This window comes from Prauserella isguenensis (assembly GCF_014191605.1).
GTDB classification, from domain to species: domain Bacteria; phylum Actinomycetota; class Actinomycetes; order Mycobacteriales; family Pseudonocardiaceae; genus Prauserella; species Prauserella isguenensis.
Window position 1 is genome coordinate 1 of record NZ_JACHWU010000011.1, and the last position, 45467, is coordinate 45467.

A 45467-nucleotide genomic window follows, 5' to 3' on the forward strand; every position below is an offset into this window, starting at 1 on the left:
AATGACAGAGATGACAGTAAGCACTTAGAATCCATCCGTCAAGACCTCTGTCATGACAAAGGGGAATTTATGTACTGTCAGACCGAACAGAACCGCGATCGAACGAGACGAGGTCGGCGCATGACCGCAGCGAACAGGCCGCGATGGCGGCACGTGTACGACGACCTCCGCACTCAGATCGAACGCGGAGACCTAGCTCCGGGACAGCGCATACCGGCGGAGCTTGAGCTCGCGGAGCGGTACGGGTTCTCCCGGCCAACGATTCGCACCGCGCTCGGGCATCTCCAGCAGGACGCGCTGATCACTGCGGGAGCAGGGTCGCTGGGACGCACCGTCCGGTCGCGCTTCTCGATCTTCTTCAACGCCTCGGACTTCGAGCGCGGGGCCTACACCGACGACCCCGCGCAGGCCGTCGATCAGTGGAAGGCCGACGTCGAACAGCAGGGGTGGACGCCACGGCAGGTCGTGACGGTGACGTGGATGGCCGCCCCATCCGACATCGCCGAAATGCTCGACGTTTCGGAGGGGACGATGCTGGCTCGCCGCCGCCGGCTACGGATGGTCAGTCGTCCACCGCAGGACTCGGAGATGCCGGTCATGCTCGCCGACACGTGGGCACCCGAGGACGTCGCGGTGCGCACCGTCACTGGCGAGGATGGGCAGGAGTTCGCGCCGTTCCTCGTTGAGCGCGATGTCGTTGTCACCGGCGGCATCTTCCGTGCCATCGGCTGCGAGCAGCGCGAGTTTGAAGACCGGATCGTGCCGCGTATGCCAACTCCTGACGAGGTTGAACTGCTGGATCTCCAGCCGGGTTCGCCAGTCGGTCAGCACGCACGCATCGGTATCGACCACTCCGGCCGACGTGTCCGCGTTCTGGTGTCGACCTGGGTGGGCGAGCGCCAGGTGCTGCGGTATCGACTCCCCGCCAGCCCCAGCTGACCAAGCTTGCCCGTCGACCGCCGCCCATTGCAGAAAGGACCTCTGATGTTGATCCGCATCGAGCCAGCTGTCCCCGACGAGTCCGACGCCGTGTTCTCAGTACTGGACGAAGCCGCTGCTTGGCTCCAGGACCAGGGCATTAAGCAGTGGCCGGCCCAATTCTCCGGCGTGGACGATTGGCGCGCCGAGCGCATCAACGCACACATCGAGGCAGGCCACGTGTGGGTCGTGCGCAGTCGTGACGAGATCGCGGCGGTCGTAACCCTGGCCGGCCCAGACCCCGACTACGCCCACGGCTGGCCCACCGACGCCGACGACGCGCTCTACATCTATCGAATGGCGGTGCGACGCGCGCATGCTGGCCGCGGCCTCGGAACGCACATCCTGAACTGGGCAAGCGCTCGGGCAGCAGCCCTCGGCTACTCGTGGCTGCGATTGGACTGCCATCGCGACAACGAGTCGCTTCAGCACTACTACGAGCGCGCGGGCTTCGAGCGGGTCGGCACCGTGGTCACCAGCATCGACCCTGGCGGGTCCCGGCCAAGCGGTCAGACGTACACCCGTGGATCCGGTGCGTTGTACCAACGAGCGGCGGGCACGGTACAGATCGGCAGCGATGACCCGTACGACCCGACCGGAGAGGCCGCGGTGTGGCAGGCCGCGTCCGAGCTGGTCAACAGCGTCAAATCCGACGATGTCGAATCGGTCGTGGACCCGTGGAATACGGCGCTCGAGCAGGCCAGCCGGGTACTGGATAACGAGGCACGCGGCGTGAGACAGCGCAACGGTGTCTGGTATCGCGTCATCTCGGGCAGCACCAGCTGACACCGGCGCTGCCTCTGGAGGCCCCGGCAGGCATCGCACCTGTCGGGGGGCCTCTCTCGTGCGCCGTCCACTTCCACTCTGGAGATATCAATCAGCAATGCTGATCAGAGTGGACGTTTTCGCAGGTCACGTAGACCCGCACGGACGTAGCGATGTTGTCCGCGAGGCGCGTGGACACCGGGTGGCGTCGCGGATACCGTCAGTGCCGATCAGCCAGGGGGACGTCATGAGACGCAGCGACTTCGCGGCCATCGCCGACGAGCTACGCGCGGACGGCTGGACCACCAGCGACATCGTCAGACAGTGGACTGTCGAGCACGGTCTGAACCCGCGCACCGCGGCGCGGCTGTCGCACGGGCTGACGCAGCAGCAGGTGGCCGACGAGGTCAACGAGCTGCGTGGCGCGCCGGACGATCGAGTCTGCACCCGCAAGGACGTGTCGAATTGGGAGACCAGCCGGCAGCCGTCGCTCGGCACGCTCAACGTGTTGGCGCGCGTGTACCGGTGCAGCGCCGGCGACCTGCTCGGCGGTGAGGACTACTCGCACCTCGACGGCACCCCGCGCCGGCCGGGAGCGGCGTCGCTGTCCGTGGCGATCTGCATCGTGATGGACGCCGGGCACGTCCTCCTCGTTCGGAACCGGGACGGCTCGTGGCAGTTCCCGACGGGCGTGGTGAAGCCCGGCCAGGACGCCGGTGAGCGTGCCGTCGAGGAATGTGCTGCGGAGACGGGCATCCGCTCGGCGGTCACCGCCTACCTCGGTGGCCGCATCCACCCTGTGACCTCGGCCTGGTGCGAGTACTACTCGGCCGAGTATCTGGCCGGAGACCTTGTCAATGGCCAGGCAGCCGAGAACAGCGACGTTCTCTGGGCGCCGATCAACCGAATCGGCAAGTTCATTGACAGCGACCGGATCTTCGGTCCCGTCCTTCACGCATTGGAGAGGCACATGAGCCAGGACGACGTCACTCCCCAGGTCGCGACCGCTGTCGTGGTCTCCGATCAGGGAGTGTTACTGGCCGCGCGGCACGACGGGAAGCCGCCGTGGACGTTCCCCGGTGGTGGGATCGAGGACGGTGAGAGCGTGGCCGATGCGGCTGTGCGCGAAGTCAAGGAGGAGACCGGCCTCGCCGTCACCGCGGTGCGCGAGTTGGGCCGGCGGGTGCACCCAAAGACCGGCACCGCAATGGCCTACGTGCTGTGCGAGCCCTCCGACGGGCTCGAGGTGCACGTCGGCGAGCCCGAGGACCTGGCGGAGGTGCGCTGGTGCGACAAGATGGCGCTCGACGAGCGCATCAAGCCCGAGCATGTGTACGAGCCGGTGGCCGAGCACCTGGCCACGGCACTCACCTGATCGGCGACACGCCCCGCCCCACTACGCCGAAGTACGTATTTCGATGGTAGGTTGATCATCAACCCGGATGATCAGGAGGTCGCGATGGCAGTCGTACCCACGACGACAACCGCGATTCAGGACGAGCCCGGCCTGGTCCGCAAACACATCAAACGCGGTGACGAGCTGGCGCTTGAGTTCCGTGGGCGCGCTTACGCCCGCATCGTCCCGGCCGACCAGTACGCCGAGATCGTCGAGCGTGCAGAGCGGGCCGCCGAGCTCGAGGCTCGCCTGGCCGAGCTCGAGGCGCAGCACGAGGCGGTGCCGGCATGACGTAGTCGCAGGCCTCGCGGTGGTGCTCGCACGTCGTCTGGCGATTCGTGGCCGGGCCGGCGCAGAGACAGAGAGCAACGCCGCAGACGACCCCAGACAGCAGAAAACCCCCCGCCTGAACTTTGAACGGTCCAGCGAGGGGTCTTCTAAGCCAGTAGCTGCGCCCGCAGCTCCTAAAAACGATGGTACATGACGAGGCACGGCAGTCCATGCCAACTCATGACCACGATCACGTGGCACGGGCGCGGCTCCGATCACTGGAGCCCAGTTGAACAACACGTCCACCCCGCAACACGAGACCCCAATCGAAGTGGTTGTCGGCCCCTCTACGTCGGCGACCTCCCCGTTCTGGGACGAGCATCAACACTCCGACGACAGGTCATGGCATCGAAGCCTCAGTTCGGCCCCGACGTGCGGGGTGCCGTTCTGGGTCACTGCTTGTGTTCGGCTGATGCCGCCGAGGCAACGGGATGGTTCACCGATCTCGCCGGCCATGGCCAACGCAGTCGTGCCTGCAGCTCAGGCATTGCTTGAGCGAGGGACGATTGACCGGAATCGGTTGTCGCAGGTCTGCGGCGTCGAGGTTCAGAACATCGACTGGGCGCTCGACTATCTCGAGCGGATCGGGTTCCTCACCCGCAGCGATGAAGCATGGGTCGTACGTACCTCTGAGCCGACCGGCTATCGCGGTCCGCTCGGCCCGAACGACCTGTACAGCGCACTTGAGGCCAGAGAGCACGGGATTCATGTTCCCCTGTTTTGCGAGGCCTGTGCGGACGTCGAGCGGCGGACGGAACAGTGGCGGCGGGAACAGTGGCGACGAATCACTCGGACGAGGCCGCCGGAGCAGGACACGTACATCTACATCATCGGAGAAGAGACCAGCCCTCACGTGAAGATTGGAATGACCACCGATCTGCACCAGCGGCTGAAATCTCTCCAGTCGACGAGCCCTGCATCCCTTCATGTCCGGTGGTCTGCACTGGGCAGCCGCGACATTGAACAACAACTCCACGCTGAGTTCGCGCGGCACCGAACCCATGGTGAGTGGTTCAAGTTCAGCGCCAAGGTGGATCCGGTGAGCGTGGTCCGTGCCGAAGCTCTTCGCCTCGGTGCTGTGGAGGTGGCCAAGTGACCCGCCCCGACTCCACGACACACGTCGACGACATCGAGGTTGCGCTGGAGAACACGCCGCGGGGTGTCCAGATCGACACCTGGATTCCGGCTTGTCTCCTGCTCGATCCGCCTCGCCAGTCGAACGGTAAGCCGCATCCCAGTCCGGAGAAGGTCTGGCCTGTCGTTTACCAGCTCCTCGCGAGCACGGCGAACGCGCACGGCGATGCACGTGTCACGGTCACGCGCTCGGCGATCGCGCATTGGGCTGGCTACAGCCGCTACGACAAGGCGGCGTGGATTGTCCAATGGCTGCAGCGCATCGGGTTCCTCACGGTGTACCGGCACTACACCCACGGCAAGGGTGGCGGCGGGCGCACACGAGACAGCTTCACCGTTCGGCTTGATCCGCCGGAGAACTACCGCGGGCCGACCCACACCGGCGAGCTCGCCGCCGCGTACGCCGATCCTGAGGCGTGGGGATCCATCTGGACTGAAGACCCCGAATCTGCAGGTCAGGGGCAACACCCCCTGCAGGGGGTAAAGCCCGAAAAGGTTCTACCCCCCACAGAGGGCAAAGCCCTCAAAACCGCAGGTCAGGGGCAAAACCCCCTGTGGGGGGTAAAGCCCGAAAAGGTTCTACCCCCCACAGAGGGCAAAGCCCTCAAAACCGCAGGTCAGGGGCAAAACCCCCTGCAGGGGGTTTTCCCGCGCGCGCGTCGATCTGAGTCTGATCTCCTCTCCGAGGAGAGGAGAGGAGATCAGACTGAGCCCGTGCCGGGCGGTGCGGCGGAGCCGCCCGCCACGGGCAAAGACGAGCACGACGTAGCCGCGGCGGAGATCGTCGAGGCGGCGCCGTGGGACCGGGTGGCTACCCGGCTGGGGTCGGCGGTCTCTGCGTCGCAGCTGGATGTCGACCAGATGACCGGCCGGATCGCGGAGCGACTGCGGGATGGGTCGGTGACGGTGGTGCAAGCCCGACAGGTGATCGCCGCTGCCTTGGAGGAGGCCAGGCACAAGCCGGTCGCCTACGTGGCTGGTGCCTTCGGTGCTGGTCAGCTGTCGAGCTGGCGTGCCCGGGTGAGCCGGGTGGTGTTGGCTCAGCCGTCGACGTCGGGCGAGCAAATCTCGGCAGACGTGGTTGATTCGGACTCCGATTCGCTGGCCAGCGCAGATGCGGCTGAGTCATTGCCCGAGTGCGAGGAGTGCGGAACTCCTCAGGGAGGCTCGGTGAAGGGACGTTTCCGCCGGGATGAGAACGGTCGGATGGTGCGCGATGCCGAGGGCCACCACGTGCCGTGTGCGTGCGTCGGTGGCCCGGCAGTGTGGCACGCCGCCTAGATCACCTCGAGAAGCCGCTCAGTTTCCCGCAGCAAGCCGTTCGGAGTTGCACGCGTGTGATTCCCCGGAGTGTGGGACTGGTAGCGACACAGGGCAACTCAGGCCGGAATTTGATCTTGAGGCCACGAGAGCCGCGCACGGTGTGGCCGGTTGGCCCCCAGCGAGGGCCCGGCCGGGGCGGCATCCCCGGCCGGGCGGTGAACACGAAAGGTGCAGATCATGTCCACGACCACGAGTATCTCGCAGGACGACGAGGCCCGGGAACTGCTGGCCGATCTACCCGCTGAGCAGTCGGTGCTGGGCGGGATGCTGCTGTCGGCCGACGCGATCACGCAGGTGAGCGCCACGCTGACGCGGGAGGAGTTCTTCTCGGTCCGTCACCAGGTGGTGTTCGCGGCGATCCTGGCCCTGTACCAGGACGACCGGCCGGCGGATGCCATCACAGTGGCCGCCGAGCTCGAGCGCCGCGAGGAGCTGCACAAGGTCGGCGGCGCGCCGTACCTGCACACGCTGCTCGAAACCGTGCCTTCCGCGGCCAATGTTGGCTACTACGCCGAGATCGTGCACGAGAAGGCGACGTTGCGCCGGATCGCCACCCTCGGGATCCAGGCCAACCAGCTGGCCATCAGCAGCGCCCGCGTCGACGACCAGGGCGGGGCGGACGTGACCCAGCTGCTCTCGTCGGTCCAGCAGCGCCTTGACGAGGTCAACGACGCCGCCACCGGCACCACGCGCAAGGCGACCTTCGCGCGGCTGACACGGGACCGTCTGCAGCACTTGGACGACCTGCAGGCCGGCCGCCTACAGGGCGGGCTGCCGACCGGGTTCGCTGACCTTGACGAGGTGCTCTCCGGCGGATTCCGTCCCGGCCAGCTGGTCACCGTGGCCGCCCGCCCGGGCGTGGGCAAGTCGACCCTGGCCATGGACTGGGCTCGGCATGTGGCGTTCCACCACGGCGATCCTGTCGAGCGCAAGCCGGTGATGTTCTTTTCGCTGGAGATGTCCGAGGGCGAGCTGTGGGACCGGGTCATCTGCGCCGAAGCCCGCGTCCGCCACTCCGACTACACCAGCCAGGGCCGACTCGACGACGCCGGCCGCGATCGGATCTACCGCAAAGCCGCTGAGACCTCCCAGCCAGTGGCGCAGGGCTCGAGCGCCTGCGTCGGCGACCTGTTGATGATCGACGACAACGCCCGGGTCACCCCGGGCCAGATCCGCGCCCTGGCCCGGCAACAGCAGCGCCGCACCGGCCTGTCCATGATCGTCGTGGACTACCTGCAGCTGATGCACGCCGACTCCCCCGCCGACAACCGCGAACGCGAGGTCGCCTCCATCACCCGCGAGCTCAAGCTCGCCGCGAAATCGCTCGAGGTGCCAGTGGTGATGCTCTCCCAGCTCAACCGCAAGAGCGAGGACCGCGCCGACAAGCGGCCGGCAGCCTCGGATCTGCGTGAGTCCGGCGCGATCGAGCAGGACAGCGACATCATCATGCTCATCCACCGCCCCGACGCCATCGAGCGCGACGACCCGCGCGCCGGAGAGGCCGACCTGATCCTCGCCAAGAATCGCGGCGGCCCGTGCTCGACCATCTCGATCGCCCAGCAGCTGCACTACTGCCGCTTCGCCGACCTCGCCCAGGGCTGACCCGCTGGCCACACCACCGCCGGGCGTATAACGACCTACACGGTGCTGCTATGGGGTGCGGCCTGGTCGAGAGTTCCTGTCGGTTCATACCGCGGGAACTCCCGGAGTCACGGGTAGCTACCTGTGTCACGGCCGGTAGTCATCTGGCGTGGTTACCTCACGTCGCCTCACAGAATCTGAGGTGACCGCGGCCCGGTCCCTACGCGTGCGCGTGCCCGCGCGCACGCGTAGGGACGCCGGTTACCCGGCTGTGCGCGCCGCCTCGTGAGGCGATGATGAGGCAAATGAGGCGAGTACCGAGAGTAAGGCGTGGGGGACGCCGGACCCTTCTGCCACACCCGCCGCCTCCGGCGCCAGGATCGAGAACCGTGCGACGACGTCCTGGTCGGTGCGCAGCTCGTGATGACTGCTCCCCCGGGCCTGTCCAGCCACGTCGGTCAGTGCGCGCAGGCGGCGATGTGAGGCCCCGAGCGCGACACCTCATGAGTGAGATGCCCGTTCCGAACCGGATCGCGTGCTCGCGCGCGAACCGTCAGATGCACGCCTTCGTCTGCGGGCTCGCGCCGGCGACGCCGACCCCGTGCACGAGCGAGACTCCCGCGCACAGGGGCGCGCACAGCACGAACACGTGCCCGCGTGTCGAGGGCGTGCACAACCCGTGCAGACCCCGGGCCGAGGCCGCGCACTGGACCCCGCACGGTCGCCTGCACACCCCGCGCATAACCCGTGCAACTCGCAGGTCAGGCACCGTGCGCGGGGGCGCGCTACGTGCGCACGGCGCTCATTGAGGCCCCGTGCGTGAAGTGCTGACAACCCGCGCAGTCGAAACGGCAGGCGATGTGGTGACAGCTGGCGTCGACAGGGTTAGTCGGTCAGCAATACGACCACGGCTTGAAGTTCGGCTGCGTCGAGATGTGTCTTCAAGTCGTTGGCGATCTGCTCGGGCGATTTCAAGGGCACAGTCCGAGGGCGCTTGGGCGGCCGCTCCGATGCGGGGGTGTTTACCGGGTAAACACCCCCAACCTCGGCACGCCCGCTTTCGGAGGTGATCTCCGCCGGACCCGCCGGACTGGTGCCCTCCTGCTGAATCCGCTCCCACTCCGCGGTCTGCTCCCCCGGCGGCAGCTTGGCCACGCGCCGTGCGTCCGCCAGTCCCAGTTGACCCGACTCGAGCGCCGCCTTGAGTGAATCCTCCAGCTCGAGCAGCGCGAGCCGCTGCGAGACGAACCCGTTCGTTTTCGAGATGCGTTTGGCGACTGCGCGTTGGGACCCATGGCGGTCCACGAGCAGCCGGATCGCCTCGGCTTCGCGCAGCGGCGGGAGCGCCTCACGGTGGATGTTCTCCACCAGTACCGACTCGTCGAGCGCTTCCTCTCGTCCGAGGTGGTCGACGACATGCACCGGCACCTTCTCGAGGCCGGCCTTCTGCGCAGCAGCCAGGCGCCGGTTGCCGTTGACCACGACCCAGTCGTGTGCGCCCACGTCGTGCTCGTGGTCCGGGTAGTGCGTCAGGAACACCTCGTAGCGCACCACCCCCAGGGGCTGGAGTACGCCGACCTCGCTGAGCGACTCGGCCAACTCCCCTACGTCGTCGTAGTCGGTGCGGGGGTTGCGCGGGTTGTGCGCGATCGAAGTGACCGGGACCGTCGACGGCGTCGTCGTCTGAGGCTGGGCGGACCCTGAAATTCCGCGGCGGCCACCCATCAGGACACCTGCCCGCCGTAGCCGAGCTCCAAGGCGAGCATCAGGAAGTCGTTGCGCGCCTCGGTCGCTGTCCGGTTGCTTGAGTACTGCGTGGCGACCTTGCCCTCGGCGGCTGCCACGGTGTGCAGCTTGAACCGGCGCAGGATGGTGTTGGTGTAGGCCAGACCCTGCTGGTCCAGCCACTGGGTCAGCGCGTCGATGTCGAGGTGGCCATCGCGCCGGTCCCACAGATTGCGCACCACCCGATACGGAAGCCCCTTGGGCTGGATCAGATCCAGCACCGTCCGTTCGGTCGGCCCGTAGGACAACGGCTCCGGGATCACCGGGACGATGGCGTCAGTGGCCACTTCCAGCGCACGCGAGAGCACCGCTGGCCGCGCGAGCGACCCGGGCGCGTCGATGAAGATGTGGTCGTACTCCTCGAGCTTGTCGAGTTTGGCAACCTCGTCGGGCTGGTCGTCGACTTGGTCGTAGTCGAACGGGAGCTGTTGCCCGTCGACCCGCTCGGCCCACCACACGGCCGAACCCTGTGGGTCGATGGAGGCGACCAGAACTGGTGGTTTCGCGGGGTCGCCGCCCAGGGTTTGTGAAACGACGGCGGCCAGGTTGACCGCGAGCGTGGTCTTACCCACCCCGCCCTTCTGAGAGATGACGAGATGGACCTGCGGTTGAGTCATGAAAGACCTCCGTGTGCTTCCCCGAATCGGGTACTTCGGATCGCCGCTCAGCCTGCCATGCGGCACCCCGCAGCTCGAGCATTGGTCCACGCCGCGCGTCGGTGTGTTTACGCGGTAAACACCGACGCGCGCGGCGCGTCGAGTGTTTACCGCGTAAACGCAGCCGACCCCTCGTCTCCCCCGTCAGGTGTACAGGGTTTTGTCAGGGGGCCCGGTTACGGTCCAGACGTTCCAGCGGAGACCCGCCAGATCAGGGAGGGGTGGGCAGCGTGGCTGAGCAGGCGGCACCCGGGCGCCGGCATCGCGCATACCGGTTCACCCTCGACCCCACGCCAGCTCAGGCCGCGGTACTTACCGCGCACGCCGACGCCGCCCGCTGGGCCTTCAACTTCGCCCTGGCCCAGAAGAGGGCGGCGAACCAGGCCTGGCGACTCCAGATCGCCGAGCTTGTGACGCTCGGCTTCGACGAGAAGACCGCCCGCAGGACGGCGGTGAAGATCCCGACCGCAGCCGAAGTGGCACGCCGGTGGACCGCGTGGCGCGAGGACCCGGCCGCCGACTCATGGCGCGGCGGGATCTGCCCCTGGTGGCGCGGAATCAACCGGTTCGCGTTCTCCTCCGGATTCCGCGACGCCGACCAGGCGTGGTCGAACTGGATGTCCAGCCTCGCCGGAACCCGCGCCGGCCGCGGGGTCGGCGAGCCACGGTTCAAACGCAAGGGCCGGGCGACGCCGTCGTTCCGGCTGCACCACGACGTTAAGAAGCCGACCATTCGCCCGGACGGGTACCGCCGTCTGCGGATGCCGAACATCGGCGCTGTTCGCCTGCACGGCTCGTGCAAGAGGATGGTGCGCGCGCTCGACCGGGGCGGGCGAGTGCAGTCGGTGACGTGCAGCCGCCGCGGCCATCGGTGGTACGTCTCGGTGCTCGTCGACGAGCCCGACCTCACGCCCGGCCGCGAGACCCAGGCCGGCCCCTCGCACCGCCAGAAAGCGGCCGGGCGGATCGGAGTGGACCTGGGCACGAAGGCGCTGGCGGCTCTGTCCGAACCCGTCGGCGGGCTGTCCGACGAACACGGCCTCGTCGCCAACCCGCGGCACCTCAAGAAGGCACGGCGCCGGCTGGTGCGCACCCAGCGGCAAATGTCGCGCCGCGTCGGCCCCGACAAGCGCACCGGACAGGAGCCGTCGAACCGGTGGAAACGCGCCCGCGCCCGCCTGTCGAAGATCCAGCGGGAGGTCACCGAACAACGCGCCTCGCACCTGCACTGGATCACCAAGACCCTGGCCACGTCCTACGCCGAGGTCGCGATCGAGGATCTGAACGTGGCCGGCATGACCCGCTCGGCCAAGGGCGACGCCGCGGCGCCGGGGCGGAACGTGCGCGCGAAGACCGGACTGAACCGGTCAGTACTGGACGCGGCGCCGGGCGAGTTCCGCCGCCAACTCGACTACAAGACTCCCTGGTACGGCTCACAGGTCGCGGTGTGCGACCGGTGGGCACCGACCAGCAAGACATGCTCGGCATGTGGGGCAGTGAAAGCCAAACTGGCCCTGTCCGAGCGGGTCTACACCTGCGACCACTGCGGGTTCACGTGTGATCGGGACATCAACGCGGCGCGCAACATCGCCGCGATGGCCGTCCCCGTCGACCCTGGAGGAGGGCGACGAGAAACCGCGCGTGGAGCGGACGTAAGTCCACCGCCGGCCTCGTGTCGGGGTGGCAGTCCGCAGCGAAGCGCGCAGCCCCAGCAGCACGCTGGGGCACCGTAGGAGAGCGATCTCCTACTCACCCCCGACCTAACTCCATAGCGGGGATACCGCCGGTATGAGCACAGGTCAGCAAGCGTGCTCCCCGCGCAAGCGGGGGTGATCCCAGGCGAGACGTACGGTTACCGGCCGGTCACGCGTGCTCCCCGCGCAAGCGGGGTGATCCGTGCCACGCGTTGTAGGCGCTGGCGCTGGCGCTGGCGCTGATGCCGATGCCGTGCTCCCCGCGCGAGCGGGGGTGATCCCACACACCGGAGGCGCCGCCTCCCGATACCGATGTGCTCCCCGCGCGAGCGGGGGTGATCGGCAGCCCACAGCAGGGGCTCCCCGCGCGAGCGGGCGGGGTGGTTCTGCGCCAGTGCGCGCCGGGTGTTTACCGAGTAAACACCCGCTGTCGGTGAGGGTGCCGTAGTCGGGTTCTCCGTGCGCCACGATTGGTGGACTTCGGATCGAGTTGCTGTGTCGGGGCAGTGTTGCAGGCAGGGTCGGCTGCATGACTAGCGAGAGGCCGAGGATCCGTCCGTTGGGTGCCTACGAGCCGGGGGAGCGGCAGGTGGATGCGTCGTGGACGGTGCATCGCTCGCGGACGGCGTATGACGGGTCGCCGTGGCTGCGGGTGGACATGGTCGATGTGAGTGCGCCGAACGAGGATCGGTTCGAGCACGCGGCGATCTGGGTGCCGGATGCGGCGGTGGCGTTGATCGTCGACGAGCAGCGCCGGGCGGTGTTGATGCTGCGGCGGCAGCGGTGGGTGATCGGCCGGGATGGCTATGAGCTGCTCGGCGGGTTGGTCGATGACGGCGAGGACCCTGGGGACACTGCGCGGAGGGAGGCGCTCGAGGAGAGTGGTCACGTGCCGCGTGGGGCGGGGCGGCATTTGCTGACGGTGCATCCGATGCCGGGTCTGGTCGACAGTGCCATGCACGTCTACCTCTGGGATGAGGGTGCCGAGCAGGTGGGGGATCCGTCGGATCCGCATGAGGCGGGCACGGTGGAGTGGGTGCCGCTGGATCGGGTCGATGAGCTCGCCGACGGTGGTCAACTGTTGGGGGCGACCACGGCGGTGGCGCTGTATCGGTACTTGGCGTTGCGTTAGGGCTCGAGGGCGGCGGCGCGGCGCATGTGGGCGCAGTAGGCCGGCTGGTGCGGCAGGTTCGGGGCGACGGCGGCCCAGAACGCGGCCGCGCCGGCGGTGTCGACGCGGGTGGTGGACCAGGCGTATCCGGTGCCGCGGCGCAGGGCAGCGGTGACGAGGGCGCGTCCGTGGCCGCGGCGCCGGTGGGGCGGGTCGGTGCGGACGTGCTCGATCACTCCGCGGTGGCAGGTGTGGCAGACGGCGAGGTCGAGGTCCGCGACGATGCCGTGCGGTGCGGTGTGGAGCTCGATGCGGCCGAGGCCTGCCTCGAGGTCGGGCGGGAGCGTGACCAGCTGCGCGTCGCGCCGGGGCACGTTGGGGGTGTGCGGTACTGGGGGCACGTATCGAGTGTGCGCCTGGCGGGGCGGTGTCGCGGCTGGTGCGGGGGTCGTGCCGGTCACGTGTTCTCGCGCTCGCCGCGTCGTGTGCTGCGGCGCCGCACCAGGTGGAGCGGCACGTAGTGGGTGACGGTGGTCTGGTGCTGGCCGTCGCCGGTCCATAGCGGGTAGGTCACGAGCACGAGCATGCCGGCATCGGCCCGCGGGATCGTCTCTCTTGCCAGTCCCGGAACCTCGGTGTCGATACGCAGGCCCTGCTCGGCATCGCCCGGGGTGTCGTCGGTGGGGCCGATCGGTAGCAGCTGGCGGAGCTGTATCCATACCGGCCAGGGTGGGTCGAATGTGCGTACCGACCGCGGAGGTGCGGCGGTGTCGTGTTCCGCAGCCACCCCGTAAGTCGAACATGCGTTCGCTACTTGGGGCAACGTGACGTGTGGTGCGCCTCAGCTGGGTACATGAAGCGACGGCTCGTGGCGGCGATCTCTGTCGTGCCGTGCGCGATGTGGGGTGGTGCGGTGTCGAGCTGCTCAGCGGTCTGCGGGCTGTCGGCGGCAGGATGTGGGGCAAGAGCCGGGCGTGGCGGGCCGCCGATGCGGCGGGGTGGTTGTTATCCGCGGAGTACGGTCAGGCGCAGGACACAGGCGTAGGGTTCGGCGTCGCCGTCGAGGTCGGTGGGGGAGTAGTCGTAGTCCACGCCGACCAGGCCATGCGCCGGGTGCTGGGCGAGCCATCGGCTCGCTTCGGCGAACAGCGCTTCGTCGCTGGTGGCGCGCAGGGTGACCATCTCGACCTGCGATTCCACGGCCACGACGTCGACCGAGTCCTCACGGCGGGTCGGGGTGGACTCGCCACCGGTGGTCGCGGGATGGGGCCGGGGTCCGGGGATGACCTCCCGCAGTCGGGCCAGATGGGTCTCGCCCATGCCGCGCATTTCCCGCAGGGCCGCGTCGGGTACCAGGGCGACCTGCTCGACGTAGCGGAAGTGGCGGCGCCACAGCAGGTTCCACACTTTCAGCGGCAACAGATCTTCTTTTGCGGCCAACGGTTCGGGCTCGTCGGGAAGCGTCGGTGCGCCCCAGCCCTCGAACCCCTCGGCCAGCAGGTTGTGCACCTGGTCGACGAGCGCACCCACACCCACCGGCAAGACCAGTGCGGGCCGGAGGCAGTACAGATCAACGCGCGCCTGCGGGTCTCGGCTCCCGCGGCGCTGACCCTCGCCGGGCGGAGTGAAGGCCAACAGCGACACGGTGCGGGTGCGGCCACGCGCCAGGCGCGCCAGCGCACCGCGCAGCGCCTCTCCAACGGTCGAACCGACGGGCTCGGGGTCGAGAACAGGGAGTTCGCCGTTGAGGCGGTACTCGTAGTCACTCACCCGGCCAGCGTGCCAGCCCACCCCGGACCGCCGGCCGGACTACACGCGGACGACCTCGCCCGGGTTGCGGTCGGGGCGCAGGCCACGCCAGGACGGGTGGCGCAGGCGCCCGTCGGCGGTCCACTGGCGATGCTCGACCTCGCCGACCAGCACGGGCTCGACCCATCGCGCGTGGCGGGTGTATTCACGCGGCACCGCGCCGGCGAACGGGGACACGGCGGTTTCGATGCGTTCGAGCTGCTCCTGTAGCTGTGCCAGGGCGGTGTCGGTGAATCCGGTGCCGACGTGCCCGCTGTAGCGCAGCGCGCCCTGCGCGTCATGCACGCCGAGCAGCAGCGAGCCGAGCGCCCCGGAACGCCGGCCTTGCCCGGGCACCCAGCCGCCGATGACCACCTCTTGGGCCTGCCGCAGCGGCGTTTTGATCCAGTCCCGCGATCGCCTGCCGGGCAGATAGCGGGACTGCAGGCGCTTGGCGACCACACCCTCCAGGCCGTGCTCGCCGGCGATGGCCAGCAGCTCGCCTCCGGCCATGTCGGTGTAGTGCGGCGGGGTGCGCAGCCACGGCTCCCGCGCCAGCCCTAACGCGGCGAGTCGCTCGCGCCGCTCGAGGTAGGTCAGTCCGGTCAGGTCCGCGTCGCGGTCGGCGAGCAGATCGAAGACGTAGAAGGCCACCGGCGTGCTGGCCAGCAGCTCGGTGGTGGGCCGCTGGACATGCATACGCGACTGCAGCCGGCCGAAATCCGGCCGCCCCTCGGTATCGAGGGTGACCAGCTCGCCATCCACCATCACCGGCCGATCCACCAGCTCGCCCAGCTGCCGCAGCTCGGGGTAGGTCTCGAGCACCGGTCGCAGATTCCGCGACCACGCCTGCACACCACCCGCCTCGGCCGCGACGATCGCGCGCACGCCGTCCCACTTCCACTCGAACGCCCACCCCGGCCCCGCGGGCGGATCCCCGGACGTGGCGAGCATCGGCGGGAGCGGTTCACCGGAGGCGGCCATGACCCGATCCTGACCGAGAACGCCGGCCGTCGCCGTGCGCTGGAACCTCTGTTCCTCGTGGTTCACACGCGGCTGGGGGAGTCACAGGCCGGCGTTGTGGTCGCCGAGGGCGCGGCGCATGTCGGTGCACCGGTGCGCGTCGCCGTCGGCGACCACGTGGGGTAGGGCCGCGGCCACGAAGGCGCGGGCGACGAGGTCAGGCGTGAATCCGAGGGAGGGGGCCGACCAGCGGTAGCCGGGACCGCGGGCCACGCCGGCGGCGATCAGCAGCCTGCCGTAGCCGAGCCGGCGATGCTCCTCTGCGACGGTGACGTGCTCGAGCACGCCGACCCGGCATGGTCCGCACAGTCGCAGGGCCAGCTGTCCGACTCGAGTGCCCTCGACCCACAGGGCGATCTGTCCGAGCCCGCCGCGCGTCTCGGGTGGGATCGCCACCAGGTGCAGGCCCTGCGAGGCCGGCGGCACGTCCGGGTCGGTGGCGAGTGTCTGCTGGGTCGGATCCACCCGGCACCAGGTGTGGCCGGGCAGGTGCAGGTCCCGGCACACCCGACAGGTCTGTGAGGGCCGGTCGTAGTAGTGCAGCCACCCCATGCGCGTTCCGCCGTAGTCGAAGGCATGCCCCCGCGGGCAGCGCGCGGGTGCCGACTGCCCCGGCCACAGCGGCACCACCCGCTCCGGGCGCCCGAACTCGCCCTGCGCCCCCGAACGCAACCGATCATCGACCATGTGTTCGATGCTAGTGCGGTGGTTGTGGTGGCCGCGGCCTGGCGATGCCGCAGGGCGCCGCGACGGCGTAGGCCCGTGGCCGTCACGGCCGCAGCGTCACGAGGTGTCGCCGTCCTGCACGGCGGCCTGCAACGCCAGCAGCAGCGAGCGGGCATCCACCACGACGTCCTTCGATGTCTCCACACGGTTTCCGAACCCGTCGAGCTCGGCCACGGAGATGTGCGCCTGCCCGCCGATGACGGCCAGGCTCAGCTCCCGACCCGGCGGCTCGGTGTAGGTGTCCTCATCCCGACCCAGCGCTGCGATGGAGATTTCCCGAATTGGCACGGTCGGCAGCATAACCAGCGCGGCCGTACCGCCGACCCCACGGCGCGCACCATGGCCAGCCGACCGCACCCGCAAGGCCGTCACGCGTCAGCAACGTCATGGCCTCCTAAAACTAGTGCTCACGTCGACGCGCGTGGCTTGGTCACCGTGACCGGGGGAATGTCGAGTGCTGCCCAGGTCGTGGTGGAGCTGGCGTTCTGCTCGACGCCCCAGTTCGCGGCAAGCTGTTCGAGAATGATGCGGCCGACCTGTAGCCCCTGGCTGGCCTCGGCGAGGCTCACTGTGGGCGGTTTGGCGCCGAGGGTGGTGACCTCAATCTGCAAGCAGTAGCCACCATTGGTGCGGCGCACATGCAGCAGGGCAGGTCCTCCGCTGCTGCGCAGGGTGTCGGTGATGAGTTCGTCTGCGACCAGTAGCGCATCGATCACGAACTCCTCGGGCAGGTCCGCCAATGTGTAGCGCAGTAGATCGCGAGCGGACGACAGTTCGTCGGTAGTCCCGTTCACGGTGATGTGGAGGGTATCCGCACCGCTGTCCGTGAATAGATCGTCATGTCCGAAACGTGGGTCCTGATCGTCGCTCATGGTGACCGTGCCTCCCTGAACGAGTCTCGCTGTCGATCTTTCCCCCGACATGTCGCGTCACATACCCCCGGGATATGCCACACAAACGGGGAGGGGGCGAGATCAACTACGATCCTTCGACCAGCCAGCCCCTGGAATGGGCCGCTATTGGTCGATGCTGGGGGAGAACCCTTCCAGCGGGATGCGCTCGCCGTTGGACGTGATGAGGTCCTGATAGCCGCGCGCGGCGGCTGTCCTCGCGCAGCGGCGGCATCCACTGTCCTGGAAGGACAGGCGTGTGCCGACCCCGATCTTTCCTGAGCGAAGCCCGCGACACAGCACCTCGTTGGCATCCGGGTCGAACAGGTGGACCGACAACCCGCCCGTCGCGGCCACGCACATCAGCTCGGGACGGCCGGGACCTCCCGGGGCCGCTTCGGGTGTCATCACCGCAGCATGCCGGACACCGCACGATAAACGGTCCAGGCCTCGCCGAGGCCTGCCTTGGCGCTCGCCGAATAGCTGTGACGATCCCGGAAGGAACCAGCGGCGGGGCCCACGCCAGCCCCTGGGCGTGGGCCCCGCCGCGGTGCAAGGTGGGTGTGCTGGTCAGCAGGCCTGTTCGAGTTGCTGGCGGGTGATGACGGTGCCGGAGGCCCAGTCGTAGGTGAACAGCTCGACCAGGCCGTCGGGGGTGGCGTGCCCGTCGCCGACGGTGGGGGCCGGCGCGGTGATGTCTTTCAGGAGTCGGTGGGCGAGGGTGGCGAGGGTGCGCGGCCCGGTGCCCCCATACCCCCAGGACAGGCCGCCGTAGGAGTGCAGCGGGGCGGGATAGAGCGTGCCGTCCTGGGTGCGGACCCAGATCTCCTGTTCCAGGATGATCTCGGCAAGCGGGCTGGTGGCGGGCAGGCGCCGTGAGGACAGGGCGCGGACCTCTTCGCCGGGCTCGTCGGGCAGCAGCACGGGGATATCGGTGATGGGGTCGTACATGGCCACGCCCCGTTGGGAGGGGCTGCGTTCGAGGCCGGCGTAGATGGCGGTGCGCTCGGGTGCGGGTTCGAGACGGTCGAGCCATTCGGCGCGGGCGGGGCTGTGGGGGATGAGCAGGGTTTGTGACCACGGCAGTGACCTGCCTCCGTCCCAGGCCATGAGGGTGCGCACGCACTGCTCGGCCAGCCGGTCGCTGCGGTCGAGAACCTCACGCCACCCGGCGTGGAGCACGGTTTCCTCGAGCGGGTCCGGCCGCTCGTCGGTCACGGGCTCGGCGGGCAGGGCGGCCAGGACGATCTCGTCGGGGGTGATCGAGCCGCGGTCGAGGCGTTCCTGCAGGATCTGCAGGTCGGTGCTGTCGGCGGCCTCGGTGTTGCGGTCGATCAGCTGGGCGGTGTGGATCAGCGCCCGGTGCGCGACGTGCTCGGGCGGGTACTGCAGCGCCATGCGCGTGAGCGGGAAGACATCCAGGTCCTGCATGCCCACATCGCGCGCTGGCGCATCCCCGGGCTGCCAGTCGGTGATCAGGTCGGGGGAGCGCAACCGGCCAGGCCAGTACGGTGCCGGCTGGCCCAGCACTCGGGCCAGGTCCGACCAGCTCACCTCGACCCGCTCGGCGTCGGGATCCTGCCCGCTCCAGCACCACAACGCGGGTCCGCGAATGCCCCAGTCCCAGCCGACCAGCACGTAGACATCGGCCATGGGCTCCATACGGGCCAGCTCACCGCCCTGGACCATGGCCGGGTCGTCGTGCCAGAACACCACCAAACGCCCGGACTCGGTGGCCCAGTGCTGCGCCACGACGTCCCGCCGGCCGTAGCGCGGCGTGATGCGCTGGGCCCCGTCGAACTCGGCCGGCTCGCCGGCGTTCGGCCACCAATCCAGCGTCAGCTGCCGCGGTTTGCGGTAGTCGGTGGCTGCCAGCCAGTCCCGCAGCGCAGGGATCGACCGCCACACCCCCGACTCGTCCTCCGGGGGATCGACCGGCCGCGGAAACCCGTTGCGTTTGGTGAGCTTGCCCAGCTCACGCTCGGACATCCCCCACAGCTTCTGCAGCTCGGCGTCGCTGGCCACGTGCACGTAGTGCGTGCCGCCCATTCGTCCTCCCAGTAGCGAGACAAAAACTCACTCCACGTATACGGCACAACACCGACAGCGTCGGCCGATCGTAGCCGGCAAGGGGACGGTTGCTCGTCGTTAATGCTCGTGCCGCCATAGGCGTACTGCCGTCAGCACTGTGGCCGTGGCGGTGTGGAACTCAGCTCACGAACGCCTCGCGTAGCCCTGATCCCGTGGCCATTGCGCGAGCGTAGGAACTCCTGTCAGGGAGGGAGGCCCGAACGGGCAACGTGCCCTGAATGTCGGTGACGGGTGCGACGATGCCCGCGCAGAGATCTGAACATCCGCTGGGGGGTGGTATGGATGGCGACGACCGCGCTGTTGGTGGAAGACGGCCAGACCCATGCACTGGATGCTTCGCGAGACCAGGATGATCTGGGCGGGGGCACGTCCTGGGAGCAGATCTACAAGGTGCGCGATCCGCGACCGAACCTGCAGTGCAGGGTCTGCGAAAACCCCATGCACGCCAAGCACAGCCCCCAGGGACGTCGCGGGTTCACGCACGACAAGAGGTCGCCGCATTGTCCCGCGAGCGAGACCTCTGAGTCCGAGGTGCACAAGGCGTTGAAGCATCTGTGTGCGCAGTGGATCCGCGAGCATGGCTACGAGGCGGAGCTTGAAGCGGTGGGCGACGGGTGGCGCGCCGATGTGCTGGCCACCGGCGCAGACGGTGCGCGCATCGCCTTCGAGATCCAGGTCAGTGCCCAGACCGAGGACGAGGCCCGCGCCCGCACCGAGCGCTACGCCCGCGACGGCATCGCGTGCGCGTGGATCGCCGTCGGAGAAAAGAACCGGCCCTGGTACCGGCCCAACGGAGCGTTGGTGGTGCCCGCACCCGACAGCGACGACACCATCGATGAGCACACCTGGACCGTGGTCGATGGCTGCGCCACCTGGACCATCCGCGCGGAAGGCGCCTTCCGCACCTACGGGCACTGGGAACCGGTGGCCAAACCGGACGCCTCGTTGAAAACGATGGTGCAGTGGATCACCGACGGTCGTATCGTGCCCTCCCGCCCTGAACCGCACGCCACCCCGCAGGATTGGTGGTGGGTATACGCCACCGAGCGCGCGGCCGCGGAGGACGCCGGAGCGTTCGAGAACCCGACCGACTGGATCCACCGCACCCACAACTGGCGCCTTCGCCAGCGCGCTCTGAGGGCACCGGCTACCGCAGCCGCCAAGAACCGGTGGCCGGGCCTGTCTGACTCCAAGATCGACCGTGCCCAGCCGGGCGAGGACCGGACCATCCTGGCCATAGACCCCGTGGTGTACGGCGAACTGGTGGTTATCCGGTTCGACAATGGCAAGACACAGCAGGCTGGAAAGGAGAACAGCCCCCCATCGCATCTCTTCGCTCTGCTGCTGCCCGATGTGATCGCCGAGGACGAGCGGGAGATCAAGGTCCTGGCCGACAACTGGTCTGCAGCGGAGAAGATCTCCCGCCGCTACCCCGAGGTGCGCGTGGCCGTCCCCGAGGGCTCGGTGCCGTGGACGTTATACCGATACCGCGACGGAGCTTGGATACCGGCAGGACGGTTCGGCGAGCTCTCCAAACGCGCCCCGCAACCCGCGAAACCGAAGAACACCGCCGCCTCGGTCGATAGCGGGGCAGCGCTGTCGACGTCGTCGGCGTCGATCTCGACATCCGGTTCGCCAACGGCGGCAGGGGAGCGTTCCACGTCGTCCACGCCAGCCCCGGCGTCCGTGCCGCAGCCCACGCCACCGTCACCGCCCACGCCACCGGTATCGAACCGGCCGGCAGCCGAGCCGAAGCCACCGGCCCGCCTCAGCCCGCCGCCGAAACGCCTACCCAGCGCCCCGGGCAGCACGACGCCGCTGTCGTGGACGTGGTGGCGCCGGGCCGCGTTGATCGCTGCCGTCCTGTGCATGGCCTTGGCAGGCCTACTCACCACCGTCACCGACACGGGATTCACGGACCTACTGCTGTGGATCGGCGGAATCGAGGCCGGCCTGCTCGCAGCGACGGCCACGGTGTGGGCCGTGCTACGCAGGTGACCACCGAGCTCAGCCGAGACTCCTCGTGCCCGAGACATCAGCCAGCCTCGGGTATGAGCGACGTCGAGCTCGTCCGCTCGCGAGTGCTGGCGAAGTGGCTGCTTTATGCGGTGGTGTCGTTGCCCGCGTGATCGAGCCTGTTGCGCTAATCCTCTTCCGCGACGGTGCGCAATGCCCGCTTGAGGAGCGCGTCAGCGGGCACGGGCTCGCCGACGCGGAGCGTGAAGGACTTCGTGACGGTGTCGGGGGTGCCGGTGACGCCGGAGGAGGCCTCGATGTGTGCACGCATGTCGTTGTTCGTGTTGGTGGAGCTGTAGAGGTACAGCACTTCCATCGGCTGGTTGCGATCGTCGGGCCGTACGGTGATGTCTGGGTAGGTGACTGTGGTGCTGCCGTCTGCGTGGTCAATGATGTCGATGTCCGGGGGCATGTCGACAGGCGTGAAGGCTGATGTCAGCCCGGGTATCGACGGCATCGACAGGAAACTCCCTCCCTTCCCGTAGGGCTTCGGCTGCTCGGGGAACGCGACCTCGTTCGGAGTGTCGAGCTCGTCGGGGTCGAGCACGGTGATTCCGGGCGGCAGGCGCAGAGTCACTCGAACCTTCTCGAACGGACCAGCGCCGTCGCTGGAGATCCTCAGTTGTAACGGGCCGTGCTGTTCGGCGACGTATTGGCTGTGCAGCAGCTCGCGCAGTGCCGTCGGCAACGCGTCGAGGTACTCCTCGACCTGGCCTCGGTACTGCTCTGGACTCCGTTGCTCGGGGTGGGAGAGCGCGAGCAACGGCGGCCGCGGTGTCTGGTCCAGCGCGCCCAGGAGCTCGTCGCGTATGCCCTGTACGACCTGGTCAATGACCTGCTCCACATCATCGAGGACGGGTATCGACAAGCGATCAGCAGTGATGCGGAAGTGCAGGCGTTTTCTTGCGTACTCATCACGAGCTTTGGCGACAACCGACACCCCCGTCATGATGATCCCGGCCCATATCAGCGCCGTGGTGTCGGAGAACGCGGAGCCCGCCGCTGTCATCGCCGTGCCGAGGGCGGCGACAGCGAGCCACCCCCATCGTTTGAGTGTCCTGGTGACGTGTCCCCGGCGCATAGGGGTTGTTGTACAGCACCGGTCGGTCTTCGAGTCTCGGGTCCGGCACGCAATTAGCGGGGCATCACCATGAGTCGTGGCACCCGTATCTACAGCGAGGCACAGGCGTGGTCGCGGGGGCTCTGCGGCCGGACGAGGCCTTCCCAGAAGGCCGCGTTGCTGCGGTGTTCGGTGACGAGGTCGGGGAGTAGTGGGTCGGCAGCCTTGCCCCGCGTGAGCATGTCGTCGAGCGAGGCGATGACATCGAGGACGGAACGAGGCTCGAACTGCCCGGCCCGGCGCTTCGCCTGCTTACGCACGTTGTTGGGCGTGGGACCAGCGTCGAGGACGGAGTGGTGCCAGAGCCGACTGTGGTGCGCACACCGGTTCCGCAGATAGACCAGCGATCTCACGCGGTAGGCCAAGCCGGCCTTGGCGATCCCGATGCTGCCGGCGACGGCATCGACCAGTGTGCCTCCTGCACCCCGTTCGATGGCCTTCGACAACGTGCCGAACGACCACGCCTCGACCGCGGACCACACGGGCAGTCGGCTGTACTCGGCGCGGTCGCCTGCGGTGTCCTCCCGATAGCGCAGGATGTGGCGGTCCTTGCTCCGGTCGATGTCGCGGCGGCACAGCTCGACGGTCGGCTCCCGGTCACCGACATCGGTGTAGAAGTCCTCTTCGAGGAAGCGGCCGTAGGCGCCGTGCTCGTCGGCGATCACGCGCGCGACGTGTGCGCGGAGCATCAGCTCGATGCGAGCGAGGGGGACGGCGAGTCGAGCCCGAAGTTGCTCGTCGGCGTCGTAGACAGCGCGGATCTCGTCGAAGGTGCTGCCGGGTACGAACGAGTCGTCGCCCAGGTGCGGAGCTCGCTGGTAGTACCGGGCGTAGCCGGAGAACCGGTAGTAGTTGTTCGCTGCGAGGAACTCGGCGCAGGCGCTCGTGTCGTCGACGACGAGGCCGCGCTGCATCATGAGGGCGACCTGCTGCTCGCAGGACAGGCTCGGCTTCACGCACTACCCCAGAAAAGAAAAAGGCCCCTCCCATTTGAGCTTCAGCGAGAGGCTTGGGAGGGGGGCGATCGCCTTCCAGTGTAGCCGACCGGTGGGACGGGCGTACACGGACTGGGCGGTGTGTCATTCGGCATCGTGGTCCGGCTCGAGGACGGCGCGGGAGCGGGCGGTGTCGTGGAACTCGGGCACGCGCTGTTCCTGCAGTTCGATCTTGCGCTGGTACCACTCGTGCGCGGCCTGGCGGCTCATGCCGAGCGCGGCACCGATCTCGGCCCAGCTGGCGCCGGCCTCGCGGGCGTCGCGCATGACGACCCAGCGGCGTCCGGTCATCAGCTCGACCAGGCGACGGTTGGCCTCGAGGGCCTGTACCGCGGTGACCGGGGCGAGGCCGGCCAGAACGTGGCCGAACACGGGGTCGCCGTCGGAGCGGGCATCGGCCCGCCGGCAGAACTCGCGTTCGAAGTAGGTGTTCCAGGTGGCGTTGAGTTCCCGCTCGTCGCCGTCACGCAGGACGGCCTCCAGGTCGATGCCAGCGGGCAGCAGGCCCGGCATGAGCCTGTCGCTGCCGTCGGTCAGCTCGATGCGCTCCATGTTGTCAAGCCAGCCTGACGTTTCCCACTGTGTCAAGGCAGCTTGACAGTCGGTCAGTAGTCGAGGTGGGGACCGGGTGATAATCCGCTGTATCACCCGGCGTCGTCAGCTTTCGCATCGGTGCGTTACGCCGATGGTCTGCTGTGATGGCAGGTATGGATCCGCAGAACTGGTCGGCGATCTTCGCTGGAGTCAGTGCGCTCGGGGCTGTCGCGACGGCTGGTATCGCCGGATGGTCGTTGCTCGGTGCGCGCAAGGACAGCAGGGACCGCACCCGCCCGGTGGTGGTTGCCTCTTTGAAAAAGGGGCCGGAGATGTCTTTGGGCGTGGTCTATCTCGTCATCGAGAACAACGGCCAATCGCTCGCTCGCCACCTCGAAGTGCGTTTCGACCCGCCGCTGCCGGACTACACCCACACCGATGACGGACAGCAAGGTGTGGTCGCTCCCGTCCTGCGGAAACGCTATGGAACGGCGATTACCTTGCTTGCCCCCGGTCACCAGCTGAAGAACATCTACTCCTACATGAGCGCAGGATCTGACGGGAACGTCGAGCCAGTCCCTGCACAGTTCACCGTCTCGGTTCACTACGTCGACGACCATGGCCGTGGGTACGCCGACTCCTTCCCGTTAGACGTCGACCTCATCGGCCTGGAAACACAATCCGACCCGAGCGACGGCAACAATCCGGAACGGCGGAAGAACAAGAGGGACCGCCGGGATACGGGAGAAACCTGCCAAGTGGTCGGGTAATGCCTGGTCAGGAGTTGATGTCGGCGAGGGCGCGGTAGAGCGAGGCGACTGAGGGGTGCTGGCCGGCGTTCTTGCCGGTTTTGATGGTCAGCTTCTTGACGATGTCGGGCATCGGGGTGCCCTTGTCGCGGAGCGCGCGGGCAAAGACCAGCATGTCCTCGTCGATGACCTTGGGGCGGCCGCCGTGGTTGCCGCGTGCGGCGGCGGCTTGCTGGCCTTCGAGGGTTTTCTCGCGGATGTAGTCGCGGTCGAGCTGGGCGGCGACAGCGAGCACGGCGAAGAGCATGGAGCCCATGCCGTGTGGGTCGTAGATCCCGGTCAGGGGTCCGGTAAGCAGTTCCAGCTGCACCCCGCCGCCCTGGAGCTGGGCGGACAGCGTCATCAGTTCGGCGGCGTTGCGGGCGAGGCGTTTCATCTCGTGCACGGTCACGATCACCGGCTGGTCCGGCGCGGCGGTCTTGATCTCGTGGGCGAGGGTGAGTGCCTTCTCCAGTTCGGGGCGGATCTTGATGCGGGTGCTGATCGTCTCGGAGAACACCCTGGTGCAGTGTGCGGCCGCGAGCGCGTCGAGCTGGCTGTGCAGTTCCTGGGTGGCGGTGGAGCAGCGAGCGTAGCCGATCCGGATCGGCGCCCCGTGTGTCTCCGGCTTCGCCGCGGCGACCTCCGGGCCCTGCGTCCACTTCTTGCCCGGCCCCCGGTCGGCAGGGACGGGCACGGTGAGCTCATCGCGCAGTGACGGCACGAGGATGAACCGCGCGGTGTGGTATTTCGCGGCGGTCTTCCCGGCGCGGGTGCGGCAGGCGCTGCCGGCGGGCACGTCGCATTGCGGGCAGGGGTGGCGTTCGACCGCGGCCGTGGCGTCGTCGGGTCCGCGTTGCATGCCGTCACTCTCGCAGAACTCTCTCAAAAGTGGTCTCATTTATGAGAGGTGTTGTGCGAATCGCGACCTGCGGAAACCCCGGGCGGATCGGGTCGTTCGCAGAACTGTCACAACTGGTCATTTGTGCGATGAACTCGACTCTCACCCGCCTGGCGGCCACCGGTCACGCGCGTCGTGCAACGCCTGGGTCGCGTCCCGAAACGCACCACCACTGTCAAGTCGCCGCTCCAGAATCTCGGCCAACCCTGCGATCGCGACCGTGCCGCGCCCGGTGGCACCGGCAAGCTTGACGACGATGTCTCCGGTCAGTGCCATAGGCGCGTCCGGTTCAGCCGCGTGCACCTCGCGCCACGCCGCATCCAACTCGTCAAGGGCACGCAGCATGCGTTGCCACATCGCATACCGATCGGTGCCGTGACCCCGTGCAGTGTCCGCCACGATCGCCTCTCTTTCCGCGGAAGAACGTGCGTCACTGCGTGACGCGCTGGGTCAGCTGCTCGACCGCCGGCAGGGTCGGAGAGCCAGTACAGGGTGTCCGCGGCGTGCATGCTGCTGGCGTTGCCTCTGTTCCCTGCTGATCACTGGTGCGCGCCCACGGTGAGCAGGACTGCGGAGTCCTCGATGGCGTGGAGGGTGTGGCGGTCCTGCGGCACGATGAGCAGGTCCCCGGGCGAGCCTTCCCACTCGATGTCGGCGGCGGCGAGGCGCACCCGCCCGTGCAGCACGTGCACGGTGGCCTCGCCGGGGTTGTTGTGCTCGTCGAGGCCGTGGCCGGCGGCGAGCGCGATCAGGGTCTGACGCAGTACATGCTCGTGGCCGCCGTACACGGTGTGTGCGCTGCGCCCGCTCGAGGCCCCCGTGGCAATCTTCAACTGCTCCCGGGCCAGGGCGGTCAGCGACGACTTCGTCTTCACGGTGGCACCTATTTCTACGTCGGGGTTCGCGGACGGCTGGATGCCGCTGCGGTACTGCGCTCTGTCAAGTGGCTAGATGGATTGGCGGTAGCCGAAGAACTCGTGGTCGTTGTTGTAGCCGCCCTGGCCGCCGCCGATCTCGGTGAAGTCCTCGAGGAACTCAATTCCCTTGATCCATTTGACGTGTTTGAACCCGAGTTGGACCTCGTTGCGCGCGCAGGCCTACTGGCCCGCGCTCAACCATCGTATCGTTCCCGCCTATGCGGATGGCCCGCTAAGTCGTGGGCGCGCCGTACCCTGAGTCGGTGCCCATTCCGTCTTCGCCCGCTAATCGGTGCGCGTTTGCCGACGAGTCATTCAAGGAGGCCCACGACGGCGGGTACTACGTGCTCGCGGCGGCGATGTTCGAGCCTGCCGATGAAGACGAGGTGCGCGAGGTTCTGCAGCGACTTCGTGGTCCGCGACGTGGTGGCGGCAAGCTTCACTGGAACGAGATGAACCAGTCGCAGCAGCACCGCGCGGCGAAGGAGATTGGTGCGCTCGAGGGTTTCCATGTGGTGGCCGTGGGAGCTCCGGTTCCGTACAAGCGCCAGGAGCGGGCCCGGGCAATGTGTCTGCGCACGCTGTTGTTGGAGCTGCACAGCTACGGTGCGGAGCGTTTGATTATGGAAAGTCGAAGCAAAGAGCTCAACGCACGTGACGTCAAAGCCGTCGTGGGAGCGCGGTACCAACTGCCGAAGGGGACGTCGTTTCGGGTTGAGCACGTGCCCGGACCGAACGAGCCACTTCTCTGGGCAGCTGATGTCGTGGCAGGTGCCGTTCGGGCCAGCCGGGAGGACGAATCGGCACCGTTCCGCGCGGTGCTGGAGCACTGCGTGTACGAGATCTCGGTGGATACCGGCTGTTGATCGGCCCTAGACATGCGTAAGGCCAGGGTCCCGGTCTGCCCCGAGTAGCACCTGGCCTTGCGACTCGCCCCGCACCCGCGGTGCGGAACTCCTGCGTCCAAGGGTAGCCCACGTGCCGTTTGCGGTCCAGCAGAGCCCAGTGTCTTCCAGTGTGCTGCTGTCAGGTGGCGGGGTGTAGTCGACGGAGGAGCGTGCCGCCTGCGGCGTGGTCTCGCAGGGCGTCGGCCAGGGCAACGAGGTTGCTGCCCGGTGGCTCCTCCTCGGTGGTCGCAGCCCGTCCGCGCGTGCGAGGTTTGGGCGCGGGTCCGCGGCGGCGTTTCGGGGCACCGACCGCGGCGGCGTGCAGTTTCGCGACGTCGGTGTCGAGGGCGTGGATCCCGGTTTCGGCGGGTGGGGCCAGGCGTGATTCGTCCCAGGAGTCGCTGTGGGCTGGTGGAGTCAGGTTCTCACGCGGGTCGGCGCCGGCCACGGCCGCGTTGAACACACCCAGCGCGCAGGCGGCATAGCCGCGCGCCGCCCGCAGGGCATGCTGGCCGATCGTGGCGACGTGCTCGGCGGCGAGCTGGGAACGCTGTTGGGCGGTGTCCTGCCGCAGGGAATGCCGGTCGTGGGCGAGCTGGGCGATCTCGCCCGGCAGCACCGGGTCCGGTTCCGGTTCTGCGGTGGCTAGCTCGGCCTCGGCCAGCTGCTGCACGGCACGCGCCTCGTGCCAGGCGGTCCGCAGCGCGCGGTAGTGGTGCTGGTGCTCGACGAGGATCTCGTCGACTCGGGCCGGCCAGGGGTCGGCCTCGGCGCCATCGGGATGTGGGGCGCGCACGTCGGGGTGCGCGGCGGTGTGGGCCGCGTAGTGCTCGCGGTAGAACTCGCGCCCGGCATCGGTGATCTCGTACCCGGCGTACCACTCGAGCCTACGGGCCAGCGGTGGGTTGTTCTTGTCGATCAGCACACGATCGATCGTGCTCGAGCGCCCCCAGTTCAACCGTGTTCCCTCTTGGTCGCAAGACCACAGCAGAGCCAGCACCTCCCACGCCCGGTGGCCTAGCGGTGCTTTCCGTGCCGAACCTGTGGTCAGAGACGTGCCCGCGCGGGCGGCGGCACGTCCGGCACGAGTGAGGGCCACCGTGTACATCTGCCCCAGCGCTGTGCCGCGGCTGCCGCGCGTGATCAGCCCGCGGCAGGCCAGCGCAGCCATCGTCGCTCCGTTGCCCTGGTTATCCCACCCCTGACGGGACAACCGGGACTGCAGCTCGGTCATTCCGAACAGCTCACGGTCGGAGGGATCGTGGGCAAAGTCGATCTGGCGCCACTCCGCCGCGGGGCGCTTGTCCCAGTACCCGTTGGCCGCATCGATCCTCCGTGCGGACTCGACCTCCTGGTCCAATTCGAAGACCACCTTCAGGGTGGCCTGTTGCCGGTCATTGAGCTCCGTCCAGGCTGATAGTGCTTTCGAACCCACCTCCGGTCACCCCTTCTCCGTCACGAGGGCCAGGCGTGGGCGGCGGGCGCATCCGTCATGGGTCTGCAGGTCATCAGACATCAGTGGGGCTCCTCATTACGGGAGTCGTCGACGATGTTCTCGGTCACCACGCGGTGGACCACGCCGACGGAGACGCCGGTGCCGCGGCTAATCTGCCGGATCGACTGGCCTTCGTCATGGCGGGCGAGGATGGCGCGGCGCTTGTCGTCGTCGACGACGGGCGGGCGCCCGCCGGTTCGCCCTTGTCGCTTGGCCGCCTCAAGGCCGTTTTTGGTTTTGCGGCTGATGTCGCGGCGTCGATCCTCGGCCAGGGCGAGGGCCAGGTCGAGCACGAGTGATCGCTCGCGGTGCTCGCCGGCGGCGATGCCCTCGAGGACCTTGACCGCCACGCCGCGCTGGAACAGTTCCGAGAGCACGAGCAGGCCGTCGAGGAGGTTGCGGCCGAGCCGGTCGACCTCTTGCACCGTGAGCATGTCGTCGGGCCGCAGATAGTCGACGGCGGCGGAGAGCTGCGGCCGGTCGGCCGCGCGTTTGCGACCGGAGATCTTCTCCTCGAACACGCGCACGCAGATCGGCTCGAGCGCATCCCGCTGCCGCTGCGTCTCCTGCCCGCTACTGGAGACCCGGACGTAGCCCACGAGCGCCATCGCGCACGCCTCCGTTCGTTAAACGTGTTCGTCAACTGATCCACACCCTACATGTTTTTGAACGAGTTTGTGAACACCGCGACGTGCAAACACGCGAACGGACGCCCTCTTGTGCGCGCTGTTCGGGAACCGACCGTTTGGTGAACAGGCTCGAGGCCAGTTCATCACCACGCAGAACGGCCCCTCCCCGCGGCACCATGGCGATGCTTGCGAGCCTCACTAGTAGTGGAGTACGTTAGTACTTGTGAAGTTCACCAGTAGGGCGTCATGATCCGATCGTTCGCGAACAAGAACACCGAGAAGATCTGGCGTCGTCGCGACACCCGACTGCCACCCGACGTGCGACGCCGCGCCTGGATGAAGCTCGCGATGCTCGACAAGGCAGGACAGCTCGACGACCTCCGCGTCCCGCCCGGCAACCGACTCGAACAACTACGCGGCGACCGCGCAGGACAACACAGCATTCGCATCAACGACCAGTGGCGCATCTGCTTCACCTGGACCGACAGCGGCCCCGAGCACGTCGAGATCGTCGACTACCACTAGCGAGGGAGACATGACCAGCACGCCAACCATGCCGCCGGTGCACCCCGGCGAGATCCTCAAGGAGGAGTTCCTCGACCCGATGGGCATCACCCCGTACCGACTCGCGAAAGAGATCGGAGTCGACCAGACACGCCTGTCGCAGATCATCGCCGGAACTCGCAGCATCACCGCCGACACCGGACTGCGCCTGTCGCGATTCTTCAACATGAGCGAGGGGTTCTGGACCGGGTTGCAGGAGCTCTACGACCGCGAGACCGCGCGTGATGAGCTCGGCGACAAGCTCGAGCGCATCCATCCGATCTCGGCATAGCAGTGGGACCGCATCGGAGAACCACGAGGAAGGCACCTCTGAAACGCAAAAAGGCCCCTCCCCGGCGTGATGCCGAGGAGGGGCCTTTGAGTAGGACGTCACGTGGAGGTGTTGATGGTCCGGAGGTCTCCGTCGTGGTACTTGATGATCGCTCCGTGGCCGGTTGCTGCTGCCTGCCCGATCCGAGCGGCGAGGTAAGAGACCGCGTCGTCTATATCGAGGTCGGCGATTTGGCAGACGGAGTGCCGTCGGTGCCGAAGTTCTCCCTCGCCGTGCGCGAAAGCGCCGCTCTGCTCCGTTGTGGTCACAGACAGACTGCCCTGGTGCTCTGAGATCGAGATGATCTCTTCCGAGCGGATCGCTGTCCGCGCGGTCTTGACCCACACCGTGCTCATTCTCATTCCCCTTCTCTTCTGTCTTCCACTCGTCCTCGTTCGTCACGTGAAACGTCACCGTGTCGAATCGTGGCTGCCTGCTGGTCCGGCCAGATCCGCGTTGTGGGGCGCTGTTGGTGGGTCAGCAGCGCTTGAGGACGCTGGTGAGGGCCTCGTGTTCGGCCCGGTCGACGGTGAGCTCGTAGCGCTGCTTGATCTGGATCCATGTGGCCACGTAGCCGCAGCGGTCCTGCTCGGGCAGCCACGTGGCCGGATCCTGATCGCCCTTGGACCGGTTCGAGCTGGCCGTGACCGGCACGAGGACGTCGGGATCGTTGGCGTAGGCCTCGCGCTCGTCCTCGCTCCAGTCGCGGGCGCCGGAACGGGCGACCTCAGCCAGCGGCACCCAGTGGTCGACGTCCAATTCGGAGGCGTCGGTGACGACCTCGCCGTCGTAGATGCTGGTCCATTCCCCGGACACGGCACAGTCATCGCCGACCGTGACGCCTCGCCCGTGGGCTTTGAGGGCGGCATCGCGGGCATCGCACCCCTCGCCCACGCTCGACCAGTGGGGCCAGTCCTCGCGGTCGTAGTGGGCGCCGGTGTCTTCCGGGGCGACGGTCAGCTCGGACAGATCCACTCCGCCCGCCGCGGGCGCGGCTTCGGTGGTGGGCGTGTCGGACTGTGCGAACGGGAGATCGGCCCCCGTGTAGACGTAGGCGCCGGCGGCCACGACAAGCGTGGTGAGGGCGGTGACGAGCTTCTTGTTCATCGGATCTCCTGGTGGTGTCGACCGCGCAGCTGCGCGACAGCGTCGGCAATGATGTCGCCGTGGTCGAACGCCAGTGGCGGGAGTCGGTCGATGTGCCACCATCGGGCGTCTGCGGCGTCGTCGGCCGGCTCCGGCGTGGGACAGCCGCCGATGCCGCCCAGTGCGGGCACGAGGCCCCACCAGGCATCGCTGGTGACCTCGCCGCGCGGGTCGCGGCCGGGAGCTTTGTAGTGATCCACGAACTCCAGGGCATGGCAGGCGACGTTGGTTTCCTCGGCGAGCTCGCGCCGTGCGGCGACCTCGGAGCTCTCGCCCGGTTCGACGTAGCCGCCCGGGATGGCCCACCGGCCGGCATACGGTTCCCAGCGGCGGCGCACCAGCAGGATGTGCCAACCGGCGGTGTAGCCGAACAGGCAGCAGTCGGCGGTGTCGGCGGCGATGTGGTGGCGAGACATCGGACCTCCTCGAAGAGACGTGGGCGCGGGGTTGGTGGCCACAGGTCATGCGGCCAGGTGCGTGGTGGTGAGGGCGTTGGCGGCGCGGGTACCGAGCCAGGAGGCGATGCCCACGGGCACGGCGTTGCCGATCTGGCGTTTGACCTCGGCGGTGTTGCCGACGAACTCGTGCTCGTCGGCAAAACCTTGGGCGCGGGCGCATTCGCGATTGGTGAGCATGCGGTGCCAGGCGGTGCCGCCAGCGATCACGGTGGCGACGGCGTGGTGGTTGCCACCGGCGGTGATGGTGGCCAGCCGGTGCTGGTCGGCCCGGCGCGGGCGGGCGTGGCGCCGGTAGGTGACCAGGTGGGGCACGTCGGGGTCGGTGATCGCCTCGATCTGGTCGGCGACGTAGAGCCGCCGCGTGACCCGCTTTCCGAGGTGCTCCTCTAGGACGTCGGTGGCGGGCACGAACGTCGGCTCCGGCGGTGTGAGGTTCACACGGGCGTCGCGGGTGGCGATGAGGAACCATCGGCGGCGGTGTTGGGCGTGGCCGAAGTCGGCGAACAGCAGAACTACTCATGCGTTGTCGAGTCCCTTCCTCATCTGCAGCGATATGGGGATGTGGAACGGAGTTCGGGGGCTGCACCGCATGGCGGCGCAGCCCCCGAAAGGCCAATGCGTATATGGCGTTATGCAGAAGCTGTGTCGGCAGGTGTGCTCAGCGCGTCTCCGTGCCGTTTCCCATGATGTGCGGGCACAGCCCACCCAGGCTCCAGCACCACGAGCAGCACGGGCCTGGAATGTCTCCCTGCTCGTCGACGGGCATCACCAGGCGGGCGTTGGAGCTGCCAAGGCGCTCGAGCTCACCCACGACGTAGTCGGCGATGCGGGTGGCGAGTTCGTCGTCGTCGAGGTCGAGTTCGTGCCTGGTCGCGGCGATGTAGTCGCGATTGGCTTCCAAAGTGGTCACCGTGTCCTCCTCGGCATGGTCAGTGCTCGGGTGTTCGGGGTGGTTTCGCCGCCGGCCGCAACGGTTCGGCGGCGTCGTCGGAGTCGGTGTCGAGCTGGTACGGCACGGGTTCGAGTGCGGCGTCGTCGATGCGGCTGATGCGCCACCGGCCGCGCGGATCGACACTGAGTGGCTCGTACGGGGCGGGTTCGGTGGTGTGGGGTCGGGCGCGGCGCAGATGCCAGGCCAGCGCGGCACCCGCCGTGGCCGCGACGAGAACCAGCCCGATCGCCGCGGCCACGAGCAGGCTCCACATGGTCAGCTCCTAGTCGAGTCCGTGTACCGGGCAGTCGCGGTTGATCACCGCTCCCGTCTCCGGGTGTAAGGGCGGGACTCTGCAGATGCAGCCCCGCTCGCGCAGGTCGTCGAACGTGAGGGTGTCGTCAGACATCGGGTGTCTCCTGACAGGTCAGGGGTTGCGGCCAAACATGCGGGCCAACAGGCGGATCTTCTTGCCGGTGCCACCGCACCGGCCGCATTTGCGCCAGTAGCGGCCCTGCGACTGCGGCGCGGTTCGTTTGCCGCCTCCGCAGGCTCCGCAATGCGTGAAGGGCCAGATCAGGGCGTAGAGCACGTACGCGGCGGCGAAGGCGAGCAACACGAGCACGGCGCGGACGTTGGGGTCAGCCCACATCGACGCCTCCGGTGACCTCGGGGAGCAGCAGACTCGCGGTGGCCGCGGCGATCGCCAGCAAGCACAGCGGCGTGACCAGCCAGTTCTCGACCTTCCCGCCGGTGCGGAACCGCAGAGCGCGGGGCGGGCGGACTTCGTAGTAGGTCTCCCCGGCGATCGGGATCGGGAACAGGATCGGGGCGCCGGAGAGGGTGATCATGTCGCCGAGGGTGTGGACCAGGCAGCCCAGCCCGGCGGCCACACCGACTGCCGCGGACAGTTCGCCGATCTCGGCGATCATCGCGGCCGGGGTGGTGCCGGTGCCCAGCCACAGGGCCAGCAGGCCGGCCACGAGGCCGAGGAGCCAGCCGCCGAGGCGGTCGACGGCCAGCAGCACGCCGAACACCGCAGCCGCCACGGGCACCCAGGCGGTGAGCGTGCCGGCCCAGCCGAGCACCACACCCACCAGCACGGCAAACAGCCCCGTATGCGTGACCGTCCGGTGAACCCCTTGCTCGTCGCGGGGGCCTTTGGTGGCGCGGTAGATCAGGCCGCTGCCCGTGCGCACCAGCCAGGACAGCAACCGTGTGACCGGGCCCAGCAGCCTCGAGGCTGACGAGCTCGGGTGGTCGAGGTCGGGCACGATCGCCCACCCGGCAGTGATCACGGCGAACACGGCGGCGTGGGCGAGGGTGTCGAGTCCGGCCAGGGGTGCGGCGGCGAGGCCGGCGGCGGCGCCGGTGAGGGCGTGGGTGCGGCCCATCATGCCCCGGCCCTCCGCCGTCGACGTCGGTGTTGCCGCACCCCCGCACTCGTCACGCCGAGGCGGAGTGCGATGGCGGTCGTGTCGAGCCCGGCGGCCTCGAGGGTGGCCAGCTGGTCCGGGTCGATCGCGGGCCGCACCGGTGGGTAGGTGTGCAGCACACCCTCGGCCGCGGCGGCGGTGCGGCAGGTCTGGTCCAGACCGCGGGTGGCGTGCCGGCGTCGGGCGGTGAACGGTCTGCCGCAGCGGCGACAGGCACCGGGTCGGTGCAACACTGGAGATTCGCCCCCTTTCTCAGGTGGGGTGAGTTGGTCACCGGGTGCGGCGCAGGTGGTGCTGTGGAAGGTGCGTCCGCGCCGCACCCGGCAGATCCGGCAGATGGGTCAGTCGACGAGCGCGAGGTCCCGGCGGCGCAGCACGGTCTGGGCGTGCCGCTCGTCGTAGTCGGCCGTGGCCATGGCCAGGGCGCCCCAGCCGGCGGCGATCACCGCCAGCACGGCGAACACGGCCGAACCGGTGGCGCCCAGCAGCAGCAACGCGGCGGCGACAGCGGCACTCGAGGCGATGACCTGGAACGCCACCACCTCCCGGTCGCACTGGTGTCCCAGTGCCGAGCGCCACTCGATCCATGCCCGCGAGCCCGGGGTGAGGCGCTCGACCGTCTCGGTCAGCTGCCGGCGCAGCCGGACGAGTTCGCCGTTGGGGGCGTCGGCTGCGACGGCGGCATGCAGCAGCGCCTGCTGCCGGTCCATCCGCGTGCGCAGCTCGGCCTCGTCGTCGCGCCGCACCCGCGACTGCGGAGTGGGCAGCTGTACCAGGCCGATCATGGTGAGCAGGGCCAGCGCGGCGCCGGTCGTACCGGCCGCCAGAGCGGGTGCGGCCGGATCGGCCCCGCCGTAGGCGAGGGCGGTGGTGGCCGCGGCCCAGCCCAGCCACAGTACGAGGCACACGAGCCCGAGCCGGTGGGCCGTGGACGAGGCGATCCACAAACCGGCCCCGGCTGCTGCCCAGCACAGCAGCATGACCAACGGGTCGAACCCCGCCGCGGGCGCGTGCAGGTCGAACCAGAGGGTGATCGGCATGACCGCGGCCGGGTAGAGCACCTGATCCCAGAATCCGGCGGCGCCGTCGGCGACCACGCCGAACAGCCACGCCACACCGCTACCCAGGACATCGCCCAGCGCGATCGCCGCCGCGACCGCCGCCGCGGCGGCGAGCACAACGCCCGCGATGGCGCCGACTTGGGTCCGCCGGGTGCCGTCCTCCCGCAGGGAGCCGGCAGTGGTGGTGATCCGTTCTCGCATACCGGTGATGCGGTCGGCCGCCGCCGACAGCGCCGGCGAGTACGGCTCGATCGAGAGTTCGTGACGTTGCGGGTGCATCAGCGAGCAGGTCCTCTCTGCAGATATGTGCTGACCAGATGCGTGGGAGTGGGCAGAAAAGCGGCTGGGCCGGAGCCCGTGGAGTGAGCTCCGGCCCAGCCGGATAGTTCGAATCGAGGGTTGTCCGTGCCTGATCAGCACGGTGTCGCGACGTCGCAGTAACTGCCGCCTGCGAACACGGCCTTCTCCATCGGGCGGAGCCACTGGTCGGTGTGCTCGCCGCAGGCGTAGTCACGGGATTCCGGACGGCCGGAGGCATCGCGCGTGACCTGGGTGTGGGTCGCAGGAAGGTCGCACCAGCTGCAGGCGGGTCGGCGGGTCATGGTGGGTTCTCCTTCGGTACGGGGGTCACCAGCGGACGAGTTCGGTGTGGTCGATGTCGCCGTCCAGGCAGCGTTGATGCAGCTCGCGTTGCTGGGCTGCCAGTTCTGGGGGCGCGGCTTCCCACACGTCGCACGGGCCGTCGATGTCGCCTCCCGAGTACGGCAACGGCGTGTTCGTAGGCGCATGAGGTGGGGCCTTTCGAGACAGAGCGAGGCCGGGACTCTCACGTGGACAGTCCCGGCCTCGCCGGTGGAAGGTGTGCGGTTGTGGTTATTCGACGACGGCGTATTCGCCGCGCCCGGTGCGTTCGATCTGCTGGTCGCCGACCAGCGCGTTGAGTGCACGGTCGATCGTGGCGCGGCTGGCCTTGTTGGACATCGCTGTTTCCAGGTCGGCCACGCGTGTGGTGCCGGCGGCGATGAGTTCGTACACGTGCCGCTGGGTGGGATCGGCGATCGTCCCGCCGTCACCATCGCCGTCGGTGCTGGTGCGGGGCGTGCCGAACCCGGACTTGCGCACCCGACGCGTCCCGGACTTGGTGTCCTGCTCCTCATCGCGGAACCGGTGAGTGCCGCCGACGCCGATGATCCACCGGCCATCTGCGTTGGGCTCGCCCAACGCGGCCACCAGGGCGTCGTATTCGACCTGGGTCAGGCCGGGCTCGGTGACGTAGGCGTCCCACGCCGCGCCGGCCCGCCACGGCGGCTCGTCGCCGTCGACCGGGTCGTCGTCAGCCGGCAGCCAGTCCCACTTGGCCGGCACGTTCGCCCGGCGAGTGTTCACCCCGACGCCGAAGCCCGGGATGGGCTGTTCGTCCTGCCCGAGGCCTGCTTCGTCTTCGTCGTAGGTCGGCAGGGTCGAGGGCCGGTAGGTCAGCCCGTTGATCAGATCGTCGGACGAGGTGTTGAGGTAGAACACGAACGCCTGCTTGCCCCATGCAGCCCGGTTGTTCGTCCCTGCCCACGCCGATCCGTGCATGTCGTGCGCGGTGACCACGGGCCAGATGCCCAGCGACCGGGCTGTGGTGGACAGGTTCTCGGATTCCTGGGCGAACTTCGGGTCGGCCTTGATGCCCTTGGCAATCTCCTCGATGAACAGGAACCAGCCGGGACGATCCGCGGTGGGGAACTGCTTGTCCCGCGGGTCGTTCTGGAGCCGGGTCGTGGTGAGCAGGTGGAGCAGCTTGCGCACGTCGGTGGTGGCATCGCGGCCCACCACCACGATCCGCGCCCGACTGCGCAGCATCCCCGAGCTGTTGCCCTTGAAATCCACATAGATGGAGTTCAGCAGGCCAGTGCTCAGGGCACCGATCGTCAGGGCGTTAGACGCGGCAGACTTTCCTGATCCGGTACCGCCGTAGATGGTGGTCGGCACCATCCCGTCCGTGGTCCACATCGTGCACTGAGCCTCGCCCTGCCCATCACGGAACCGCGCGAGATTGGTCAGCACGGCGGCGGTACCGTCCGGCTTCATCTGTACGTTCGGACCGCTCCAGTGGCGCACGCCAGCAGCCACGTCACGGACGATGATCGTCAGGCGTGCCCGGTTGGCCGGTTTGAATCCGTCCTCGTTGGCCTTGGGCGGCTCCACAATGACCTGCTGAGAATCCAGGCCGAGCGTCCCGGCGATCTTCTCGGTGGACTTCATGACGGTCGAGTTGGTCACTTCGCCGGTCAGCTCGATGTCATAGCGGATGATGTTGTCATCCGCGGTGCGGTTGGTGAGCACGCCGAAGCCGGAGGGCAGCTTCTTCCACGCCAGCGCGTACGGGTCCCGCTCGACCGGCGCCGCGGCCGGGCCGCTGGGCGCCGGCGCCGGAGCGGGCTGCGGCGGGGACAGCGGCGCCACGTCCACGCCGAGCGCGTTCTGCGGCGATCGCCACCACCGCGCGCCCAGCATGACCGTGCCCAACAGCAGTGTCAGCACAACCAGCGCAGACACCCCGGAGGTTGCGATCCAGAAGATCACCGCGCCCCCGCCGAGTCCGGCCAGTGTGACCTCGACCAGCCACCGCCGGTGCGTAGGTTCGGGCGGCTGGTCGCCGCGCCGGTCGGCGAGCGTGACGTGCTGACGGTGCACGCGCTCCATGCGCCACGCGCAGCCCAGCGCCACCACCGGCCCGGCAGCGGCGAACACGGCCGCCACCACGAGCATCGACACGCCCAGGCCGGACAGCAGTGCGGCCACGCCGGAACCTGCCAGGCCCAGCGTCAGGACGGCGAGGGTGGCGTACCAGGGGCGGCGGCGCCGCCGGTTGCGGTCCCGCACCATTCCCTTCCGCTTGGATTCGGCCAGCTGGTCGGCCGACGGCCGCTCCGTCTCCTTCTGCTGCGGTTCCTGCAGCTTCGCGGCCACGCGCAGGTTCTGCTCGGTCGACAGCCGCCGGCCGCCGCCCATGCCGGCCGCCTTCTTGAACTTGTCGGTGCGCTGCTGCTTGGCCTCGGCCTTTTCCTTCTCAGCGGCCTGCTCGGCCAGGCGCTGCAGGTCGGCGGAGGTCAGCTTGCTCACGGGGGTGGCGGTCTTCGACATGGCCGGAGATTCCTTCCTGGTCAGAGCGCGGAGGTGGGGTTCAGTGAGGCGTCGTAGAGGGTGTTGTGCACCGCTTCGACGTGCGGAATGTCGGTGAACGTCAGCGGTTCTTCGCTCATGGCTTCGACGATGAGTGAGCCGCAGCCGAAGATCCGGTCGTTGAGGTCGTGCTCGTAGCGCACGGACGTGATGCGGCGGATCGGAATGTTCATCCCGGACCGGCGCAGCACCCCTTCGCGGAACATGACTTTCTGGTCGGTGACGACGAAGTGGGTGGTTTTCCATCGCACGATCGGCGCGCCCACCAGCACGGAAAGGCCGATCAGCGCGGCGGCGGCGACGATGAGGCCGGCCTCGGCGGGCACGGCGGCCATGAGTGCGGCCGCGGCGACCGCGAGTACGGCGCCGCCCAGGCCCGGCAGGATCAGGCACTTCCAGTGCTGGTGGGAGTGCACGAGCACGGTCTCGTCATCGCCGATCTGATCGAACGGGTACGACATCGCTGGCTCCTCTCAAAAGAGTGGTGGGGTGCGGTGCTGGCGTCGCGGCGAGCAGCCAACCCAGCCGTGGGCCGGGTTGGCTGGTCACCGTGGCGGCAGCCGCGCGGGTCAGTCCCGGCCGAGCGAGGACTTGTTGCCGACCATGCGGTTGGCCGCGCGGGCCTCGCTGACTCCCTGGGCCAGGCCGACCTTCTCGGCGACCGCGGCCAGCGCGTCGCGGGCCTGGTCCAGCTTCATGCGCGCTTCGGCCAGGCCGTCGAGGTTTTCCCACTCGCCGGACTCGAGGTCCTGGTGCAGCGCGATGTTGGCCTGCTGCATGTCTTCGAACTCGTCCACGGCCTGCTGCACCTGGCCCTTGATCTCCTCGGGGCTGGCCGTGCCGTCCATCGGCGTCGTACTCATCGGCTGTGTCCTTTCTGGAACGTGCTGATCGGGGAATCGAGGTGGAAAGGTCAGACGAGGGCGGCCTTGTCCGGTGCCCACGGCGCCTCGTCGTAGGCATCGTTGACGCGGTTGCCTTCGGCGAGGATCTGCTCGGCCAGATCGCTGTAAACGGTCGACACCTGACCCAGCGCAACCCGCATCTCGGCCAGCGGCTCGGTCACCTCGGCGCCCCAGCCAACACCGCCCATGTCATCCGACAGCTGCGCCAACGCAGCCGCGTAGCCGTCGATCTCATCGGCGTGGTTGTTCAGCTTCTGCGCAGCCTCCTGATACACGGTTCCTCCAGTCGTTGCGGTCGTTCCAGTCGATTGAGCAGGCACAACAGGAGTCGATGCGGTGCCCGTGGGCGTGCTGCTCATCTGCTCGTAGGGATCGATCGCCGGCGGCTCGTCGGGGTTGATCGCCGGCGGCTCGTCGAATGCGGATTCGGTGACGGGCGTGCTGTCGTGGCCGGTGGACTGGCGCAGACGCTGCCGGTGGCCGTCCTGGCCAACGACTTCCAGCTTGCCGCCGTTTGCTTCGGCCTCGGCGATCAGCTCGTCCCGCAGGTCCGACGGCAGCGCATTCCACGCCTCGGCGGACATGTGCTTCTTGTTCTTGCGCAGCGATTCGCGCCAGGACTGCATCCGCTGGGTTTTGTCGTCGTCCTGGGCCTGCGCCCGCTGCCCCTTGTCAATCTCGGCCTGCTCGGTCTGTTGAGCTGCTTCGGCATCACGGCGGGCGTTCTCGTCCCAGGCTTCGCGTTCCTGACGTGCGGCGATGGGGTGGGCCAGAATGCCGCGTGCGCGGGCGAACTTCTCGGCCCGCTTTTCCGACTTGATGAGCTTGTTGGTCTGCTTCTCGCGCCATTTCTGGTCGCGCTGCGGGGCTTGCTCGGCGAACCATGCCCGCCAACGGCGATGCTTGTCGTCGGAACGTTCCTTGGCCTTCTCGCAGGCGTTGGCCCACCGTTGAGACAAGGCCAGCCGGGTCGCGCCCGGCCCTGTCGGCTTGCCGCTGTCCGCGACCTTCCCGCCGCCCTGTTCCCATTTGCGGCGGTGTTTGACCACCGACGGCGGTTCTTTCCCGGCCTTGTAGGCGGCCTGCGAGGTGTCCTTATCGAACTTGCCGCGCACCATGTACGTGATCGCGGCAAGTAAGAGCGCCAGCTCCACGAGGCTGCTCCTTCCTGGTTGAGGACGGGTGGTGTTCGTGCGTGCGCCGATCGGGACTCGAACCCGACAACCCACCAGTGGGTGGGCGCCTCGTTACGGCGCTGCAGAACGGGGCGCCTCAGACGATCTGGTCCCGCACGGCGTTGCCGAGCGAGGACACGACCCAATCGGCGCCGTTGTAGAACTCGGGAATCACGGCCGCGATCACAGCGCCGACGACAGCCAGCACGCCGCACAGCAACAGGCCCTTGAACTTCGCGCCCATGCCCGAGCCCTTGGTGGCGATGCCCTTGCCCTTGATGCGGGACGCGGCCCAGGCGACGCCTCCCAGCACGAGCACGGCGAGCGCGGCCGTGCCGATTGCCTGTCCGGCCCACCGTTCGCCCCAGGACACGGCGGTCGCGCCGCCGTTGACGATGTGGTTGCCGACCCATCCGGCGGCGCCGCCGAGGGCGCCGAATCCGCCGATCACGGCGATGACGGCGCCGATCTTCGCCCAGGGCGCCCCACCGGGCATGTCGACCAGGACCAGAATGACCGCCAGCCCTAAGCAGAGCGAGCCGACGTAGGCCATCGAGTTGGGGATGAAGATCTCCCACATGGTTCGTTCCTTTCAGAGCAGTTGGGTGAGGGTGATGAGTACGGCGATGGTCAGTACGAACGCGATCGGCTTGTCGCGGGACCGCAGCACCACATCGAGCGGGTAGGTCAAGACAAACGACAGGAGCGTGGCCAGGCCGTGCACCGCGCGCTTGGCACCGTTGTCGGCCGCGGCCCAGTCACCGCGCTGGGAGTGCTCCAGCGTTTCGGCCATCGACGGGGGCCGGGTGGCCATCCGGGGCCGGGCCGCCACCCACCCGACGGCGGCTTCCTTGAGGCGCACATCGATCGGCGCGCGGGCGGCGACGGGGTTGCCCTCGCTATCGAGGACCGGGACCGGGCCGGTGATCTCCGTGTCGTGCTCAGGTGGCGGTTCTGGCGGGTCCTCGTCGCGAACGACCTGCAAGTCGGGGCGAGACCCTGGTTCCGGTTGGGTGTCAGTTGCGACGCTCATGAACGTTGTCTCCGTTCTGCTCGGGCGATGCGCCGCTCCTCGGCGCGGATCGTGGTCATGGCGTGTTCGTGCTGGGCGGTGTGCAGCTCCTCGACCAGCGCGGCGATCTGCGCGGTGATCTGGTCCAGCCGCCGGGCCACGCCCGGCGGGTCGGGCTGGTGCCGCCCTGGCGCCGCGGCCGATCGCAACGCCAGGGCAGCTTGGTTGAACCGCTGCTGCGCCGTGGTGGCGCGGGCGTAGTCGGTGGTGAACCGGTCCCTCTGGCCCGCCACGCGGGCGACGGTGGCCTGAGCTGCCCGAACTCGCCGGCGCGGACGGGCAGCACCCTCAGCAACGGCAGAAGACATCAGCGATCAGTCCTTTCTGGAACCACGTGGATACGGCCGGTAATCTCGGAAACGGCCGCACAGCAACGAGGGAGGAACACGACATGGGGTGGCGCGACCGTGACGAACGTTTCGAGCTGCACCTGACCCGCAGGGACGGGCAGCGCATCAACCGCCAGCCGCGGGCGGTGACTGAGGTGTTCGAGCTCGACAACGACAAGCAGCGCGAGGAGGTCGTCGGCAAGCACTTCGTGCACATGGCCGCAGCGGCCGAAGGGCGCACCGTGCGTGACCACCAGCGCATCTCCGAGTTCAGCTCGTGGCTGCCCAAGTACCAACTGGAGATCTGGCACGAGCGGTTCCCGCACGAGCCAGTGATGGTCTCGACCTCCACGCGCGGCTGGCGCGACTAACCCCCTCGCCCCTGCCCAGCGCCCCCGCCCTCGAGGGCGGGGGCGCTTTTGCATGCTCACCGGCGCCACCGGCGGATGGTCGACGGGTTCACCGTGTCGTAGCCGCGCGCCGCCATCCGCTTGTTGATCTCGGTCGGGCCGAGCCGGTCGAACTCATCGCCGAGCTCGCGGCGGGCGGTCTCTTGGTCAAACGACCGGCCAGATTTGCCCGTGCTCTTCTTGGGCTTGGCCGCCGGCTTGGGAGCCGGGGCCGGTTCCTTCTCCGTTTCCGGCTGCGGGGCAGGCTGCTGCGGCGCGACGGCGACCGTCTGGCGTCGTTCACGCTCGGCCAGCTGCCGACGATTGCGCTCGCCGATCTCGTTCTGCTTGACGATGCGGCGCTGTTCGGCCCAGGTCCGCACCGCGCGGCCGGCGGCGTGCACGAACAGTGCCAACAACACCGGCACCAGCACCGCAGCGCACGTGCCGGACCACGACCAGTGCGCCGGCAGGCCGGCGGCCGCCCCGCCACGGATGTCGTGGCCGACGAGGTTGAACAGCACCGAGGCGGCCAGGGTGGCCACGACGAGCTGGTGGCCGGTGGTGCGGTAGATGCGGTGGGTGGAGATCGCACCCATCAGCACACCGCCGACCGTGCCGACATCCACCAGCACCGGAAACAGCGCCGCCATCTCCGGAGACCAGCCGTAGCGCATGGCGGCGGTGCGCATCATGTCGAACGACAACGCGAACGCCAGAGCAGCAACGGCCACGGTCAGGGCCATGACGGTGGCGAACGCGCCGGTCGTGATCGGCTCGTCGTCCTCGGCCTTGCGCGTCTTCTTGGCCTTGGGCGGGCGGGTCCGGAGGGTCGCGGCACGGGCCGAGATCCAGTCGGCAAGCGCCGCACGCACCGTCGTCCCGGACTTCGTATCTCCCTCACCCGCAGCCGACGAATCCGGCGCGGACTCGGCAGGTTCAGCCGATGCCGGCTGATGTCCAGGCGACGTCGGCGTGGTTGTCGGCTCGTCGGCGTCGAAATCGAGGCGCGCGACGATCGCGGCGAAGGTGCCGTCGTCGTCGGGCTGGTCATGTGCGGTGGGCTGCGCGTCCACAGCAAACCTCCAAGAGCTGTACGGAATGGCTTCGGCGGCCTGGGAAACGCTCACCGCCGTGGCCGTCGGGGGATTTCGGCCGCGGTGAGCGCTCCCCCGGTGCCGAAACACCAGGTCAGGGGCGGTTGTCGATCACGGTTACGCCGATGCCAGCGACGGCACCGACCGCGATGCCGGTCACGCCGACCAGGTCGTTGCCGGTGGCGGTAGCAACGGCGATGCTGGCCAATGGCGCGGCCGCGGCGATCCCCGCCAGCACCAGGAACACGGCCAACAGGCCGATCGACATGACCGGCTCGTCGGTGTCGAGGTCGGGTTCAGGCATGGCTGGCGTCCGTGGCGGTCAGCAGCTCCCGGCCGTACGGGGTGAGCTGCGCGGCAACCGAACCGACCGGGCCAGTCGCGTTGAGCACGATGCAGCCGGTCAGCAACAGCGACGCCAGTGCACCGTCCTGCTCGCGACTCGACGGGAATCCGTCGACGTCCAGCTGGGCAGTGGCCCCGCAGGTGACCCGGCCTTGGTCGATGGCGGCGAGCAGCGATTCAGCCACAGCGCCCACCACCTCGGGAGGTGTAGGCCTTGAACCCGCGCCACCGGCCAACCAGGACGTCTCCGTCCGGGGTGAGCTGCACCGTGCGGCCGTCGACGTCACCGAAGAAATCGCCTTCGACGTAGCCGGAATCGACGAGCTGGTCCAGGAACCGGACCTCGACGTCAGTGGCCCGGCGTCCGTCGACAAGGTAGGACCCACCGTCGGTGGAGAGTTCCACGCGGCCGTCTTTGACGGTGTGCAGCATGCGGTGCACGTGCCAGAGGTTCGGCAGCGAGCCTCCTGCCGCGTCGATCGCTTCGGTGCCGTCGGGCTGGCCGATGATCGGGTCCGGGCTGGCTATGGTGGTCATGCGGTTCTCCAATCGCAGTGTTCGGCCCCCGCCCGTGTGCTTGGCGGCTATCGGCGGGGCCGAACTGTGTGCAGAGGCAGGCCGTTGGTGTTCGGCGGCCTGGGAAACGCACCGGCGGTGATCTGCGGGCGCATGTGCCGGTGCGCTCCCCCGGTGCCGATCACCGGGTCTGGGCGGCCTCCCAGAGTTCGTGGCGCCAGATGGCGGCGCGGTCGTCCTCGGTCAACCCGCCCCAGATGCCGTGCTCGATCCGGGCGGTCAGGGCCTCGTCTGCGCAGTCGGCCTGCACCGGGCAGTCGTGGCAGATCTCCAGGGCACGCTCGACGTTCACCGGGGTCTGCGGGGCGAAGAACAAGTCGGCGTCCTTATGTCCTCGGCAGGCGGCGGACAGGCGCCAGTCAGCGGGCATCATGCGGCAACTCCCATCTGGTCGAGGTCGTGCGGCTCGACGCCGCGGGCGGTCGGTAGCGCGAGAACCGGCGCCAACCGAGCGCGACGGTCGCGAAGGTCAGTGGCTTCGGCTTGCTCGGCAAGCAGCGCCTCGATCAGGGACTGGGTGTCGTCCCAGGCCTCGTTCTCAAGGGCGACCAGGTCGGCGTCGGTGGGCTCGAGGCCGGGCAAGTCGACGGCGAGCGGGTCGATGGTGTTCACGGACATGTGATCTCCAATCCAGGCGAGTACGGGTCAGAAACGACTTGGCGGATCTCGCCGCTACCCAGACACCGCGTGGGGCCTAGGCAGCAGCGGCACCCGCCAAGCGGGTGCGTGTCCCGCCTCATGCCCAGCCACGTCGGGCGGAGCAGTGGAGGCGGGGGTGTCGTCTCGCGCTCTGAAGTTCGGCCGATGCACCGGCCCGGTTCGTGGTGGCGGCCCCGGGAGCTTGAGCAGGCGACAAATGCGGTTCTCAGGCCCGGTCAGGCGACCACCCCGGACGGGGATCGCTGGCTCAGTGCCGATGGGGTCGGACCATTCGGCTCTGTCCTGTCTG

60 protein-coding genes are annotated in these 45467 nt (G+C 68.5%); 15 read left to right on the forward strand and 45 right to left on the reverse strand.

From position 1 onward, the window contains the following. Positions 1 to 120: 120 nt before the first annotated feature. From FHS23_RS22450 to dnaB, 7 genes are all read left to right on the forward strand, one after another. Positions 121 to 939 carry a GntR family transcriptional regulator gene (locus FHS23_RS22450; RefSeq protein ID WP_183659397.1) on the forward strand — a complete coding sequence of 273 codons (819 nt, stop codon included), beginning with the start codon at positions 121 to 123 and terminating at the stop codon, positions 937 to 939. Positions 940 to 984: 45 nt separating this feature from the next. Further along, positions 985 to 1764: a GNAT family N-acetyltransferase gene (locus tag FHS23_RS22455; RefSeq protein ID WP_183659400.1), complete on the forward strand. Its 780-nt coding sequence runs from the start codon at positions 985 to 987 to the stop codon at positions 1762 to 1764. Positions 1765 to 1990: 226 nt separating this feature from the next. After that, a complete protein-coding gene (locus tag FHS23_RS22460; RefSeq protein WP_183659402.1) occupies positions 1991 to 3118 on the forward strand; it encodes an NUDIX domain-containing protein in 1128 nt (375 codons plus the stop codon). An 84-nt stretch (positions 3119 to 3202) separates the two neighbouring features. Beyond that, complete coding sequence (locus tag FHS23_RS22465) at positions 3203 to 3430, forward strand: hypothetical protein (RefSeq protein ID WP_183659404.1); 228 nt, start codon at positions 3203 to 3205, stop codon at positions 3428 to 3430. A 493-nt stretch (positions 3431 to 3923) separates the two neighbouring features. Further along, positions 3924 to 4565 carry a GIY-YIG nuclease family protein gene (locus FHS23_RS22470; protein ID WP_183659406.1) on the forward strand — a complete coding sequence of 214 codons (642 nt, stop codon included), beginning with the start codon at positions 3924 to 3926 and terminating at the stop codon, positions 4563 to 4565. Continuing rightward, positions 4562 to 5884 carry a hypothetical protein gene (locus FHS23_RS22475; protein ID WP_183659408.1) on the forward strand — a complete coding sequence of 441 codons (1323 nt, stop codon included), beginning with the start codon at positions 4562 to 4564 and terminating at the stop codon, positions 5882 to 5884. The genes FHS23_RS22470 and FHS23_RS22475 overlap by 4 nt, the downstream gene beginning before the upstream one ends. A 219-nt stretch (positions 5885 to 6103) precedes the next feature. Next, positions 6104 to 7528, forward strand: a complete 1425-nt coding sequence (dnaB, locus tag FHS23_RS22480) for a replicative DNA helicase (RefSeq protein WP_183659410.1) — start codon at positions 6104 to 6106, stop codon at positions 7526 to 7528. Between the two features lie 864 nt (positions 7529 to 8392). Here the strand turns inward: dnaB and FHS23_RS22485 are convergent. Together FHS23_RS22485 and FHS23_RS22490 are read right to left on the reverse strand one after the other, a co-directional pair. Next, positions 8393 to 9232, reverse strand: coding sequence for a ParB/RepB/Spo0J family partition protein (locus tag FHS23_RS22485; protein WP_183659412.1), 840 nt, complete (start codon positions 9230 to 9232; stop codon positions 8393 to 8395). Then, entirely contained in the window at positions 9232 to 9909 is a 678-nt protein-coding gene (locus FHS23_RS22490; protein ID WP_183659414.1) for a ParA family protein, read from the reverse strand. Before FHS23_RS22490 ends, FHS23_RS22485 begins: the two co-directional genes overlap by 1 nt. A 269-nt stretch (positions 9910 to 10178) precedes the next feature. Here FHS23_RS22490 and FHS23_RS22495 point away from each other — a divergent pair, with 269 nt between their 5' ends. Together FHS23_RS22495 and FHS23_RS22505 are read left to right on the forward strand one after the other, a co-directional pair. Then, positions 10179 to 11681 (forward strand): RNA-guided endonuclease InsQ/TnpB family protein, encoded by a 1503-nt coding sequence (locus FHS23_RS22495; RefSeq protein WP_221219990.1) that lies wholly within the window; start codon positions 10179 to 10181, stop codon positions 11679 to 11681. A gap of 520 nt (positions 11682 to 12201) precedes the next feature. Beyond that, on the forward strand, positions 12202 to 12774 hold the full coding sequence (locus FHS23_RS22505) for an NUDIX hydrolase (protein ID WP_246382645.1): 573 nt from the start codon (positions 12202 to 12204) through the stop codon (positions 12772 to 12774). Here the strand turns inward: FHS23_RS22505 and FHS23_RS22510 are convergent. The 9 genes from FHS23_RS22510 to FHS23_RS22550 all read right to left on the reverse strand — a co-directional run bounded on the left by FHS23_RS22510 (position 12771) and on the right by FHS23_RS22550 (position 19229). Next, the gene (locus FHS23_RS22510) at positions 12771 to 13154 is read right to left on the reverse strand and encodes a GNAT family N-acetyltransferase (protein WP_183659419.1); all 384 of its coding nucleotides are present in this window, start codon (positions 13152 to 13154) and stop codon (positions 12771 to 12773) included. The genes FHS23_RS22505 and FHS23_RS22510 overlap by 4 nt on opposite strands. A 56-nt stretch (positions 13155 to 13210) precedes the next feature. Then, positions 13211 to 13540, reverse strand: coding sequence for a hypothetical protein (locus FHS23_RS22515; protein ID WP_183659422.1), 330 nt, complete (start codon positions 13538 to 13540; stop codon positions 13211 to 13213). A gap of 218 nt (positions 13541 to 13758) precedes the next feature. Next, complete coding sequence (locus tag FHS23_RS22520) at positions 13759 to 14523, reverse strand: hypothetical protein (RefSeq protein WP_183659424.1); 765 nt, start codon at positions 14521 to 14523, stop codon at positions 13759 to 13761. Positions 14524 to 14562: 39 nt separating this feature from the next. Beyond that, positions 14563 to 15525, reverse strand: a complete 963-nt coding sequence (ligD, locus tag FHS23_RS22525; RefSeq protein WP_484573310.1) for a non-homologous end-joining DNA ligase — start codon at positions 15523 to 15525, stop codon at positions 14563 to 14565. Between the two features lie 81 nt (positions 15526 to 15606). Beyond that, a complete protein-coding gene (locus tag FHS23_RS22530; RefSeq protein WP_183659426.1) occupies positions 15607 to 16251 on the reverse strand; it encodes a GNAT family N-acetyltransferase in 645 nt (214 codons plus the stop codon). Positions 16252 to 16347: 96 nt separating this feature from the next. After that, positions 16348 to 16578, reverse strand: coding sequence for a hypothetical protein (locus FHS23_RS22535; RefSeq protein ID WP_183659428.1), 231 nt, complete (start codon positions 16576 to 16578; stop codon positions 16348 to 16350). A gap of 119 nt (positions 16579 to 16697) precedes the next feature. Next, the gene (locus FHS23_RS22540) at positions 16698 to 17162 is read right to left on the reverse strand and encodes a hypothetical protein (protein ID WP_183659430.1); all 465 of its coding nucleotides are present in this window, start codon (positions 17160 to 17162) and stop codon (positions 16698 to 16700) included. Positions 17163 to 17306: 144 nt separating this feature from the next. Then, positions 17307 to 17588 (reverse strand): hypothetical protein, encoded by a 282-nt coding sequence (locus tag FHS23_RS22545; protein WP_183659432.1) that lies wholly within the window; start codon positions 17586 to 17588, stop codon positions 17307 to 17309. A gap of 162 nt (positions 17589 to 17750) precedes the next feature. After that, positions 17751 to 19229 (reverse strand): hypothetical protein, encoded by a 1479-nt coding sequence (locus FHS23_RS22550; RefSeq protein ID WP_183659434.1) that lies wholly within the window; start codon positions 19227 to 19229, stop codon positions 17751 to 17753. 324 nt (positions 19230 to 19553) lie between these two features. Here FHS23_RS22550 and FHS23_RS22555 point away from each other — a divergent pair, with 324 nt between their 5' ends. Further along, the gene (locus FHS23_RS22555; protein ID WP_183659436.1) at positions 19554 to 21269 is read left to right on the forward strand and encodes a competence protein CoiA family protein; all 1716 of its coding nucleotides are present in this window, start codon (positions 19554 to 19556) and stop codon (positions 21267 to 21269) included. 145 nt (positions 21270 to 21414) lie between these two features. On the opposite strand, the gene FHS23_RS22560 is transcribed toward FHS23_RS22555, so the two are convergent. The 3 genes from FHS23_RS22560 to FHS23_RS23475 form a co-directional block, all read right to left on the reverse strand. Further along, positions 21415 to 22296 carry a hypothetical protein gene (locus FHS23_RS22560; protein ID WP_183659438.1) on the reverse strand — a complete coding sequence of 294 codons (882 nt, stop codon included), beginning with the start codon at positions 22294 to 22296 and terminating at the stop codon, positions 21415 to 21417. Between the two features lie 161 nt (positions 22297 to 22457). Further along, positions 22458 to 23363 (reverse strand): Abi family protein, encoded by a 906-nt coding sequence (locus FHS23_RS22565; protein ID WP_183659440.1) that lies wholly within the window; start codon positions 23361 to 23363, stop codon positions 22458 to 22460. A 123-nt stretch (positions 23364 to 23486) separates the two neighbouring features. After that, positions 23487 to 23954, reverse strand: coding sequence for a hypothetical protein (locus FHS23_RS23475; RefSeq protein WP_183659442.1), 468 nt, complete (start codon positions 23952 to 23954; stop codon positions 23487 to 23489). Positions 23955 to 24109: 155 nt separating this feature from the next. On the opposite strand from FHS23_RS23475, the gene FHS23_RS22575 reads away from it, so the two are divergent. Beyond that, on the forward strand, positions 24110 to 24706 hold the full coding sequence (locus FHS23_RS22575) for a COG1361 family protein (RefSeq protein ID WP_183659444.1): 597 nt from the start codon (positions 24110 to 24112) through the stop codon (positions 24704 to 24706). A gap of 7 nt (positions 24707 to 24713) precedes the next feature. Here the strand turns inward: FHS23_RS22575 and FHS23_RS22580 are convergent, their stop codons facing one another. The 3 genes from FHS23_RS22580 to FHS23_RS22590 form a co-directional block, all read right to left on the reverse strand. Next, positions 24714 to 25586, reverse strand: coding sequence for a recombinase family protein (locus tag FHS23_RS22580; RefSeq protein ID WP_183659446.1), 873 nt, complete (start codon positions 25584 to 25586; stop codon positions 24714 to 24716). Positions 25587 to 25727: 141 nt separating this feature from the next. After that, the gene (locus tag FHS23_RS22585; protein ID WP_183659448.1) at positions 25728 to 26024 is read right to left on the reverse strand and encodes a hypothetical protein; all 297 of its coding nucleotides are present in this window, start codon (positions 26022 to 26024) and stop codon (positions 25728 to 25730) included. Positions 26025 to 26164: 140 nt separating this feature from the next. Continuing rightward, complete coding sequence (locus FHS23_RS22590) at positions 26165 to 26500, reverse strand: cupin domain-containing protein (RefSeq protein WP_183659450.1); 336 nt, start codon at positions 26498 to 26500, stop codon at positions 26165 to 26167. A gap of 305 nt (positions 26501 to 26805) precedes the next feature. On the opposite strand from FHS23_RS22590, the gene FHS23_RS22595 reads away from it, so the two are divergent. Next, the gene (locus FHS23_RS22595) at positions 26806 to 27408 is read left to right on the forward strand and encodes a DUF3800 domain-containing protein (protein WP_221219991.1); all 603 of its coding nucleotides are present in this window, start codon (positions 26806 to 26808) and stop codon (positions 27406 to 27408) included. A 160-nt stretch (positions 27409 to 27568) separates the two neighbouring features. Here the strand turns inward: FHS23_RS22595 and FHS23_RS22600 are convergent, their stop codons facing one another. After that, entirely contained in the window at positions 27569 to 28801 is a 1233-nt protein-coding gene (locus FHS23_RS22600; RefSeq protein ID WP_183659452.1) for a hypothetical protein, read from the reverse strand. A 143-nt stretch (positions 28802 to 28944) separates the two neighbouring features. After that, on the reverse strand, positions 28945 to 29532 hold the full coding sequence (locus tag FHS23_RS22605) for a recombinase family protein (RefSeq protein WP_183659454.1): 588 nt from the start codon (positions 29530 to 29532) through the stop codon (positions 28945 to 28947). Positions 29533 to 29799: 267 nt separating this feature from the next. Here FHS23_RS22605 and FHS23_RS22610 point away from each other — a divergent pair, with 267 nt between their 5' ends. Together FHS23_RS22610 and FHS23_RS22615 are read left to right on the forward strand one after the other, a co-directional pair. Next, positions 29800 to 30078 carry a type II toxin-antitoxin system RelE/ParE family toxin gene (locus FHS23_RS22610; protein ID WP_183659457.1) on the forward strand — a complete coding sequence of 93 codons (279 nt, stop codon included), beginning with the start codon at positions 29800 to 29802 and terminating at the stop codon, positions 30076 to 30078. Positions 30079 to 30088: 10 nt separating this feature from the next. Next, positions 30089 to 30388 (forward strand): HigA family addiction module antitoxin, encoded by a 300-nt coding sequence (locus FHS23_RS22615; protein WP_183659459.1) that lies wholly within the window; start codon positions 30089 to 30091, stop codon positions 30386 to 30388. 98 nt (positions 30389 to 30486) lie between these two features. On the opposite strand, the gene FHS23_RS22620 is transcribed toward FHS23_RS22615, so the two are convergent. The 20 genes from FHS23_RS22620 to FHS23_RS22710 all read right to left on the reverse strand — a co-directional run bounded on the left by FHS23_RS22620 (position 30487) and on the right by FHS23_RS22710 (position 42015). Further along, positions 30487 to 30783 carry a hypothetical protein gene (locus FHS23_RS22620; RefSeq protein WP_183659461.1) on the reverse strand — a complete coding sequence of 99 codons (297 nt, stop codon included), beginning with the start codon at positions 30781 to 30783 and terminating at the stop codon, positions 30487 to 30489. Between the two features lie 121 nt (positions 30784 to 30904). Beyond that, positions 30905 to 31534 carry an HNH endonuclease family protein gene (locus FHS23_RS22625; protein ID WP_183659463.1) on the reverse strand — a complete coding sequence of 210 codons (630 nt, stop codon included), beginning with the start codon at positions 31532 to 31534 and terminating at the stop codon, positions 30905 to 30907. Then, complete coding sequence (locus FHS23_RS22630) at positions 31531 to 31989, reverse strand: NUDIX domain-containing protein (RefSeq protein ID WP_183659465.1); 459 nt, start codon at positions 31987 to 31989, stop codon at positions 31531 to 31533. Before FHS23_RS22630 ends, FHS23_RS22625 begins: the two co-directional genes overlap by 4 nt. A 45-nt stretch (positions 31990 to 32034) precedes the next feature. After that, positions 32035 to 32541 carry a DNA cytosine methyltransferase gene (locus FHS23_RS23855; RefSeq protein WP_183659513.1) on the reverse strand — a complete coding sequence of 169 codons (507 nt, stop codon included), beginning with the start codon at positions 32539 to 32541 and terminating at the stop codon, positions 32035 to 32037. Positions 32542 to 32689: 148 nt separating this feature from the next. Beyond that, positions 32690 to 32941 carry a hypothetical protein gene (locus FHS23_RS22640; protein WP_183659467.1) on the reverse strand — a complete coding sequence of 84 codons (252 nt, stop codon included), beginning with the start codon at positions 32939 to 32941 and terminating at the stop codon, positions 32690 to 32692. A gap of 19 nt (positions 32942 to 32960) precedes the next feature. Then, positions 32961 to 33236, reverse strand: coding sequence for a hypothetical protein (locus FHS23_RS22645; protein ID WP_183659468.1), 276 nt, complete (start codon positions 33234 to 33236; stop codon positions 32961 to 32963). 9 nt (positions 33237 to 33245) lie between these two features. Further along, on the reverse strand, positions 33246 to 33371 hold the full coding sequence (locus FHS23_RS23655; protein ID WP_281372576.1) for a hypothetical protein: 126 nt from the start codon (positions 33369 to 33371) through the stop codon (positions 33246 to 33248). Between the two features lie 18 nt (positions 33372 to 33389). Beyond that, entirely contained in the window at positions 33390 to 33614 is a 225-nt protein-coding gene (locus tag FHS23_RS22650) for a hypothetical protein (protein ID WP_183659470.1), read from the reverse strand. Next, positions 33604 to 34359, reverse strand: a complete 756-nt coding sequence (locus tag FHS23_RS22655; RefSeq protein WP_183659472.1) for a metal-dependent hydrolase — start codon at positions 34357 to 34359, stop codon at positions 33604 to 33606. The genes FHS23_RS22650 and FHS23_RS22655 overlap by 11 nt, the downstream gene beginning before the upstream one ends. Further along, positions 34356 to 34631 (reverse strand): hypothetical protein, encoded by a 276-nt coding sequence (locus FHS23_RS22660; protein ID WP_183659474.1) that lies wholly within the window; start codon positions 34629 to 34631, stop codon positions 34356 to 34358. Before FHS23_RS22660 ends, FHS23_RS22655 begins: the two co-directional genes overlap by 4 nt. Before the next feature lie 108 nt (positions 34632 to 34739). After that, positions 34740 to 35738: a hypothetical protein gene (locus tag FHS23_RS22665; protein WP_183659476.1), complete on the reverse strand. Its 999-nt coding sequence runs from the start codon at positions 35736 to 35738 to the stop codon at positions 34740 to 34742. 134 nt (positions 35739 to 35872) lie between these two features. After that, the gene (locus tag FHS23_RS22670) at positions 35873 to 36061 is read right to left on the reverse strand and encodes a hypothetical protein (RefSeq protein ID WP_183659478.1); all 189 of its coding nucleotides are present in this window, start codon (positions 36059 to 36061) and stop codon (positions 35873 to 35875) included. Positions 36062 to 36086: 25 nt separating this feature from the next. Further along, positions 36087 to 36227 (reverse strand): hypothetical protein, encoded by a 141-nt coding sequence (locus FHS23_RS22675; RefSeq protein ID WP_183659480.1) that lies wholly within the window; start codon positions 36225 to 36227, stop codon positions 36087 to 36089. A gap of 105 nt (positions 36228 to 36332) precedes the next feature. Further along, a complete protein-coding gene (locus tag FHS23_RS22680; protein WP_183659482.1) occupies positions 36333 to 38591 on the reverse strand; it encodes a hypothetical protein in 2259 nt (752 codons plus the stop codon). A gap of 20 nt (positions 38592 to 38611) precedes the next feature. Beyond that, a complete protein-coding gene (locus tag FHS23_RS22685; protein ID WP_183659484.1) occupies positions 38612 to 39091 on the reverse strand; it encodes a PH domain-containing protein in 480 nt (159 codons plus the stop codon). A gap of 108 nt (positions 39092 to 39199) precedes the next feature. Then, the gene (locus FHS23_RS22690; RefSeq protein WP_183659486.1) at positions 39200 to 39493 is read right to left on the reverse strand and encodes a hypothetical protein; all 294 of its coding nucleotides are present in this window, start codon (positions 39491 to 39493) and stop codon (positions 39200 to 39202) included. Between the two features lie 50 nt (positions 39494 to 39543). Further along, the gene (locus FHS23_RS22695; protein ID WP_183659488.1) at positions 39544 to 40689 is read right to left on the reverse strand and encodes a hypothetical protein; all 1146 of its coding nucleotides are present in this window, start codon (positions 40687 to 40689) and stop codon (positions 39544 to 39546) included. A gap of 118 nt (positions 40690 to 40807) precedes the next feature. After that, positions 40808 to 41290 (reverse strand): hypothetical protein, encoded by a 483-nt coding sequence (locus FHS23_RS22700; RefSeq protein WP_183659490.1) that lies wholly within the window; start codon positions 41288 to 41290, stop codon positions 40808 to 40810. Between the two features lie 12 nt (positions 41291 to 41302). Beyond that, the gene (locus tag FHS23_RS22705; RefSeq protein ID WP_183659492.1) at positions 41303 to 41743 is read right to left on the reverse strand and encodes a hypothetical protein; all 441 of its coding nucleotides are present in this window, start codon (positions 41741 to 41743) and stop codon (positions 41303 to 41305) included. Then, positions 41740 to 42015 carry a hypothetical protein gene (locus FHS23_RS22710; protein ID WP_183659494.1) on the reverse strand — a complete coding sequence of 92 codons (276 nt, stop codon included), beginning with the start codon at positions 42013 to 42015 and terminating at the stop codon, positions 41740 to 41742. Before FHS23_RS22710 ends, FHS23_RS22705 begins: the two co-directional genes overlap by 4 nt. Before the next feature lie 158 nt (positions 42016 to 42173). Between FHS23_RS22710 and FHS23_RS22715 the strand changes: the two genes are divergently transcribed. Next, the gene (locus FHS23_RS22715) at positions 42174 to 42482 is read left to right on the forward strand and encodes a hypothetical protein (protein WP_183659496.1); all 309 of its coding nucleotides are present in this window, start codon (positions 42174 to 42176) and stop codon (positions 42480 to 42482) included. A 56-nt stretch (positions 42483 to 42538) separates the two neighbouring features. On the opposite strand, the gene FHS23_RS23485 is transcribed toward FHS23_RS22715, so the two are convergent. The 6 genes from FHS23_RS23485 to FHS23_RS22745 form a co-directional block, all read right to left on the reverse strand. After that, positions 42539 to 43576 (reverse strand): DUF2637 domain-containing protein, encoded by a 1038-nt coding sequence (locus tag FHS23_RS23485; protein ID WP_183659498.1) that lies wholly within the window; start codon positions 43574 to 43576, stop codon positions 42539 to 42541. Positions 43577 to 43691: 115 nt separating this feature from the next. Further along, positions 43692 to 43901 (reverse strand): hypothetical protein, encoded by a 210-nt coding sequence (locus FHS23_RS22725; RefSeq protein ID WP_183659500.1) that lies wholly within the window; start codon positions 43899 to 43901, stop codon positions 43692 to 43694. Beyond that, positions 43894 to 44127, reverse strand: coding sequence for a hypothetical protein (locus tag FHS23_RS22730; protein ID WP_183659502.1), 234 nt, complete (start codon positions 44125 to 44127; stop codon positions 43894 to 43896). Before FHS23_RS22730 ends, FHS23_RS22725 begins: the two co-directional genes overlap by 8 nt. After that, positions 44120 to 44479, reverse strand: a complete 360-nt coding sequence (locus FHS23_RS22735; protein WP_183659504.1) for a hypothetical protein — start codon at positions 44477 to 44479, stop codon at positions 44120 to 44122. The genes FHS23_RS22730 and FHS23_RS22735 overlap by 8 nt, the downstream gene beginning before the upstream one ends. A 160-nt stretch (positions 44480 to 44639) precedes the next feature. Beyond that, positions 44640 to 44891: a WhiB family transcriptional regulator gene (locus FHS23_RS22740; protein WP_183659506.1), complete on the reverse strand. Its 252-nt coding sequence runs from the start codon at positions 44889 to 44891 to the stop codon at positions 44640 to 44642. Next, a complete protein-coding gene (locus tag FHS23_RS22745) occupies positions 44888 to 45136 on the reverse strand; it encodes a hypothetical protein (protein ID WP_183659507.1) in 249 nt (82 codons plus the stop codon). Before FHS23_RS22745 ends, FHS23_RS22740 begins: the two co-directional genes overlap by 4 nt. Positions 45137 to 45467: the final 331 nt, after the last annotated feature.

Excerpts from the sequence above, each read along its gene's own strand:
- FHS23_RS22735 (WP_183659504.1), bottom strand. The coding sequence starts at position 44,479 with ATGACCACCATAGCCAGCCCGGACCCGATCATCGGCCAGCCCGACGGC.
- dnaB (WP_183659410.1), top strand. The coding sequence starts at position 6,104 with ATGTCCACGACCACGAGTATCTCGCAGGACGACGAGGCCCGGGAACTG.
- FHS23_RS22490 (WP_183659414.1), bottom strand. The coding sequence starts at position 9,909 with ATGACTCAACCGCAGGTCCATCTCGTCATCTCTCAGAAGGGCGGGGTG.
- FHS23_RS22540 (WP_183659430.1), bottom strand. The coding sequence starts at position 17,162 with ATGAGCGACGATCAGGACCCACGTTTCGGACATGACGATCTATTCACG.
- FHS23_RS22550 (WP_183659434.1), bottom strand. The coding sequence starts at position 19,229 with ATGGGCGGCACGCACTACGTGCACGTGGCCAGCGACGCCGAGCTGCAG.
- FHS23_RS22685 (WP_183659484.1), bottom strand. The coding sequence starts at position 39,091 with ATGTCGTACCCGTTCGATCAGATCGGCGATGACGAGACCGTGCTCGTG.
- FHS23_RS22620 (WP_183659461.1), bottom strand. The coding sequence starts at position 30,783 with ATGAGCACGGTGTGGGTCAAGACCGCGCGGACAGCGATCCGCTCGGAA.
- FHS23_RS22545 (WP_183659432.1), bottom strand. The coding sequence starts at position 17,588 with ATGACACCCGAAGCGGCCCCGGGAGGTCCCGGCCGTCCCGAGCTGATG.
- FHS23_RS22700 (WP_183659490.1), bottom strand. The coding sequence starts at position 41,290 with ATGTGGGAGATCTTCATCCCCAACTCGATGGCCTACGTCGGCTCGCTC.
- FHS23_RS22740 (WP_183659506.1), bottom strand. The coding sequence starts at position 44,891 with ATGATGCCCGCTGACTGGCGCCTGTCCGCCGCCTGCCGAGGACATAAG.
- FHS23_RS22705 (WP_183659492.1), bottom strand. The coding sequence starts at position 41,743 with ATGAGCGTCGCAACTGACACCCAACCGGAACCAGGGTCTCGCCCCGAC.
- FHS23_RS22560 (WP_183659438.1), bottom strand. The coding sequence starts at position 22,296 with ATGACAGCGGCGGGCTCCGCGTTCTCCGACACCACGGCGCTGATATGG.
- FHS23_RS22680 (WP_183659482.1), bottom strand. The coding sequence starts at position 38,591 with ATGTCGAAGACCGCCACCCCCGTGAGCAAGCTGACCTCCGCCGACCTG.
- FHS23_RS22615 (WP_183659459.1), top strand. The coding sequence starts at position 30,089 with ATGACCAGCACGCCAACCATGCCGCCGGTGCACCCCGGCGAGATCCTC.
- FHS23_RS22450 (WP_183659397.1), top strand. The coding sequence starts at position 121 with ATGACCGCAGCGAACAGGCCGCGATGGCGGCACGTGTACGACGACCTC.
- FHS23_RS22470 (WP_183659406.1), top strand. The coding sequence starts at position 3,924 with ATGGCCAACGCAGTCGTGCCTGCAGCTCAGGCATTGCTTGAGCGAGGG.
- FHS23_RS23475 (WP_183659442.1), bottom strand. The coding sequence starts at position 23,954 with ATGGAGCGCATCGAGCTGACCGACGGCAGCGACAGGCTCATGCCGGGC.
- ligD (WP_484573310.1), bottom strand. The coding sequence starts at position 15,525 with ATGGCCGCCTCCGGTGAACCGCTCCCGCCGATGCTCGCCACGTCCGGG.
- FHS23_RS22655 (WP_183659472.1), bottom strand. The coding sequence starts at position 34,359 with ATGATGGGCCGCACCCACGCCCTCACCGGCGCCGCCGCCGGCCTCGCC.
- FHS23_RS22690 (WP_183659486.1), bottom strand. The coding sequence starts at position 39,493 with ATGAGTACGACGCCGATGGACGGCACGGCCAGCCCCGAGGAGATCAAG.
- FHS23_RS22725 (WP_183659500.1), bottom strand. The coding sequence starts at position 43,901 with ATGCCTGAACCCGACCTCGACACCGACGAGCCGGTCATGTCGATCGGC.
- FHS23_RS22745 (WP_183659507.1), bottom strand. The coding sequence starts at position 45,136 with ATGTCCGTGAACACCATCGACCCGCTCGCCGTCGACTTGCCCGGCCTC.
- FHS23_RS22625 (WP_183659463.1), bottom strand. The coding sequence starts at position 31,534 with ATGAACAAGAAGCTCGTCACCGCCCTCACCACGCTTGTCGTGGCCGCC.
- FHS23_RS22665 (WP_183659476.1), bottom strand. The coding sequence starts at position 35,738 with ATGCACCCGCAACGTCACGAACTCTCGATCGAGCCGTACTCGCCGGCG.
- FHS23_RS22630 (WP_183659465.1), bottom strand. The coding sequence starts at position 31,989 with ATGTCTCGCCACCACATCGCCGCCGACACCGCCGACTGCTGCCTGTTC.
- FHS23_RS22460 (WP_183659402.1), top strand. The coding sequence starts at position 1,991 with ATGAGACGCAGCGACTTCGCGGCCATCGCCGACGAGCTACGCGCGGAC.
- FHS23_RS22465 (WP_183659404.1), top strand. The coding sequence starts at position 3,203 with ATGGCAGTCGTACCCACGACGACAACCGCGATTCAGGACGAGCCCGGC.
- FHS23_RS22575 (WP_183659444.1), top strand. The coding sequence starts at position 24,110 with ATGGATCCGCAGAACTGGTCGGCGATCTTCGCTGGAGTCAGTGCGCTC.
- FHS23_RS22580 (WP_183659446.1), bottom strand. The coding sequence starts at position 25,586 with ATGCAACGCGGACCCGACGACGCCACGGCCGCGGTCGAACGCCACCCC.
- FHS23_RS22455 (WP_183659400.1), top strand. The coding sequence starts at position 985 with ATGTTGATCCGCATCGAGCCAGCTGTCCCCGACGAGTCCGACGCCGTG.
- FHS23_RS22555 (WP_183659436.1), top strand. The coding sequence starts at position 19,554 with ATGGCGACGACCGCGCTGTTGGTGGAAGACGGCCAGACCCATGCACTG.
- FHS23_RS22715 (WP_183659496.1), top strand. The coding sequence starts at position 42,174 with ATGGGGTGGCGCGACCGTGACGAACGTTTCGAGCTGCACCTGACCCGC.
- FHS23_RS22610 (WP_183659457.1), top strand. The coding sequence starts at position 29,800 with ATGATCCGATCGTTCGCGAACAAGAACACCGAGAAGATCTGGCGTCGT.
- FHS23_RS23655 (WP_281372576.1), bottom strand. The coding sequence starts at position 33,371 with ATGTCTGACGACACCCTCACGTTCGACGACCTGCGCGAGCGGGGCTGC.
- FHS23_RS22650 (WP_183659470.1), bottom strand. The coding sequence starts at position 33,614 with ATGTGGGCTGACCCCAACGTCCGCGCCGTGCTCGTGTTGCTCGCCTTC.
- FHS23_RS22485 (WP_183659412.1), bottom strand. The coding sequence starts at position 9,232 with ATGGGTGGCCGCCGCGGAATTTCAGGGTCCGCCCAGCCTCAGACGACG.
- FHS23_RS22645 (WP_183659468.1), bottom strand. The coding sequence starts at position 33,236 with ATGTGGAGCCTGCTCGTGGCCGCGGCGATCGGGCTGGTTCTCGTCGCG.
- FHS23_RS22670 (WP_183659478.1), bottom strand. The coding sequence starts at position 36,061 with ATGACCCGCCGACCCGCCTGCAGCTGGTGCGACCTTCCTGCGACCCAC.
- FHS23_RS22530 (WP_183659426.1), bottom strand. The coding sequence starts at position 16,251 with ATGGTCGATGATCGGTTGCGTTCGGGGGCGCAGGGCGAGTTCGGGCGC.
- FHS23_RS22605 (WP_183659454.1), bottom strand. The coding sequence starts at position 29,532 with ATGGCGCTCGTGGGCTACGTCCGGGTCTCCAGTAGCGGGCAGGAGACG.